General features: G+C 69.5%; 55 protein-coding genes (2 of these 55 cut by a window edge). 39 read left to right on the top strand and 16 right to left on the bottom strand.

What is annotated here, in order from left to right:
* The 3 genes in view from ACWCSU_RS04840 to ACWCSU_RS04850 are tightly spaced (each overlapping or abutting the next) and all read left to right on the top strand, a layout consistent with a single transcriptional unit that may run on beyond the window.
* Positions 1-528: the 3' portion of an ABC transporter permease gene (locus tag ACWCSU_RS04840; RefSeq protein WP_357695360.1), read on the top strand. It extends 231 nt beyond the left edge of the window; the window shows 528 of its 759 coding nt (coding positions 232-759); its start codon lies off the left edge, out of view; the stop codon is at positions 526-528.
* On the top strand, positions 521-1327 hold the full coding sequence (locus tag ACWCSU_RS04845) for an ABC transporter permease (RefSeq protein WP_357695362.1): 807 nt from the start codon (positions 521-523) through the stop codon (positions 1325-1327). Before ACWCSU_RS04840 ends, ACWCSU_RS04845 begins: the two co-directional genes overlap by 8 nt.
* Positions 1314-2363, top strand: a complete 1050-nt coding sequence (locus ACWCSU_RS04850; RefSeq protein ID WP_449933578.1) for an ABC transporter ATP-binding protein — start codon at positions 1314-1316, stop codon at positions 2361-2363. Before ACWCSU_RS04845 ends, ACWCSU_RS04850 begins: the two co-directional genes overlap by 14 nt.
* Here ACWCSU_RS04850 and ACWCSU_RS04855 read toward each other — a convergent pair.
* A complete protein-coding gene (locus ACWCSU_RS04855; protein ID WP_357695366.1) occupies positions 2357-2962 on the bottom strand; it encodes a TetR/AcrR family transcriptional regulator in 606 nt (201 codons plus the stop codon). The two genes, ACWCSU_RS04850 and ACWCSU_RS04855, sit on opposite strands and share 7 nt — an antisense overlap.
* A 128-nt stretch (positions 2963-3090) precedes the next feature.
* Between ACWCSU_RS04855 and ACWCSU_RS04860 the strand changes: the two genes are divergently transcribed.
* The 6 genes from ACWCSU_RS04860 to ACWCSU_RS04885 all read left to right on the top strand — a co-directional run bounded on the left by ACWCSU_RS04860 (position 3091) and on the right by ACWCSU_RS04885 (position 10653).
* Entirely contained in the window at positions 3091-4362 is a 1272-nt protein-coding gene (locus ACWCSU_RS04860) for a glycosyltransferase (RefSeq protein WP_357695368.1), read from the top strand.
* 18 nt (positions 4363-4380) lie between these two features.
* Positions 4381-5778 (top strand): aminobutyraldehyde dehydrogenase, encoded by a 1398-nt coding sequence (locus tag ACWCSU_RS04865; RefSeq protein WP_357695370.1) that lies wholly within the window; start codon positions 4381-4383, stop codon positions 5776-5778.
* A 251-nt stretch (positions 5779-6029) separates the two neighbouring features.
* Positions 6030-9251 carry a sensor histidine kinase gene (locus ACWCSU_RS04870; protein WP_449933581.1) on the top strand — a complete coding sequence of 1074 codons (3222 nt, stop codon included), beginning with the start codon at positions 6030-6032 and terminating at the stop codon, positions 9249-9251.
* The gene (locus ACWCSU_RS04875; protein ID WP_090935862.1) at positions 9248-9670 is read left to right on the top strand and encodes a roadblock/LC7 domain-containing protein; all 423 of its coding nucleotides are present in this window, start codon (positions 9248-9250) and stop codon (positions 9668-9670) included. Before ACWCSU_RS04870 ends, ACWCSU_RS04875 begins: the two co-directional genes overlap by 4 nt.
* A 19-nt stretch (positions 9671-9689) precedes the next feature.
* A complete protein-coding gene (locus ACWCSU_RS04880) occupies positions 9690-10094 on the top strand; it encodes a DUF742 domain-containing protein (protein ID WP_055507219.1) in 405 nt (134 codons plus the stop codon).
* Positions 10075-10653 (top strand): GTP-binding protein, encoded by a 579-nt coding sequence (locus ACWCSU_RS04885; protein WP_357695374.1) that lies wholly within the window; start codon positions 10075-10077, stop codon positions 10651-10653. Before ACWCSU_RS04880 ends, ACWCSU_RS04885 begins: the two co-directional genes overlap by 20 nt.
* Before the next feature lie 61 nt (positions 10654-10714).
* Here the strand turns inward: ACWCSU_RS04885 and ACWCSU_RS04890 are convergent, their stop codons facing one another.
* Together ACWCSU_RS04890 and ACWCSU_RS04895 are read right to left on the bottom strand one after the other, a co-directional pair.
* Positions 10715-11584: an ABC transporter ATP-binding protein gene (locus ACWCSU_RS04890; RefSeq protein WP_449933584.1), complete on the bottom strand. Its 870-nt coding sequence runs from the start codon at positions 11582-11584 to the stop codon at positions 10715-10717.
* 105 nt (positions 11585-11689) lie between these two features.
* Positions 11690-12922 carry a flavin-dependent oxidoreductase gene (locus ACWCSU_RS04895; RefSeq protein WP_449933738.1) on the bottom strand — a complete coding sequence of 411 codons (1233 nt, stop codon included), beginning with the start codon at positions 12920-12922 and terminating at the stop codon, positions 11690-11692.
* A gap of 142 nt (positions 12923-13064) precedes the next feature.
* On the opposite strand from ACWCSU_RS04895, the gene ACWCSU_RS04900 reads away from it, so the two are divergent.
* On the top strand, positions 13065-13499 hold the full coding sequence (locus tag ACWCSU_RS04900; RefSeq protein WP_357695378.1) for a pyridoxamine 5'-phosphate oxidase family protein: 435 nt from the start codon (positions 13065-13067) through the stop codon (positions 13497-13499).
* Here ACWCSU_RS04900 and ACWCSU_RS04905 read toward each other — a convergent pair.
* From ACWCSU_RS04905 to ACWCSU_RS04915, 3 genes are read right to left on the bottom strand one after another with little or no spacing between them, the layout of a single operon-like run.
* Complete coding sequence (locus tag ACWCSU_RS04905) at positions 13486-14370, bottom strand: ABC transporter permease (protein WP_449933586.1); 885 nt, start codon at positions 14368-14370, stop codon at positions 13486-13488. The genes ACWCSU_RS04900 and ACWCSU_RS04905 overlap by 14 nt on opposite strands.
* Positions 14367-15200, bottom strand: coding sequence for an ABC transporter permease (locus tag ACWCSU_RS04910; protein WP_449933588.1), 834 nt, complete (start codon positions 15198-15200; stop codon positions 14367-14369). The genes ACWCSU_RS04905 and ACWCSU_RS04910 overlap by 4 nt, the downstream gene beginning before the upstream one ends.
* Positions 15197-16207, bottom strand: coding sequence for an ABC transporter substrate-binding protein (locus ACWCSU_RS04915; protein ID WP_449933590.1), 1011 nt, complete (start codon positions 16205-16207; stop codon positions 15197-15199). Before ACWCSU_RS04915 ends, ACWCSU_RS04910 begins: the two co-directional genes overlap by 4 nt.
* Positions 16208-16837: 630 nt before the next feature.
* On the opposite strand from ACWCSU_RS04915, the gene ACWCSU_RS04920 reads away from it, so the two are divergent.
* The 4 genes from ACWCSU_RS04920 (at position 16838) to ACWCSU_RS04935 (ending at position 21072) form a co-directional block, all read left to right on the top strand.
* On the top strand, positions 16838-19660 hold the full coding sequence (locus tag ACWCSU_RS04920) for a nitrate- and nitrite sensing domain-containing protein (protein WP_449933592.1): 2823 nt from the start codon (positions 16838-16840) through the stop codon (positions 19658-19660).
* Entirely contained in the window at positions 19657-20079 is a 423-nt protein-coding gene (locus ACWCSU_RS04925; protein ID WP_020546542.1) for a roadblock/LC7 domain-containing protein, read from the top strand. Before ACWCSU_RS04920 ends, ACWCSU_RS04925 begins: the two co-directional genes overlap by 4 nt.
* A 71-nt stretch (positions 20080-20150) precedes the next feature.
* Complete coding sequence (locus ACWCSU_RS04930) at positions 20151-20498, top strand: DUF742 domain-containing protein (protein ID WP_352350491.1); 348 nt, start codon at positions 20151-20153, stop codon at positions 20496-20498.
* Positions 20499-20505: 7 nt separating this feature from the next.
* Positions 20506-21072, top strand: a complete 567-nt coding sequence (locus ACWCSU_RS04935) for a GTP-binding protein (RefSeq protein WP_352329408.1) — start codon at positions 20506-20508, stop codon at positions 21070-21072.
* Between the two features lie 24 nt (positions 21073-21096).
* Here ACWCSU_RS04935 and ACWCSU_RS04940 read toward each other — a convergent pair whose 3' ends face one another.
* Genes ACWCSU_RS04940 through ACWCSU_RS04955 form a run of 4 tightly spaced genes read right to left on the bottom strand, consistent with a single transcriptional unit; the run spans position 21097 to position 24670 of the window.
* A complete protein-coding gene (locus tag ACWCSU_RS04940; RefSeq protein ID WP_357695389.1) occupies positions 21097-22101 on the bottom strand; it encodes a methyltransferase in 1005 nt (334 codons plus the stop codon).
* An 18-nt stretch (positions 22102-22119) separates the two neighbouring features.
* Positions 22120-22911 (bottom strand): ABC transporter permease, encoded by a 792-nt coding sequence (locus ACWCSU_RS04945; protein ID WP_364104661.1) that lies wholly within the window; start codon positions 22909-22911, stop codon positions 22120-22122.
* On the bottom strand, positions 22908-23684 hold the full coding sequence (locus ACWCSU_RS04950; RefSeq protein WP_364104658.1) for an ABC transporter permease: 777 nt from the start codon (positions 23682-23684) through the stop codon (positions 22908-22910). The genes ACWCSU_RS04945 and ACWCSU_RS04950 overlap by 4 nt, the downstream gene beginning before the upstream one ends.
* Complete coding sequence (locus ACWCSU_RS04955) at positions 23684-24670, bottom strand: ABC transporter substrate-binding protein (RefSeq protein ID WP_357695395.1); 987 nt, start codon at positions 24668-24670, stop codon at positions 23684-23686. The genes ACWCSU_RS04950 and ACWCSU_RS04955 overlap by 1 nt, the downstream gene beginning before the upstream one ends.
* A 389-nt stretch (positions 24671-25059) precedes the next feature.
* On the opposite strand from ACWCSU_RS04955, the gene ACWCSU_RS04960 reads away from it, so the two are divergent.
* The 5 genes from ACWCSU_RS04960 to ffh are packed head-to-tail and all read left to right on the top strand — an operon-like array spanning position 25060 to position 30956.
* Positions 25060-27957, top strand: a complete 2898-nt coding sequence (locus ACWCSU_RS04960; protein WP_449933596.1) for a nitrate- and nitrite sensing domain-containing protein — start codon at positions 25060-25062, stop codon at positions 27955-27957.
* The gene (locus tag ACWCSU_RS04965; protein WP_020546542.1) at positions 27954-28376 is read left to right on the top strand and encodes a roadblock/LC7 domain-containing protein; all 423 of its coding nucleotides are present in this window, start codon (positions 27954-27956) and stop codon (positions 28374-28376) included. The genes ACWCSU_RS04960 and ACWCSU_RS04965 overlap by 4 nt, the downstream gene beginning before the upstream one ends.
* Before the next feature lie 5 nt (positions 28377-28381).
* The gene (locus ACWCSU_RS04970) at positions 28382-28774 is read left to right on the top strand and encodes a DUF742 domain-containing protein (RefSeq protein ID WP_357695399.1); all 393 of its coding nucleotides are present in this window, start codon (positions 28382-28384) and stop codon (positions 28772-28774) included.
* Positions 28775-28781: 7 nt separating this feature from the next.
* The gene (locus tag ACWCSU_RS04975) at positions 28782-29342 is read left to right on the top strand and encodes a GTP-binding protein (RefSeq protein ID WP_357695423.1); all 561 of its coding nucleotides are present in this window, start codon (positions 28782-28784) and stop codon (positions 29340-29342) included.
* A gap of 57 nt (positions 29343-29399) precedes the next feature.
* Positions 29400-30956, top strand: a complete 1557-nt coding sequence (gene ffh, locus ACWCSU_RS04980) for a signal recognition particle protein (RefSeq protein ID WP_364104787.1) — start codon at positions 29400-29402, stop codon at positions 30954-30956.
* Positions 30957-31066: 110 nt separating this feature from the next.
* On the opposite strand, the gene ACWCSU_RS04985 is transcribed toward ffh, so the two are convergent.
* Positions 31067-32323 carry a hypothetical protein gene (locus tag ACWCSU_RS04985; protein WP_449933599.1) on the bottom strand — a complete coding sequence of 419 codons (1257 nt, stop codon included), beginning with the start codon at positions 32321-32323 and terminating at the stop codon, positions 31067-31069.
* Positions 32324-32577: 254 nt separating this feature from the next.
* Here ACWCSU_RS04985 and rpsP point away from each other — a divergent pair, with 254 nt between their 5' ends.
* The 13 genes from rpsP (at position 32578) to ACWCSU_RS05050 (ending at position 42821) form a co-directional block, all read left to right on the top strand.
* Positions 32578-33030: a 30S ribosomal protein S16 gene (gene rpsP, locus ACWCSU_RS04990; protein WP_449933601.1), complete on the top strand. Its 453-nt coding sequence runs from the start codon at positions 32578-32580 to the stop codon at positions 33028-33030.
* Between the two features lies 1 nt (position 33031).
* Positions 33032-33277, top strand: a complete 246-nt coding sequence (locus ACWCSU_RS04995; protein WP_020546537.1) for an RNA-binding protein — start codon at positions 33032-33034, stop codon at positions 33275-33277.
* A gap of 74 nt (positions 33278-33351) precedes the next feature.
* Positions 33352-33852, top strand: coding sequence for a ribosome maturation factor RimM (rimM, locus tag ACWCSU_RS05000; RefSeq protein WP_364099849.1), 501 nt, complete (start codon positions 33352-33354; stop codon positions 33850-33852).
* Positions 33852-34631, top strand: coding sequence for a tRNA (guanosine(37)-N1)-methyltransferase TrmD (gene trmD, locus ACWCSU_RS05005; RefSeq protein WP_364099846.1), 780 nt, complete (start codon positions 33852-33854; stop codon positions 34629-34631). The genes rimM and trmD overlap by 1 nt, the downstream gene beginning before the upstream one ends.
* Before the next feature lie 137 nt (positions 34632-34768).
* Entirely contained in the window at positions 34769-35131 is a 363-nt protein-coding gene (gene rplS, locus ACWCSU_RS05010) for a 50S ribosomal protein L19 (RefSeq protein ID WP_357707128.1), read from the top strand.
* A 142-nt stretch (positions 35132-35273) separates the two neighbouring features.
* Complete coding sequence (gene lepB / locus ACWCSU_RS05015; RefSeq protein WP_357707129.1) at positions 35274-36131, top strand: signal peptidase I; 858 nt, start codon at positions 35274-35276, stop codon at positions 36129-36131.
* On the top strand, positions 36131-36727 hold the full coding sequence (gene lepB / locus ACWCSU_RS05020) for a signal peptidase I (protein WP_357707130.1): 597 nt from the start codon (positions 36131-36133) through the stop codon (positions 36725-36727). Before lepB (ACWCSU_RS05015) ends, lepB (ACWCSU_RS05020) begins: the two co-directional genes overlap by 1 nt.
* A gap of 50 nt (positions 36728-36777) precedes the next feature.
* A complete protein-coding gene (locus tag ACWCSU_RS05025) occupies positions 36778-37446 on the top strand; it encodes a ribonuclease HII (protein ID WP_357707131.1) in 669 nt (222 codons plus the stop codon).
* Between the two features lie 39 nt (positions 37447-37485).
* Positions 37486-37809 (top strand): DUF2469 domain-containing protein, encoded by a 324-nt coding sequence (locus ACWCSU_RS05030; protein WP_026215037.1) that lies wholly within the window; start codon positions 37486-37488, stop codon positions 37807-37809.
* Between the two features lie 647 nt (positions 37810-38456).
* A complete protein-coding gene (locus tag ACWCSU_RS05035; protein WP_357707132.1) occupies positions 38457-38810 on the top strand; it encodes a YraN family protein in 354 nt (117 codons plus the stop codon).
* Complete coding sequence (locus tag ACWCSU_RS05040; RefSeq protein ID WP_449933606.1) at positions 38811-40352, top strand: YifB family Mg chelatase-like AAA ATPase; 1542 nt, start codon at positions 38811-38813, stop codon at positions 40350-40352.
* 42 nt (positions 40353-40394) lie between these two features.
* The gene (gene dprA, locus ACWCSU_RS05045; protein ID WP_357707135.1) at positions 40395-41684 is read left to right on the top strand and encodes a DNA-processing protein DprA; all 1290 of its coding nucleotides are present in this window, start codon (positions 40395-40397) and stop codon (positions 41682-41684) included.
* Between the two features lie 216 nt (positions 41685-41900).
* On the top strand, positions 41901-42821 hold the full coding sequence (locus ACWCSU_RS05050) for a tyrosine recombinase XerC (protein WP_449933609.1): 921 nt from the start codon (positions 41901-41903) through the stop codon (positions 42819-42821).
* A gap of 1373 nt (positions 42822-44194) precedes the next feature.
* Here the strand turns inward: ACWCSU_RS05050 and ACWCSU_RS05055 are convergent.
* A complete protein-coding gene (locus ACWCSU_RS05055; RefSeq protein WP_449933611.1) occupies positions 44195-45520 on the bottom strand; it encodes a peptidoglycan DD-metalloendopeptidase family protein in 1326 nt (441 codons plus the stop codon).
* Positions 45521-45936: 416 nt separating this feature from the next.
* A complete protein-coding gene (locus ACWCSU_RS05060; protein WP_449933613.1) occupies positions 45937-47265 on the bottom strand; it encodes an MFS transporter in 1329 nt (442 codons plus the stop codon).
* A 121-nt stretch (positions 47266-47386) separates the two neighbouring features.
* On the opposite strand from ACWCSU_RS05060, the gene ACWCSU_RS05065 reads away from it, so the two are divergent.
* The 6 genes from ACWCSU_RS05065 to ACWCSU_RS05090 all read left to right on the top strand — a co-directional run bounded on the left by ACWCSU_RS05065 (position 47387) and on the right by ACWCSU_RS05090 (position 53290).
* Positions 47387-48001: an ArsR/SmtB family transcription factor gene (locus ACWCSU_RS05065; RefSeq protein WP_357707142.1), complete on the top strand. Its 615-nt coding sequence runs from the start codon at positions 47387-47389 to the stop codon at positions 47999-48001.
* A gap of 243 nt (positions 48002-48244) precedes the next feature.
* Entirely contained in the window at positions 48245-49198 is a 954-nt protein-coding gene (rpsB, locus tag ACWCSU_RS05070; protein ID WP_449933615.1) for a 30S ribosomal protein S2, read from the top strand.
* 914 nt (positions 49199-50112) lie between these two features.
* A complete protein-coding gene (gene tsf, locus ACWCSU_RS05075; protein ID WP_357707144.1) occupies positions 50113-50946 on the top strand; it encodes a translation elongation factor Ts in 834 nt (277 codons plus the stop codon).
* A gap of 145 nt (positions 50947-51091) precedes the next feature.
* Positions 51092-51790, top strand: coding sequence for a UMP kinase (pyrH, locus tag ACWCSU_RS05080; RefSeq protein ID WP_357707145.1), 699 nt, complete (start codon positions 51092-51094; stop codon positions 51788-51790).
* A 45-nt stretch (positions 51791-51835) separates the two neighbouring features.
* On the top strand, positions 51836-52393 hold the full coding sequence (gene frr / locus ACWCSU_RS05085; RefSeq protein ID WP_352350337.1) for a ribosome recycling factor: 558 nt from the start codon (positions 51836-51838) through the stop codon (positions 52391-52393).
* Positions 52394-52450: 57 nt separating this feature from the next.
* Positions 52451-53290 carry a phosphatidate cytidylyltransferase gene (locus ACWCSU_RS05090; protein ID WP_357707146.1) on the top strand — a complete coding sequence of 280 codons (840 nt, stop codon included), beginning with the start codon at positions 52451-52453 and terminating at the stop codon, positions 53288-53290.
* Here the strand turns inward: ACWCSU_RS05090 and ACWCSU_RS05095 are convergent.
* Positions 53270-54292, bottom strand: coding sequence for a suppressor of fused domain protein (locus ACWCSU_RS05095; RefSeq protein WP_364099813.1), 1023 nt, complete (start codon positions 54290-54292; stop codon positions 53270-53272). The two genes, ACWCSU_RS05090 and ACWCSU_RS05095, sit on opposite strands and share 21 nt — an antisense overlap.
* 132 nt (positions 54293-54424) lie before the next feature.
* Here ACWCSU_RS05095 and rlmN point away from each other — a divergent pair, with 132 nt between their 5' ends.
* A complete protein-coding gene (gene rlmN, locus ACWCSU_RS05100) occupies positions 54425-55525 on the top strand; it encodes a 23S rRNA (adenine(2503)-C(2))-methyltransferase RlmN (protein ID WP_449933619.1) in 1101 nt (366 codons plus the stop codon).
* 37 nt (positions 55526-55562) lie between these two features.
* On the opposite strand, the gene ACWCSU_RS05105 is transcribed toward rlmN, so the two are convergent.
* Both ACWCSU_RS05105 and ACWCSU_RS05110 read right to left on the bottom strand, forming a co-directional pair.
* Positions 55563-56270 (bottom strand): SGNH/GDSL hydrolase family protein, encoded by a 708-nt coding sequence (locus ACWCSU_RS05105; protein ID WP_449933621.1) that lies wholly within the window; start codon positions 56268-56270, stop codon positions 55563-55565.
* A 31-nt stretch (positions 56271-56301) separates the two neighbouring features.
* Positions 56302-56491: the 3' end of a hypothetical protein gene (locus tag ACWCSU_RS05110; RefSeq protein ID WP_449933623.1), read on the bottom strand. 482 nt of this gene lie beyond the right edge of the window; 190 of the gene's 672 nt are visible here — the last part of the coding sequence; its start codon lies off the right edge, out of view; its stop codon occupies positions 56302-56304.

Below are 56491 nucleotides of genomic sequence, written 5' to 3' on the forward strand. Positions count from 1 at the left end.
AAGACGATCGCCCTGGTGGCGATCGTGCTGCCCTTCTGGACGAACTTCATCATCCGCGTCTACGCGTGGATCATCATGCTCAGCGGCCCGGGACTGATCAACTCCCTGCTGGGCACGAAGCTGGAGCTGCTCTACACCCAGGGCACGATCGTCGTCGGCCTGCTCTACTCGTACCTGCCGCTCATGGTGCTGCCGCTGTACTCCTCGATCGAGAAGCTCGACCCGCAACTGCGCGAGGCGTCGGCGAACCTCGGGGCCTCGGCGTTCACCACGTTCAGGAAGGTGACGCTGCCGCTCACGCTGCCCGGCGCGCTGACCGGGGCGATGTTCGTGTTCGTGCCGAGCTTCGGCAACTTCGTCATCCCCGAGATGCTCGGCGGCAGCAAGTCGATCATGGTGGGCAACCTGATCCGCAACCAGTTCCTGACCGCGCGCGACTGGCCGTTCGGCTCGGCGCTGGTGCTGGCGCTGATCGCGCTGCTGATCCTGCTGCTGCTCGTCCAGGCGTGGGCGGCCCGCCGTGCGTAGGCCCAAGCTGCTGTACGTGCCCTTCTGGGCGACCTACGTCTTCATGTACGTGCCGATCATCGTCCTGGTCGTCATGTCCTTCAACTCCGGCAAGTCGGCCTACACCTTCGAGGGCTTCAGCCTGAAGTGGTACGGCGAGCTGGCCGCCGACGAGAAGGTCCGGGACAGCCTGGTCAACACGCTGATCGTGGCCCTGGGCTCGACGGCGATCGCCACCGTGCTCGGCACGCTGCTGGCCGTCGGCCTGGCCCGGTACACCAGGTCCAAGATCCTCGACGCGGTCGCGCTCATGCCGGCCGTGCTGCCCGACCTGGTGCTCGGGATCGGCCTGCTGGTCCTGTACGCCCTGATCAACAACTTCCTGGCCCAGTGGGACGCCCAGTTCGCGCTCGGGCTGCCCACGGTGACCCTCGCGCACGCCCTGTTCTCCATGGCGTTCGTCGCGGCCGTGGTGCGCACCCGGCTCACCGGCGCCGACCCCTCGCTGGAGGAGGCCTCGCGCGACCTGGGGGCCGGGCCGGTGGTCACGTTCATGAAGATCACGCTGCCGCAGCTCCTGCCCGGGATCGTCGCCGGGGCGCTGCTGGCGTTCACGCTGTCGCTGGACGAGTTCGTGATCGCCTTCTTCACGATCGGCAACGCCGAGCCGACGCTGCCGATCGTCATCTACTCAATGGTTCGTTTCGGGGTGACCCCGAAGATCAACGCGCTGGCCGCGATCCTGCTCCTCGTGAGCTTCACGGCAGTGATCGCCGGGCAGCGGATGACCAAGATCGGGAGATCGCGTGCTCAGGATTGACGGGATCACCCGCAGGTTCGGCGACGTCACCGCGCTCGACGACGTCTCGCTGGAGATCGAGCAGGGCGAGTTCTTCGCCCTGCTCGGGCCGTCCGGCTGCGGGAAGACCACTTTGCTGCGCATCATCGCCGGGTTCGAGTCGCCCGACGCCGGCACGGTCACGCTCGACGACGAGGACCTGCTGGCCAAGCAGCCCAACCGGCGGCCGATCAGCCTCATGTTCCAGTCGTACGCGCTGTTCCCGCACATGACCGTGGCCAAGAACGTGGCCTACGGCCTGGAGCGCGAGAAGCTGCCCCGGGCGGAGGTCAAGCAGCGCGTCGGCGAGGTGCTGGAGACCGTGGGCCTGTCGGCGCACGCCTCGCGCAAGCCCGCCCAGCTGTCCGGCGGACAGCGGCAGCGGGTCGCGCTGGCGCGTTCCATCGTCAAGCGGCCGCGTCTGCTGCTGCTCGACGAGCCGCTGTCGGCCCTGGACAAGAAGGTCCGCGCGGACATGCAGCTGGAGCTCAAGCGGCTCCAGCACGAGGTCGGCATCACCTTCGTGGTCGTCACGCACGACCAGGAGGAGGCCATGTCGCTGGCCGACCGCATCGCGGTCTTCGACAGCGGCACCGTGCGCCAGGTGGACGCCCCCGTCGCCCTCTACGAGCGCCCGCGCTCGCCGTTCGTGGCCGACTTCGTCGGGGCGAACAACCTCTTCGAGGGCGTCTACACCGGCCTGGACGGGATCAAGAGCGACGAGTTCGGAATGCTGGCCGGAACGCCGCTCGACGAGCTCGCCGCCGACACCAAGGCGCTGCTCGCGGTCCGTCCCGAGAAGATCGAGCTGGCTGACGAGAACGCGGCCAGGGGCCTGAAGGGCAGCGTCCTGGACGTCAGCTTCTACGGCGGCGTCTCACACATCTCCGTGGACGTGCCGGGACGGGCCAAACCCGTGCTCGCCGCCGTCCAGGGAGCGAGCACGGTGCAGCCCGGCGCCAAGGTGAAGGTGCGCTGGGAGACCCAGGACGCCGTCATCATGACGGTCGATCAATGAGCCAGGTCGTTGCCCGTCGCCGCCCGCGCGTACGACAGGATCAGCTCGGCCGCCTCGTCGGGCCCGATCAGCGGGTGGCGGGCGGTGATGCGGTAGCCGTAGGCGTCCTCCAGGGCCACCAGGTTGCGCGCGACGGTCACGGAGTCGGCCGTCAGCCGGAAGACCCCGAGCGCGGCCCCCGTGTCCAGGATCGCCTGGTACATCGACACCTGGCGGTCGTACAGCGAGGTGAGCAGCACGCCGTAGACCCGGTGCCGGCCCGCGGCGCCGCCCAGCTCGTTGAGCAGACGCACGTCGGGGTCGAGCGGCCCGGTCGGCAACCCCGACCGGATCGTGACGACCAGCTTCTCGACCGGGTCGGTGAAGTCGGCCAGGCGGCGCATGCGCAGCTCGTAGAAACGTTCCATGCCCGCGTGCTGCGCCTCGACCAGGAGTTCGCCCAGGTCGGGGTAGTGGTAGAGCACGGCTCCGGAGGTCAGGCCGGCCTCCTCGGCGACGTGCGAGAGCTGTACTCCGTCGATTCCATGACGGATGATGGCTCGGCGCGCGGCCTCGATCAAGTCGATGCGCCGGTCACTACGGCTTTTGCGCTGGGCCACGACCACCACCCCCCGTGCGTTTGGTCACCATTCAGATCGGCCGTGACCATAGTGCACTTAACTTGCGCTTCACGCTAGATGAGTATTTGAATTCCTCTTCAATTTGACGAGTTCCCCCGGAGTTCACGATGTCCCTCACCATCCTGTTCATGCCAGAGAGCGCGTACGGCCCCACGAACAACAGCATCGGCATCGGCGACATTCTCCGTCGTCGCGGGCACCGCGTCGTCTTCGCCGCCGAATCCTCCTGGAAGGGCAAGCTCGAAGCGCTCGGCTTCGAGGAGGACCTCGTCGACCTCGCCCCGCCGGCCGAGAACGCCGAGGAGCAGGACGCCGGCCAGTTCTGGAAGGACTTCATCCGCGAGACCGCGCCGGAGTACCGCAAGAGCACGCTGGAGCAGCTCGACACCGTCACCAAGCCGATCTGGGACTCCCTCATCGACGGCGCCAAGTACTGCGAGCCGCAGCTCAAGGCCATCATCGAGCGCGTGAACCCGGACGTGATCGTCGAGGACAACGTGATCACGTTCCCGGCGCTGCTCACGGCCGGCAAGAAGTTCGTCCGCATCGTCTCCTGCAACCCGCTGGAGGTGCGCGGCGAGAACGTCGCGCCGGTATTCTCCGGCCTGCCCGCCGACGACCGCTCCGAGTGGGACGCCTTCCGCGCCGAGTACGACCGCACCCACCGCGAGATCTGGACGGCCTTCAACGCGTGGTGCGTCGAGCAGGGCACGGCCCCGCTGCCCGACCTGGACTTCATCCACGAGGGCGACCTGAACCTCTACGTCTTCCCCGAGATCCTCGACTACACCGACGCCCGCCCGCTCGGCCCGAGCTGGCAGCGGCTCGACTCCTCGGTGCGCGAGACCGACGAGGACTTCACGCTGCCCTTCGAGCGTAACGACGGCTCGCTGATCTACTTCTCGCTCGGCTCGCTCGGCTCCTCCGACGTGGAGCTGATGCAGCGCGTGATCGACATCCTGGCCGGCACGCGCCACCAGTACATCGTCTCCAAGGGCCCGCTGCACGAGGAGATCAAGCTCGCCGACAACATGTACGGCGCCGAGTTCCTGCCGCAGACGAAGATCATCCCGCTGTGCGACCTGGTCATCACGCACGGCGGCAACAACACCACCACCGAGGCGGCGCACTTCGGCAAGCCGATGATCGTGCTCCCGCTGTTCTGGGACCAGTACGACAACGCCCAGCGCGTGGACGAACTGGGCTACGGTGTCAGGCTCTCCACCTACACCTTCACCGACGAGGAGCTGACCGGCGCCGTGGAGCGCCTGCTCGGCGACACCGAGATGCGCGCGAGGCTCGCCGCCGCGGGCGAGGAGATCCGCGGCCGTGACGGCCTGCGCAAGGCCGCCGACCTGATCGAACAGCTCGGCCAGTAGGGATTTCGAGGACATTCCATGCGTGAACTGATCAACCCCGCCACCGGCCTCCCGTGCGCCGAGATTCCGGACACGCCGGTGGCGGACGTGGCGGCGGCCGTCCGGACCGCCCGGGGCGCGTACGAGGAGTGGGCGCAGACCACTCCCGCCGAGCGCCAGCGGCTGCTGCTGCGCCTGGCCGACCTGGTGGAGGCCGACGCCGAGGAGCTGACCAGGCTGGAGGTGGAGGAGACCGGCAAGCCGGCGGCCGTGTTCAGGGACGGCGAGCTGCCCTTCGCCGTCGACAACCTGCGCTTCTTCGCCGGCGCCGCCCGCTCTCTCGAAGGGTCGGGCGCCGGGGTGTTCAGCGCCGGTTACACCTCGGTGCTGCTGCGCCGGCCCGTCGGGGTGGTGGGGTCGATCGCGCCATGGAACTTCCCGTTCGTCATGGCGGTGTGGAAGGTCGGCCCGGCCGTGGCCGCCGGCAACGCCGTGGTCATCAAGCCGGCGCCGCAGACGCCGCGCACGACGCTGCGCCTGGCCGAGCTGTTCGCCAAGGCGGGCGCGCCCGAGGGGCTCGTCCAGGCGGTCACCGGCGACGCCGAGGTCGGCCAGGCGCTGGTGACCGACCCGGGCGTGGACATGGTGAGCGTCACCGGCTCGACCGGCACCGGCCGGGCGGTCATGACCGGCGCGGCGGCCACGCTCAAGCGGGTGCACCTCGAACTCGGCGGCAAGGCGCCCGCCCTGGTCTTCCAGGACGCCGACCTGGCCGAGATGGCCCGCGGCGTGGCCATGGGCGCCACGTACAACACCGGCCAGGACTGCACCGCGGCCACCCGCGTGTACGTGGCCCGCGAGATCTACGACGACGCCGTCGAGGCCATCCGGGCGACGCTCGCCGAGATCACCGTGGGCGACCCCTGGGACCCGGCGACGGACATCGGCCCGCTGATCTCGGCCGCCCACCGCGAGCGCGTGCACGGCTTCGTCTCACGCTCGGGCGGGCGGATCGTGCATGGCGGCGCGCCCGTCGAGGGGCCCGGGTTCTTCTACCCGCCCACGCTTGTGACCGATGTCGCACAGGAGAGCGAGATCGTCCAGGGAGAACTTTTCGGACCGGTCCTTGTGGCGCTGCCGTTCGACGGCGAGGACGAGGCCGTCCGGCTGGCCAACGACACCCCGTACGGGCTCGCCTCGTCGGTGTGGTCGCGCGACGTCGCGCGGGCGATGCGCGTGTCCCACCGGCTGGACGTGGGCGTGACCTGGGTGAACGATCATCTCCCGATCGCCAGCGAGGCGCCGCACGGCGGCGTGAAGGGCAGCGGGTTCGGTAAGGACATGAGCCAGGAGGCGGTGCAGGAGTATTCGGTGACCCGTCACCTGATGGTCAAGCACGCGGCACCCGTGGAGCGGGATTCGTTCCGGCCCGCCTGAAAACGTGTACGGCGATATGTCGTCCAAAGTGTCGCTTTGGGCGCATTTAGTGGGAAATGTGCGGTTGGCCGTCTGGTACGGACTGTGTTCCAATTACCCAGCCGGACAGAATCCCATGCGCCACACGCGTGTCTGATTTCTTTCGAGCACGTACCGGCGAGAGGTAGCGAGAGTCAGTGAGGACGGAAAACCCCAGGCACACGAGGTCAGGGGAGTACACAGGCGGAAGGTTCCGGCTGGGGAACTGGCGTGTGCGCTCAAGGTTGATCGCGCTGATCCTCATCCCCACCATCGTGGGCGTGCTCCTCGCGGGTGTGCAGCTCGCCAACGCGATCGGGACGAGCTCCGAGTACCGCCGGCTGACCCAGGTCGCCGAGCTGGTGCAGCGCATCGGCGGACTCAACCACGAGCTGGCCAAGGAACGCACGCTCACCGCGTGGTACGTCACCGACCAGTCGAAGTCCGGACGGTTCGTCCAGCTCAAGACCCAGCGCGCGGCCGTCGACGCGGCCAAGAAGCGGGTGCTGGCCTCGGCGAACGCCATCGACGCCGCGCACTCGGCCCGTATCCGCGAGGGCGTGGAGAACATGCGCCGGTGGCTGGCCGGCCTCGACAGCCTCCGGGCGTCGATGGTGGCCGACGGCGCGCCCTCGCGAGCCGCGATCACCACGTACACGACGATGATCGGCGTCTTCTCCGGCATCCTGGGCGACCTGGGCGACGGCGTGAACGACGACGACCTCCAGGGTGACGTGGCCGCCCTCGGCTCGCTGGAGCGGGTCAAGGAAGAAGTCTCCAGGCAGCAGACCATTCTCATGATCGCGCTCCTTGAGCGTAAGCTCGACTACGACGATCCGTCGGAGTTGCTCGGCTCGTGGAGCCGCCAGCAGGCCGAGCTCGCCGCCTTCGAGCGGGAGGCCGACCCGGCCGACCTGAAGGCGTACCAGAAGGGCATGCGCGGCTCGGACATCGACCGCGCCGACGCGATGCGGCAACGCGCCCTGGCACAGATCCGTGAGTACAACCAGATCAAGGACCTCGACGTCACCTCCGCCCGCGACCTGAGCCGCTGGTACGACAGCACCACGCTGGCCGGCAACGCCATGCGCAAGGTCGAGGACTCCCTGGCCACCAAGATCGTGACCAGGGCCCGTGAGCTGAGCGACACCGAGCAGCGCAACGCCATCATCAGCGGCGCGACCATCCTCGTCCTGCTGCTGCTCGTCCTGATCATCACCACCCGGGTGGCCGGTTCGCTGGTCCGCCCGCTGCGCCGGCTGCGCGCCGAGGCGCTCCAGGTGGCCACCACCCGGCTGCCCGAGACCGTCCGCATCCTGCGCGAGTCCGGTGAGGGCGCGCAGGTGCCCGAGGTGCCCTCGGTCGGCGTCAACACCCGTGACGAGATCGGTGAAGTGGCCCGGGCCTTCGACGAGGTCCACCGCGAGGCGCTCCGGCTGGCCGGTGACGAGGCCAAGCTGCGCGCCAACGTCAACGCCATGTTCGTCAACCTCTCCCGCCGCAGCCAGACGCTGGTCGAACGGCAGCTCCAGCTCATCGAGGGCCTGGAGCAGGGCGAGGAGGACGAGCAGCGGCTCGCGAACCTGTTCCGCCTCGACCACCTGGCCACCCGCATGCGCCGCAACAGCGAGAACCTCCTGGTCCTCGCCGGCCAGGAGGCCGCGCGCAAGTGGAGCGAGCCGGTGCCGCTGGTCGACATCGCCCGCGCCTCGCTGTCGGAGGTCGAGAACTACGAGCGGGTCCAGATCAAGATCCCGTCCGGCACGCTGATCGTCGGCCCGGCCGTCACCGACGCCGTCCACCTGCTCGCCGAGCTGATCGAGAACGCGATCTCCTTCTCGCCCCGCGAGAGCAAGGTCGAGGTCAGCAGCGTGGCCGCCGACGGCGGCGTCATGATCTCCATCAACGACCTGGGCATCGGCATGAGCCCCGAAGAGCTCGCCGAGGCCAACTGGCGCCTGGCCAACCCGCCCGTCGTGGACGTCGGCGTCTCCCGCCGCATGGGCCTGTTCGTGGTCGGCCGCCTGGCGCTGCGCCACGGCATCCGCGTCCAGCTCAGCATGCGGGAGACCGGCGGCCTGAGCGCGCTGGTGATGATGCCCGACATGCTCATCAGCGGCGGCGCCGGCATGCCGCAGCAGGCCGGCAGCCAGTACGAGGCGTTCACCACGTTCGACCCGAGCCAGTTCGGCGTGCCCGCCCAGCCCGACGAGGCGAGCCAGAACGGCGGCCACGCCTCCGCGCCGGCCTCGGCCGACCGGGTGCTGGACACGCAGTGGCCGGGCTCGCTGCCCGCGCCGGGCACCGGCAACTGGCCGTCCTTCGCCGACGAGTCCGCGCAGGAGGAGACCCGCTGGGGATCCTTCGGCGAGGAGCCCGGCCGGGACGAGCCGCGCTGGCCCTCGTTCGCCGAGGACCCCAAGCCGTCCTTCGGCGACGAGCCCAAGCCCTTCTTCGCCGACGAGCCCAAGCCGTTCTTCGCGGAGGAGCCGCCGGCGGCCCAGCCCGAGCCGCAGCCGCAGGCCCAGTCCCCGTGGGGCGAGCAGCGCTGGCCCTCCTTCGCCGAGCAGCCGCCGCCGATGCAGGACGACGAGCCCCGCTGGCCGTCCTTCGCCACCGAGCCGCCGCAGGCCGGGAAGGAGGAGCCCCGCTGGTCCTCCTTCGGTTCGCCGTCCTTCGGCGACACCTCGCTCGGCCAGTCGGCCTTCGGCGAGGAGCCGCGGCGGTCCCTGTTCGAGTCGGTCGACCGGCCGAGCCCCCCGCCGTACGGCGAGGAGCCCTACCGCTCGGCGTTCGGCGACCTCCAGGGGTTCGGCGCGGAGGAGCCCAAGCCCGCCGACCAGTACGAGCAGAGCAGTCCGGGCGCCTTCGGCCCGTTCGGCCAGGGCGACTACTCCTCGCAGGACATGACCGGCCCGCTCCCCGTGGTGCGCACCTCGCCCCTGGAGGAGCAGGGCGAGGAGTTCCTGCCGATCTTCTCGTCCGTCGGCTCGGACTGGTTCCGCAGGCCCGACCCCGAGCAGCTGCGCCAGGACCAGGAGTCCGAGCACGAGATCACCGCCGTGCACCCGGCCGTGCCCGCCGAGCCCCCGGCGTCCGCGCCGCCCGCGGCGCCGCCCGCCGCCCCGGCGACCGGCCGGTCCGGGCTGCCGCAGCGCAAGCCCGGCCAGTCCGGCGCCGGCGCGTCGTGGTCCTCGCCCGCCGACTCGGGTTTCCAGGCGGCCCAGGCCGCGGCGCAGCCCGCCCAGTCCGGCATCACGGCCTCGGGCCTGCCGCGCCGCGTGCCCAAGGCCAACCTCGTGCCCGGTACGGCCAGTCTCGCCGAGCCGCAGCCCACGTCACCGCCGCCGCAGATCTCGCCCGAGCGGTTGCGCAGCAGGCTCTCCAGCTTCCAGCAGGGAGTGCGGCAAGGCCGCGCGTTCACCCGCGGAGAAGAGAATGAGGAGGACAAATGAGAGAGATGAGCCAGGGAGCGCGTGGCATCAGCTGGCTGATCACCGACTTCGTGAACAACGTGCCAGGCGTCGCGCACACCGTCGTGGTGTCGTCCGACGGCCTGCCGCTGGCCTTCTCGGAGGGTTTCCCCAAGGACCGGGCCGACCAGCTCGCCGCGGTCGCCTCGGGTGTGATCAGTTTGACGCAGGGCGCCGCGCGGGTCTTCGAGGGCGGCATGGTGACCCAGACCGTCATCGAGATGCAGCGCGGGCTCTTGATGATCATGTCCATCAGCGACGGGTCCTGTCTGGCCGTCCTCGCGGCTCCCGACTGTGACATGGGCCTCGTGGCGTACCAGATGACGCTGCTGGTCGAGCGGGCAGGTCAGGTGCTCACCCCGGCCGTACGCGCTGAGCTGCAAGCGGCCCGCCCCCGCTAGCGGGCGGTGACAGGAGATCATGGTGTCAGGTCAGGGTTGGGCTGGTGATAGCACTCCGCCGCATCCGGCGGCCCCTCGTCCGCAGAAGCCGAGCTCCCTGGTACGGCCCTATGCCGTAACCGGGGGGCGCACCGCGCCGCGGATGAAGTTCGCCATGGAGGCTTTGGTGTCCTCCGTGACGTCGGAATACCAAGACATTTCCCTACTGAGTCCGGAGTATCAGGCGATCATTCAGCTGACCCGGAACGTCCGGTCGGTTGCCGAGATCTCCGCCCTTTTACGCCAGCCCCTTGGTGTGGTCCGGGTGCTGATCGCCGACATGGCGTCGGAGGGCCTGATCCGCGTGCACCAGCCTGCGCTGGACGCGGGAAAGCCGGACCTCAACTTGCTCGAAAGGGTGCTCAGTGGACTTCGCAGGCTCTAGCCCCGGTCTGACCTCGACGAAGATCGTCGTGGCCGGGGGCTTCGGCGTGGGGAAGACGACGTTCGTGGGAGCGGTCTCGGAGATCCTGCCGCTCACCACGGAAGCGGTCATGACGGACGCATCGGCACACGTCGACGACGTCTCGCTCACGCCGAACAAGACGACCACCACCGTGGCGATGGACTTCGGACGTGTGTCGCTGGATCGCGATCTGATCCTTTATCTGTTCGGCACCCCCGGACAGCACCGCTTCTGGTTCATGTGGGACGACCTCGTGCGCGGTGCGATCGGCGCCGTCGTCCTGGTGGACACGCGCCGTCTCGCGGACAGTTTCCCCGCGATCGACTACTTCGAAGAGGCCAAGCTGCCCTTCGTGATCGGCATCAACGGCTGGGACGGTCAGTTCGCCCACGCGGAGGACGAGATCAGGGAGGCCCTGTCCGTCGGCGGGCACATCCCGATCATCCGCCTCGACGCCCGTCAGCGCGACACGGTGAAATCCACCCTGATCACGCTGGTGGAGCACGCGCTCACCCGCCACTCGCACACGCCGGTATAGACGCGAGCCCCGGGCGCGCGCCCATCGATCCGCGCGCGCCCCGGACGGCCGGGCGGCGGGCTCAGGCGACGGAGTCGGAAGTGGACTCGGCGGCGGGCTCGGAAGTGGGCTCGGCGTCCGGGTCGGAAGGCGCATCGGCGTCGGGCTCGGCGACAGGGTCGGCGGCGGTGGCGTGGCCGCGCACCAGGCGGCCGACCTCGGCGCGCAGGTGGACGAAGTCGGGGTGCTCGCGGGTGGTGATCTGGTCGCGCGGGCCGGGCAGGTCGACCTTGAGGTCGCCGACCACGTGCGCGGGCGCCTTCGACAACACCACGACGCGGTCGCCGACGTAGACGCTCTCGTCGATGTCGTGCGTGATGAGCACGATCGTCATCTGGTGGTGGCCGCGCACCTTCAGCACCAGGTCTTCGAGGTCTTCGCGGGTCTGGGCGTCGACCGAGCCGAACGGCTCGTCCATGAGCATGAGCGAGGGCCGGTAGGCCAGCGCCCGCGCGATCGCCACCCGCTGCTGCATGCCGCCCGAGAGCTGGAACGGGTACTTCTTCTCGGCGCCCTGGAGCCCGACCGACTCCAGCGCCTCTTGGGCGGCCTCGCGGCGCTGCCGCTTGTCCATGCCCCGGCGGCGCAGCGGCAGGGCCACGTTGTCGGCCACCGACATCCACGGGAACAGCGAGCGGCTGTAGTCCTGGAAGACCACCGCCAGGTTGTCCGGCGTCTGCCGCACGAGCTCGCCCTCGACCCTGACCTCCCCGCCCGTCGGCCTGATCAGCCCGGCGATGGAGCGCAGCAGGGTGGACTTCCCGGCGCCCGACGGCCCGACGATGCACAGCAGCTCGCCCGCGGCGACGCTCAGGTTCAGCCCTTCGATGGCGTGGTGAGCGTTGGGGCCACCGCCGCCGTAGACGTGGGAGAGGTTCTCTATCTCGAGCATGGATGTCCTAGGGGGCGAGGCCCCGAGCGGAGGACCGACTCGGGAAGCCGGAAATGTCGGTATGGCTCTTCGGTGTCGGATCTTACCCTTGAGTCTTCACAGCTGTCATGGGATGCCCACGCTCCACGACCCCCGCTCGTTCAGCGCCCGGACGTCGGCGTCGGAGATGCGCCGCTGCGCCCCGGCCATGGCGGCCAGCTCGGCCTCCGTCAGCACGTCGGCGATGTCGGCGAACCCGTCGGGCGCGCGTTCGGTCACCAGCGCGATCGTATCCTCGATCGGCAGCGCCCGATGGGCCAGCACCAGCGCCGACGTGGGCGGACGCCGTTCCTCCTCGTACGCCTTGAGCGCCGTGACCGGGTCGCCGGACGTCGCCAGGCACCGGGCCAGCACCCGCGCGTCGAGCACGGCCTGCGAGCCGCCGTTCGAGCCGATCGGGTACATGGGGTGGGCGGCGTCGCCCAGCAGCGTCACCCGGCCCTCTCCCCAGACGGGCAGCGGCTCCCGGTCCACCATCGGGTACTCCAGGATGCGGGCCGAGCCCGACAACAACCCCTGGACGTCCACCGGACGGTACCGCCAGTCCGCGAAGTGGGCGGACACCTCCTCCAGCCGGCCCTCGCGCGACCAGTCGGCCTCCGCGACGACGCCTGGCTCGGCCACCTTGACCTCGGCCACCCAGTTGACCAGTCGGGGATTTCCGGCCGAGATGTGATACGTCACGAGCTTTCCGGCCCGGTTGGAGCCGCCCACGAGCACCGTGGCGCCGTCCAGGACGGGATCGGTCTCGGCCACCCCGCGCCACATCCGGATGCCCGCCCACAGCAGGGGATCGCCCGACGGGTGCAGCAGCGCCCGTACCGTGGACTGCACGCCGTCCGCGCCGACGAGCACGTCCACCCGCTCCTCCAGGAGCTCGCCGCCCTGCCGGAGCCGGACGAGGACCTCCTTGCCGTCCTGTTCGAAGCCCTCCAGGCGGACGCCCGTCCGCACCGGGCCGACCCGCTTCTCGACCGCGGCCAGCAGCGCCATCTGCAACTCGCCCCGGTGGATGCTGTACTGCGGCCAGCGGTAGCCGGCCGACCGGCCGCGCGGCAGCGCCAGGATCACGTTGCCGTGCCGGTCGGCGAAGGTCATGAAGCTCGTCTCCACGCCCAGCGCGGCCAGCTCGCCGGCCAGCCCGAGCTCGGTCAGCTCCCGTACGGCGTGCGGTTGCAGGTTGATCCCGACGCCGAGCGGCCTCAGCGCGGCGGCCGCCTCCACGACCACGCACTCCAGCCCGGCCGCCGCCAGGCTGAGTGCCGTGGTGAGCCCGCCGATGCCGCCGCCCACGACCATCGTCCGCACGTCGCCCCCAGTGGTCTCGATCCGATCACCCGTGTCCCCTGACGGGGAACATGACGCTAAGTTTCTCTCTCTTTGCAGGCTGAAGAACAGGTTTGTCCCACTAATCTCGTTCCTATCTGGTGTGAGGTGTGTGATGCGCGGATTCAGTGACGGGGAGTTCGCCTACCTGCTCGCGCACGACCTGGCGCGGCTGGCCACGGCGGGAGCCGGGGGAACGCCGCACGTCGTTCCCGTGCGGATCCATCTCCAGCCGGACCGCGGCATGATCGCGGTCGGCTCCCGCATGCTGCCCGAGGGCGTGCGTCCCCGGCGGTACCGCGCCGACGTCAGGAGCAACCCCGAGGTGTCGCTCGTCGTGGACGACTTCACCGAGGAGGGGCCGCGCGGCGTCCTGGTCCAGGGGGTCGGGCGGGTGCACTCCACAGGCGGCGAACGGCTGAAACCCGGGTACGAGCCCGTATGGGTGGAGATCATGCCGCTCTCCGTCGCGTCGTGGGGCATCGACTCGGGCGCCTACGAACCGCCGCGCAGCCGCCCGGTCGCCGCCGGCACGTTCACTGCCCCGTGAGCCGCTGCGCGCCGAGGTGCCAGGCCAGCACCCGCCGCTCGGCCACCAGGAACAGCTCGTTGAGCAGGTAACCCAGCACGCCGAGCAGCACGATCCCGGCCCACATCGCGGGCAGGTCGAACGTCGAGTACGCGGTGGTGAGCTGGAACCCGATGCCGTTGGACGCTCCCGGCAGCAGCTCGGCGAAGACCATCACGATCAGCGACAGGGACAGCGCCAGCCGCAGCCCGGCGAACATCTTCGGCAGCGCCGACGGCAGCACGACCCGCAGCAGGCGCTCCGTCCGCGACAGCCGGAACACCCGCCCGGTGTCCAGGTGCAGCGGATCGACCGCCCGCGCGCCGTCGGCCGTGTTGAGCAGCACCGGCCACACGACGCTGAACACGATGAACGCGAGCTGCATGCGCAGCCCGAACCCGAACACCACCAGGAACACGGTGACCAGCGCGGGCGGCGGGATCGCGCGCAGGAACTGCAGCACGCCGTCGAGGTAGTCGTAGACCCGCGCCGACAACCCGAACGCCAGCCCGAGCAGCACCCCGGCCACGCCCCCGCCCGCGAACCCGGCGGCCATCCTGCCCAGGCTCGGCAGGACGTTGTCCACGGCCTCGCCGGTCAGGAACAGGCTGCCGGGCGGCCCGGAGAACCACATCTGGTGCATCCGGCCCACGATCGTCGTCGGCGGCGGGAAGAACGCGCTGCCCGCCAGCCGCGTGCCCGCCTCCCACCCCAGGACGAGCACGACCAGCACGACCACCCGGAACGCCGTGCCGCGCGTGCCGTTGCGCGCCCCCGGCCCGCGTGTACCGTTGCGCGCCCCCGGCCCGCGTGTACCATTGCGCGCCCCCGGCCCGCGGTGGGCCCTGGTCACGCGCCCTCCGTCAGCCGCGCGTGGTGCCAGCGGAAGGCGCGCCGCTCGGCGGCCACCAGCAGGGCGTTGACCAGCACGCCGAACAGCCCCACCCAGAAGACCCCGGCCAGGATGTCGGTCATCCTGGCCGGCACCGCGATCCCGGCGAAGAAGATGAACACGCCGATGCCCTCCCCGCGCCCGGCCACGATCTCGGTGCTGACGGTCAGGATGAGCGCCACCGACGCCGCCAGCCGCACGCCCGTCGTGATGAACGGCGCCGCCGACGGCAGGCTGACCCGCAGCAGCACCGACAGCGGGCCGAAGCCGTAGGAGCGCAGGGTCTCCTTGGCGACGGGGTCGACGCCGCGCAGGCCGTACATGGTGTTGTAGAGGATGGGCCACATGGCGGCGTAGAGCACGAGTGTGACGCGGAGCTGCAGGCCGGTGCCGATGACGAGCGCGACCAGCGGGATCAGCGCCACCGACGGGATCGGCCGCAGGAACTCCACCACCGAGCGCGTGGCGGCGTCGATCACCGGCACGCTGCCGAGCAGCAGGCCGAGCGGCACCGCGACCAGCACCGCGAGGCCCAGCCCGATGGCCCAGGCGAGCAGGCTGGTCAGGGCGTGGTCGCGGAAGGCGGGATCGGCGAGCAGCGCGGCGCCGCGCCCGACGATCCGCGTGGCCGGCGGCAGCACCTCGGCGTCCACCAGCCCCGACCGGCTCAGCAGCTCGACGAGGACGGCGAAGCCCGCCGCCCCCGCCGCCCGGCGCGACCACCGCGTGGCGGCGCCGGCCGGACGGCGGATGACGGTGCGGACTCCGGTGCCGGTCGTGGTGGTGCTCACCCCGACGTCGTCGGCGACATCAACGCCTTGACGTCGATCTCCTTGCCCAGCCACTTGGCCTCCCACATCCAGTCGGCCACGCGTTGCAGCCGTACCGGGTTGTCGGAGCTGGAGAAGTAGGGGAAGGTGACCGTCGCCGCCGTGGACGCGTCGATCTGCGTGAAGTTCGGCAGCACCTTGGCCACCACCTCACGGTTGTTCTCCATCAGCTTGGCCGCGTTGTGGATGGCCCGCTGGAAGGCCGCCGCCGTCTTCGGGTTCTTGTCGTACCAGTCCTGGGTGCCGATGTATCCCGAGATCGGGAACTCCGCCGCCGGCCCGGAGGCGGGGTCGAGGATCTTGCGGGCGCCCATCTGCGACGTCGCCGCGGTGACCAGCGGCTCGCCCAGGTAGGCGGCGTCGATCTGGCCGTTCTTCCACGAGGCCATGATGTTCTGGAAGGTCACGGGGACGTACTTGATCGTGGCCGGGTCGATGTTGTTGGCCTTGAGCACCTGGGTGAGCGCGAGCTCCTGGAAGTTGTGCAGGACGTTGACGTTGATCGTCTTGCCCGCGAGGTCCTTCGGCGTCTTGATGGGGGAGTTGGGCAGCGCCATGATGCTGAGCGAGTCGGGGGCGGCCCGCGAGCCCTCGGCGAGCACATGGATCTTGATCGCCCCCTTGTCGTGCGCTTGGAACATCGACACGTAGTTGCCGAACATGGCGTCGATCTCGCCGTTGACCAGCATGGGGATCGCCTCAGGGGCGGCTTGGACGACCTGCGGGGTGACGTCGAGCCCCTCTTGCTCGAAGAGCTTCTGGTCGATGGCGACGTAGATGGCGGCACTGTCGATGGCGGGCAGAGTGGCGATCTTGAGCTTCGTCTTCTCCAAGGCGCCGCCGCCGCCGTTCGCGGAGGCGGAGGGCGGGGCGCTGGCGGTGGTTGAGCCGCCGGTGCTGCACGCTACGGCGCCTAAAGTCACGGCGAACCCGATGATGGCGGCCTTGGCGGAGCGGCCAAGCCTCATGTCAGGGACTCCCTTCAAGACATCGAGCCGGGGGGACCGGGTGGCTGAACTGCCCCCGGGGCTGAGTGCCTGACGAACAAGCAGGAATCGACCGTAGCACCACATTGGCAGTCATTATCAAGAAAATGACTCCTGTGGTTGCAATGTCCGTTTGCCGCTCTATCGTTAAAAGAGGCGTGAGATGACTTTGTCCGTTTTGTGAAAGAGGGTGGCGCTCGGGGCGTCTGTTACTACTGGGACTGACTGATATGGATCGTTCCGCGGGCGGAAGGGGGCTTGCGGAACACGTTTCGGCTGCCCGTTTTTGCAGGTAAACGGCGGTCTACCAATTTTGTCACAATATTTGGACAATCCGGGATATATGCCTCAGATGGGCACTATAGGTGGTTGGTCCTGACCGGCACCTGTGCTCAAATGGCCCTCATCTCGATTGTACATATTGCCCCACGTGCATTTACCTGCATGGTCTTCGAGAATTCCCCTCCGGGGCGAGAGGTTGCGAGGCAAGTGAGAACGCAGAGCGCTGAAGCTTCCGCTGACCGCGAGCCGCACGGGCGCCAGAAGCGACGGCTGCCCAAACCAGCTTCTAACAGGTTCGGATTGGGTAATTGGCACGTCAGATCGCGCCTTGTGGCGTTGATCGTCGTGCCCACGGCCGTCGCGGTGGGCCTGGGCGGGCTGAACGTGATCACCTCCCTCAGGGATGCCGACACGTACCAGACACTCAGAGAGGTCGCCGAGCTCAGCGAGCAGCTCGGCGCCGTCACGCACGAACTGGCCTTCGAGCGGGACGAGACCGCCCTCTACATCGCGCAAGGCCGTCCGGAGAGTCGCGCGGCCCAGCTCCGCACCACCTACAGCGGGGTCGACAACCTCATCGACGAGGCCAAGGTGCGGGCCGGCGCCCTCGCCGACACCCACGCCGATTCCGTACGCCCGGTGCTGCGCCGCCTGGAGGAGATCCAGACCCTGCGCGACACCGCCGTCAAGGGCAAGATCCAGCCCTTGCCGATGATCCAGAAGTACTCCCAGATCATCTCCACCCTCCTGCAGTTCCACGACCAGGTGGGCCAGGTCGCCGTGGACGACGACATCTCCCACAGCGCCAGCTCCATGGCCGCCATCGCGCGCGCGAAGGAACAGGCGTCCAAACAGCGGGGCATCCTGGCCAGCGCCCTGGACAAGAAGAGCTTCGACAGCGGCGAGCTCGACGCCCTCTCCGACGCCAAGGCGCGCGAGGAGAGCGAGGAGACCCTGTTCGCCACCCTCGCCAGCCTCGACCAGCTTGAGCTCTACCGCGACACCGTCGTGGGCAGGGACGTCGACCAGACCGACCTGTTCCGGCTGCGGGCCATGGCCCAGTCCGTCGAGGCCAAGCCCCTGAGCATCGGCGTACGTCCGGACAAGGACGTCGGCACCTGGTTCGACGTCAGCACCGGCAAGATCGACGCCCTGCGCAGCGTGGAGAAGTCGCTGGCCTCCTCGGTCATCCTGCGGGCCCGCGCCCTGGAGGAGGGGGCCAACCGCTCGGCGCTGATCTCCGGCGTGCTCATCATGATCCTGCTGATCGTGGTGCTGATCATCATCACCTTCATCGCCCGCTCGCTCATCAGGCCGCTGCGCAGGCTGCGCGGCGAGGCCCTGGACATCGCCGGGAAACGCCTGCCGGAGACCGTGCGGCAGCTCCGCGAGGCGGGTGACGGCAAGGTCGGGCCCGTCCCGCCGATCGGGGTGGACACCCACGACGAGATCGGCGAGGTGGCCCGCGCCTTCGACGAGGTCCACCGCGAGGCGGTGCGGCTGGCCGGCGAGGAGGCGCGACTGCGCTCGAACGTCAACGCGATGTTCGTGAACCTGTCGCGCCGCAGCCAGACGCTGGTCGAGCGGCAGATCACCTTGATCGACGGCCTGGAGCAGGGCGAGCAGGACGAGCAGCGGCTCGGCAACCTGTTCAAACTGGACCACCTGGCCACCCGCATGCGGCGCAACAGTGAGAACCTGCTGGTCCTGGCCGGTCAGGACCCGCCGCGTCGCTGGAGCCAGCCGGTCAAGCTGGTCGACGTCGCCCGCGCCTCCCTGTCGGAGGTCGAGAGCTACGAACGCGTCGTGCTCCAGGTGCCCGACGGCGTGTCGGTGGCCGGACAGGCCGTCAACGACGTCATCCACCTGCTGGCCGAGCTGGTGGAGAACGCGCTGTCGTTCTCTCCGCGCGAGACGCGGGTGGCGGTGTCGGGCAGCAGGATCGACGGCGGCGGCGTGATGTTGTCGATCACCGACTCCGGCATCGGCATGACCCCCGAAGAACTGGCCCAGGCCAACGACCGGCTCACCGACTCGCCCAGCGTCGACGTGTCGGTCTCGCGGCGGATGGGCCTGTTCGTGGTCGCCAGGCTGGCCCACCGGCACGGCATCAGGGTGCAGCTCCGCCCGCACAACTCCGGCGGGCTGACCGCCATGGTGCTCGTCCCGGAGAACATGCTGGGCACGCAGGCGCCGGGCTTCGCCGGCATGCAGCCGCCGGCGCTCGCCGAGAGCACGTCCGGGAGCGAGCCGTACGTGGGGCCGCACGCGGCGCCGCCGGCCACCGACTGGCCGCCGGTCTCGGCCCCGCCCGAGCCCGACTGGCCCGCGATCGCCTCCTCCGCCGGGGCCGACTGGCCGCCCGCGCCGCCCGCGCCGGGGGCCGACTGGCCGCAGACGCCGCTCACGCCGGTGTCCGACTGGCCGCAGGCGCCGCCGCCCGCCGGACAGGACTGGCCGCGGCCCACCTATCAGATGGGGCCGGCGCACCCGTCGTACCCGTCGAACCCGGAGGCGGGGGGCAACTGGCCGCAGTGGCCGTCCGACGGCTGGCCCTCCGACGCGCACGGCGGCGGTTTCGACAGCCACGACATCTGGTCGCCGCCGCGCCACAACGGCGACCGCGGGTTGTCCAAACGTCCCGCGGCCGAGCCGCCGCCACCCTGGAAGCCGGACGGCCTCCAGCGGCCCCGGCCCGACTTCCCCGAGACCGAGTCGGCGGCCACCGGCCCGATCCCGCCCGTGCCGCCCGCCTCCGCGGGGGACGACTACCTGCCGATCTTCGCCGCCGTCGAGTCGGCCTGGTTCGGGCGCGACGAGGGCGGCTGGGGCTCGACGAAGGCCGACGCCGGCTGGACCGCGGCCGAGGCCGTGGCCGAACCGGCCCGCGACGGCACGACCGCGGCGGGCCTGCCCAAACGGGTGCCCAAGGCCAACCTGGTGCCGGGCTCGGCCGACACCTCCGCCTCGCCCAAGGGCGTGCTGCCGATGCCCTCGGTCTCGCCGGACCGGGTGCGGAACAGGTTGTCCAGCTTCCAGCAGGGCTTCCGGGCGGCCCGCGACGACATCACCGGGGGCAAGGCGTTCCAGCCCGGCCCCCGCGGCTCCTACAACGGTGAACCCCACAACGGTGAAAGAGAGGAGGGCGCATGAACGACCTGAGCCACGCGGCGCGCGGAGTCGACTGGTTGATCACCGACTTCGTCAGCACGGTCCCCGGTGTGGCACATGCGGTGGTCGTCTCGTCCGACGGGTTGCCGCTTGCGGCCTCGTCGGGTTTTCCGGCTGACCGGGCGGATCAGCTGGCTGCGATCGCGTCGGGGCTGGTGAGCTTGACGCAGGGTGCGGCCAGGGTGTTCGAGGGTGGTGCGGTCAATCAGACGATCGTGGAGATGCAGCGCGGGCTGATGCTGATCATGTCGATCAGTGATGGTTCGTGTCTCGCGGTGCTGGCGGCCCCTGACTGTGACATGGGGCTGGTGGCGTACCAGATGACGTTGATGGTGGATCGCGCCGGTCAGGTGTTGACTCCGGCGGTGCGTGCGGAGCTGCGCGCCAGCCAGACCAGGTGATGTAGGTGACGGACCAGAGATGGAACAGCGGCGGCTGGGCGCCTCCGCCCAAGCCACAGCCCCAGTCGCAGCTGCACCCCGACCCCGCCTCACCCGTCCGCCCGTACGCGGTGACGGGTGGGCGGACGGCGCCCAGGGTCAAACTGGCGATGGAGGCCCTGGTGTCCTCGGCGACCGCCGAGCACCGGGAGTTCTCGCACATCACGCCGGAGTATCAGGCGATCAGCCAGCTGTGCAGGCAGGTCCGGTCGGTGGCCGAGGTGTCGGCGCTGCTGCGGATCCCGCTGGGCGTGGTGCGTGTTCTGATCGCCGACATGGCGGCCGAAGGTCTGGTCCGCGTGCATCAGCCACAGCTGGACGCCGGTAGGCCGGACGTTAATCTGCTCGAAAGGGTGCTCAGTGGACTTCGCAGGCTCTAGCCCCGGCTTGACTTCAACGAAGATCGTGGTGGCCGGCGGTTTCGGGGTGGGCAAGACGACGTTCGTCGGCGCGGTCTCGGAGATCATGCCGTTGACCACGGAGGCGGTGATGACCGACGCCTCCGCGGGGATCGACGACCTGGGCATGACGCCGCTGAAGTCGACCACCACCGTGGCGATGGACTTCGGCCGCGTCTCGCTCGACCGCGACCTGATCCTCTATCTGTTCGGCACGCCGGGCCAGCACCGGTTCTGGTTCATGTGGGACGACCTGGTGCGCGGCGCGATCGGCGCGGTCGTGCTGGTGGACACCCGCCGCCTGGCCGACAGTTTTCCCGCGATCGACTACTTCGAGGAGGCGCAACTGCCGTTCGTGGTGGGCGTCAACGGCTGGGACGGCCAGTACCCGCACAGCGACGCCGAGGTGCGCGACGCCCTCACGCTGGCCCCCCACATCCCCCTCGTACGGCTGGACGCGCGCTCCAAGGACTCGGTCAAGAGCGCTCTGATCCATCTGGTCGAGCACGCCCTGTCGATCAGGATGGCGGTGCCGGGCTGGAGCGGCGGCGGCTGATCAGGCCCGCCGCCGCCCTTCCGCTCAGCGGGGCCGGGCCTCGATGAGGCTGGCTCCCGAGCCCAGCTCGACGACCTCGGCCAGGTGCAGGTCCGCCCGGTCGAGCAGCGCCCGGTACTCCTCACGGCTGCGCTCGGTGCCGCCGTCGAAGATCGCCAGCATCCGCATGTCGATGTCCTTGCCCAGGTGCGGCGCCTCGTCGTCGGGCAACGCCACCTCCAGCACCAGGACGCGGCCGTCGGGGTTCATCGCCCGGCGGACGTTGCGCAGGATCGTGACCGCGTCCTCGTCGTCCCAGTTGTGCAGGACGCTGGCCAGCAGGTAGACGTCGCCGCCGGCCGGGACCTCGGCGAAGAAGTCGCCGGTGACGACCTCGCTCCGCTCACCCAGCCCCTCGGCGGCCAGCAGCTCCCTGGCCCGGCCGGCCACGTGCTCCAGGTCGAACAGGATGCCGCGCATGTCCGGGTTGGCGTGCAGGACGGTGGCCAGGATGTGGCCCTTGCCGCCGGCCACGTCCACCATGGTCGCGGTGGCCGGGAAGTCGTACCGCTTGGCCAGGCCCTCGGTGAAGGGGATGGCGCGGGCGGTCATGTAGTCGTCGAACAGCTTGCCCGCTTCCGGGTTCGCCGCCAGGTACTCGTACAGGTGGCCGTAGCGGGCGACGAAGGCCGAGCCGCCGTCGCGCACGGTGGCGGGCAGGTTGCCCATGGCGTGCCAGAAGCCCTCCTCGCCGAGCATGCGGACCGACGAGCGCACCGAGTCCGGGACGTCCGAGCGCAGCGCAGTGCCGCGCTCGGTCAGGTCGTAGACGTCCGGCCCGGCACCGCGGACGACGCCCATCCCGGCCAGCTCCCGCAGGACGCGGCGCAGCCGCGGGGCGTCGGCGTCGCAGCGGGCGGCCAGGTCGGTGGTGCTGAGGGGACCGTGGGCGAGATGGTCGGCCAGGCCGAGCTCCGCCATGGTGAGCAGAGCGGCGAAGCGCGAGATGTCGGCCACGGCCCCCCAAAGGAGGTCATCCGAGTGGGACATGGGGTCCTTCCCGATAAGTCAGACGTTGCGGTTGGCCTGCCGGTGCCAGACCAGCAGGCGGTGCTCGGCCAGCACGAACAGCCCGTTCACCAGGTAGCCCAGGATGCCGAGCAGGGCGATCGTCGCCCACACGCCGGGGCCGTCGAAGCTGCGCTGGGCCTGCAGGAGCTGGTAGCCGATGCCGTCCGTGCTGCCGAACAGCTCGGAGATCACCATGAGGATCAGCGCCAGCGACAGGCTCAGCCGCAGCCCGGCGAAGATCTTCGGCGACGCGGCGGGCAGCACGACCACGCGCAGGCGCTGCCCCTTGGACAGCCCGAACACGGTGGCGGTCTCGGTGTAGGTGCGGTCCACGGCCCGGACGCCCTCGATCGTGTTGAGCAGCACCGGCCAGATCACGCCGAACACGATCGTGGCGAGCTGCATGCTCAGCTGCGCGTGCGCGGTTCCGGCGAACAGCGCGACGAACAGCGGCAGCAGCAGCGGCGGCGGGATCGCCCGGCCGAACTCGAACAGCGCGTCCACGTAGTCGGTGGCCGCCTTGGAACGGCCGAGCGCCACGCCGAGCAGCACCCCGAGCAGCGAGGCCAGGATCCAGCCGCTGAACATGCGACCGAGGCTGGGCAGGATGTTGCCGACCGCGTCCTCGGTGAGGAACAGGTGGGAGACGGGCCCGGAGAACCACATCTCGTACATGCTGGTGACGATGGTGAGCGGCGGCGGGAAGTCGCTGTCGCCGATGAGCCGCGCCAGCAGCTCCCAGACGACGAGCACGACCGGCACCACCCAGAGCCTGGACAGCCGCCTCACGATTCCGACGCTCCCATCCGGACGCGGTGCCAGCGGAACAGCCGCCGTTCGCCGGCCAGCAGGGCGAGGTTCGCGAACACCCCGAACGCCCCGGCCCAGAACGTCGCCGCCATGATCAGGTCCATCCGGTTGCCGCTGCCCGCCTGGATCGTGTAGACCCCGATCCCGGCCGTGCCGCCGGCCAGCAGCTCGGCGCTGACCGCGAGGACGAGCGCGATGCCGGCCGCGATCCTGATGCCGGTCGCGACGAAGGGGGCGGCGCTCGGCAGGCTGACCCGGCCGAGCACGGCGAGCCGGCCGAAGCCGAAGCTGCGCAGCGACTCCTTGGCCAGCGGGTCCACGTCCTGCATGCCGTACAGGGTGTTGATCAGGATCGGCCACATCGACGCGTAGACGATGACCGAGACCTTCATCAGGCCGTCCACCGGGATCAGCAGGATCGCCAGCGGGATGATCGCCACCGAGGGGATCGGGCGCATGAACTCCAACAGCGGCCGGATCGCCCGCTCCACCGGCGGCACCGCGCCCAGCAGCACGCCCAGCGGCACGGCCACGACGATGGCGATGAGCAGGCCGAGCGCCCAGTTCGCGAGGGTGGTGGCCAGACCCTCCAGGAACACCGGGTCGGCGAGGAGACGCGCGGCTTCGTACAGGATGACGGAGGGCGCCGGGAAGATCACGCCGTCGCTCAGCGCGAAGCGGATGACCAGCTCACCGGCGATGAGGAACCCCGCGGCGCCGGCGGCGCCGCGGAGCAGACGCGCGGAGTTCATCAGCTTGCAGGGGCGGCGATGACCGACTTCACGTCGATCGGGCTGGTGAGGTACTTGTACTCCAGCATCAGGTCGGCGACCTTCTGCAGACGGTTCTCGTTCAGCTCGCTCGGGTACGTGCCGAGCGTGATCACCGAGGCCGTCTTGGCGTCGATCTTGGTGTACTTCGGCAGCGTCTCCTCGATCGCCTTGCGGTCACTGGAGGCGAGCTGCTGCGCCTTGGCGATGGCCCGCTGGAAGGCGGCCAGCGTCTTGGGGTACTTCTGCACCCAGTCCTCGGTGGCCATCCAGCCGGCGATGGGGAGGTCCTCCGTCTGGCCGGTCATGGTGTCGGCGAGCTTGCGGAAGCCGAAGGCGCTCTGGTTGGCGGTGACGAAGGGCTCGGTCATCCAGCCCGCGTCCGCCTGCCCGGTGTTGAGCGCGTTGCCCTGGTCGGGGAACGGCTTCTCGGCGAAGTTGACGTCCTCCTTGGTGAGGCCGGCGACCTTGAGCTGCGTCTCCACGGCCAGGGTGGCGACGTTGTTGAGGTTGTTGACGTAGACCGTCTTGCCCTTCAGGTCCGCCACCGTCTTGATGGGGGAGTCCTTCGGCACCATGATGTTGAACGTGTTCGGCGCGGCCTGGTACATGTCCGCGACCAGCTTGATCTTCTTGCCCTTGCTCACCGCGAGGAAGGTCGAGACGTAGTTGGTCTGCGAAATGTCGAGGGCGCCGCTCTCGATCTGCGGCAGCGCCGCTGCGCCACCGGTGATGGTCTGCGGCTCGACGGTCAGTCCCTCTTCCTTGAAGAAGCCCTTGGCGTTGGCGAGATAGACCGAGACAGCGTCGGGCACGGGGAGGGCGCCGACCTTGATGGTGGTCTTCTCCAGCCCCTTGCTGTTGGCCGAGGTGTTCGCGGTTTCGCCGCCGCCTCCGCCGCAGCCGGCAAGGGTGAGCGCCAGAGCCACGCCGACGACAATGGCGTGGCCGCGCATGGTGCGTGTCATGGGGGGTTCTCCTACCAGGGGGAAGTTCCGGAGATCGGCACGGGATGCCGGGCGTGAAGCGTACCGGAGCAGAGTTCGGATCTACAGCGCTATGCCGCGTATATGTAGGTTTATCGCGAAAATATGACAAATCAACGTTATAGATGTAAATCTAGAGATTAAGTATGGTTAGTGGTGATTTGTCCGGATTGGGACGGTGGTTGCGCTCCGTGTGCGATGGCATGCGACGTGAAGGGAGTGCGATGTGGAACGGTTGAAAACGGCTGAAACGTTGGCCTAAGTATGAGGTTTGTGCTCAAATTGGGCCTCGAACTTGCCTGCGATCACTCGTCCGCGTGACGAAGCCGCTGATTCCCCCTGAAGCAGGCCACGGCGAGAGGTTGCCACCAGTGAGGACAAAAACGACCGGACCCGGTCGTGGCAGGGCTCCGGACGCCCCGGAAAAGGCCGCGGACGGCGAGGTGCAGCAGGCCCACCCGCCCAAGGCGGGCAGCCCGTTCGCGCTGCGCAACTGGCGCGTGCGTACCCGCCTCATCGCCCTCATCGCCATCCCCACGGTCATCGCCGTCATCCTGGGCGCCCTGCGGGTCACGACGTCGATCGCCAGCGCCCAGCAGTACCAGGACATCAGCAGCGTGGGGACCCTGGTCGCACAGCTCGGCGAGCTCTCCCGCGACCTCGGGCTCGAACGCGACCTGGCCACCCGCCACGTCGCCGCCAACCGCGGGTCCTCCGACGAGCAGCGGCTGAAGAGCCAGCACGAGATCGTCGACAAGCGCATCGCCAGCACCCTGGACGCGGCGAAGAAGTCGGAAGCGTCCCTGTCCGACCTCGGCAAGAAGGCCCTCGACCACATCCGGGTCCGGCTCAGCCAGATCCCCTCGATGCGCAAGACGGTCGCCGAGACCAAGCTCCCGCCGTTGCCCACCAGCGAGAAGTACTCCGAGGCCATCGCCGAGCTGCTGCAGCTCTACGACGAGCTGGGCCAGGGCTCCACGGACGAGGAGATCATCGCCACCAGCGCGGCCCTGCGCGCCGTCGCCCGCGCCGAGGAGGAGGCGTCCAAGCAGCGTGGCCTCCTGACCAGCGCGCTGATCAGGGGCGCGTTCGAGGAGCCGGAGTACAACGCCTTCCTCGACGCCCGATCCCGCCGCAACAGCGAGCGCGACGCCTTCCGCGCCGTCGCCACGCCCGCGCAGCGCCAGTTCTACGACAACACCGTCGCCAGCCTGAAGATCGGCCGCGCCGAGTTCTACGCCAGCCGCGCCGTACTGCTGCACAACGCCAACCAGTCGCTGCGCCGGCTCGACACCTCGACCAGGGACGACACCGACCAGTGGTTCCAGTCCATCACCGAGACCGTCGAGCGCCTGCACACCGTGCAGAAGTCGCTGTCTGAGCAGATCGCCACCCGAAGCGCCGACATCGCCAGCAGTGACCGGCAGCTCGCCGCGATCAACATCGGCATCGTGGTCGGCCTGCTCGTCCTGGTCCTCGCGATCACCGCCCTGATGGCCGGCTCGCTGGTGCGCCCGCTGCGCCGTCTGCGCGGCGACGCCCTGAAGATCGCCGGCCAGACGCTGCCCGACCTGGTCAGGCAGCTCCGCAACACCGACGTCAGCCCCGAACAGCTGCACGTCCCGCCGATCGAGGTCAACTCCAAGGACGAGATCGGTGAAGTCGCCCGCGCCTTCGACGAGGTCCACCGCGAGGCCGTCCGACTGGCCGGCGAGGAGTCCAGGCTCCGCTCGAACGTCAACGCGATGTTCGTGAACCTGTCGCGCCGCAGCCAGACGCTGGTCGAGCGGCAGATCACCCTCATCGACGGCCTGGAGCAGGGCGAGCAGGACGAGCAGCGGCTCGGCAACCTGTTCAAGCTGGACCACCTGGCCACCCGCATGCGGCGCAACAGTGAGAACCTGCTGGTTCTCGCCGGTCAGGACCCGCCGCGCCGCTGGAGCCAGCCGGTCAAGCTGGTCGACGTCGCCCGTGCCTCCCTCTCCGAGGTCGAGAACTACGAGCGCGTCGTCCTGGAGGTCCCCGAGGGCGTCTCCATCGCCGGCCAGGCCGTCAACGACGTCATCCACCTGCTGGCCGAGCTGGTGGAGAACGCGCTGTCGTTCTCCCCGCGCGAGACCCGCGTCCCCGTCTCCGGCAGCAGGATCGACGGCGGCGGGATCATGCTCTCCATCAGCGACTCCGGCATCGGCATGACCGGCGACGAGCTGGTCCAGGCCAACGAGCGCCTGACCGACGCCCCCACCGTGGACGTGTCGGTCTCCCGCCGCATGGGCCTGTTCGTGGTCGCCAGGCTGGCCCACCGGCACGGCATCAGGGTGCAGCTCCGCCCGCACGGCTCCGGCGGTCTGACCGCCATGGTCCTCATCCCCGAGTCGCTGCTCGGCGCGCAGCCGGCCGCCGTCGCCGGCGCGGGCGGCAACACCGCCGCCTCCGCCGGCCGCGAGGACGCCTTCGCCGCGTCCCAGCCCGCCGCCGGCGCCCAGCAGTGGCCCGGCGCCACGGGCTTCGGGCTCGCCCCCGGGCACCCGTCCTACCCGTCGTACCCGTCCGAGCCGGCCGGAGGGTCGTGGCCGTCGATGCCGGCCTCGCTGCCCTCGTCGATGCCGTCCTCCACGCCGTCCTCGATGCCGTCCGCCATGCCGCAGTGGCCCTCGACCGAGTCGACGAACACCGGCTCCGACTGGTTGCCGGACTCGTCGTCCGACGTCTGGGTGTCCTCGCGCGGCCCGGTCACCGGAGAGCACGCGCCGCCGCAGCGCGGCCTGCCGCCCGAGGAGTCGCGCCCCTGGTCGGCTCCGCAGGAGACGCCGCTGGCCGCGCCCAAGTACGACTACCCCGAGACGGAGTCGGCCGCCACCGGCCCGATCCCCGTCGTCAAGCCCGCCTCCGGCGGGGACGAGTACCTGCCGATCTTCGCCGCGGTGGAGTCGGCCTGGTTCGACCAGGGCGAGCCCAGCGCCACCTGGGGTTCGGCCAAGGCCGACGCCGGCTGGAGCGCGGCGGCGTCCGTGGTGGAGCCCGCACGCGACGGCTCGACGGCGGCCGGGCTGCCCAAGCGGGTGCCCAAGGCCAACCTGGTGCCCGGATCGGCGGACACGGCGTCCGCGCCCAAGGGCGTGGCTCCCATGCCGTCGGTCTCTCCGGACCGGGTGCGCAGCAGGTTGTCGAGCTTCCAGCAGGGCTTCCGAGCAGCGCGTGACGACATCAGCGAGGGCAGGACATACCAATCCGGCTCTAGGAACGACAGTAGGGAGGAGGGCGCGTGAATGACCTGAGCCACGCGGCACGCGGGGTTGACTGGTTAATCACCGACTTCGTCAGTACCGTCCCGGGGGTCGCGCACGCGGTGGTCGTGTCATCCGACGGGTTGCCGCTTGCGGCCTCGTCGGGTTTTCCGGCTGACCGGGCGGATCAGCTGGCTGCGATCGCGTCGGGGCTGGTGAGCTTGACGCAGGGTGCGGCCAGGGTGTTCGAGGGTGGTGCGGTCAACCAGACGATCGTGGAGATGCAGCGCGGGCTGATGCTGATCATGTCGATCAGTGATGGTTCGTGTCTCGCGGTGCTGGCGGCCCCTGACTGTGACATGGGGCTGGTGGCGTACCAGATGACGTTGATGGTGGATCGCGCCGGTCAGGTGCTGACTCCGGCGGTGCGTGCGGAACTGCGCGCCAGCCAGACCAGGTGATGTAGGTGACGGATTCCTGGAACAGCGGCGGTTGGGAGCCCCAGCCGCCGGTCAGCTCGGACCCGGCCTCGCCGGTACGCCCGTACGCGGTGACGGGCGGGCGTACCGCGCCCAAGGTCAAGCTGGCCATGGAGGCCCTGGTCTCGTCGGCGACCGCCGAGCACCGGGAGTTCTCCCACATCACCCCCGAGTACAAGGCGATCAGCCAGCTCTGTCGCCAGGTCCGGTCGGTGGCCGAGGTGTCGGCGCTGCTGCGGATCCCGCTCGGGGTGGTGCGTGTTCTGATCGCTGACATGGCGGCCGAGGGCCTGGTGCGGGTGCACCAGCCCGCGCTGGATGCGGGTAGGCCGGACGTCAACCTGCTGGAAAGGGTGCTCAGTGGACTTCGCAGGCTCTAGCCCCGGTCTGACCTCGACGAAGATCGTGGTGGCCGGCGGCTTCGGCGTGGGCAAGACGACGTTCGTCGGCGCGGTCTCGGAGATCATGCCGCTCACCACGGAGGCCGTCATGACCGACGCCTCCGCGGGGATCGACGACCTGGGCATGACGCCGCTGAAGTCGACCACGACCGTCGCGATGGACTTCGGCCGCGTCTCGCTCGACCGCGACCTGATCCTGTACCTGTTCGGCACGCCCGGACAGCACCGGTTCTGGTTCATGTGGGACGACCTGGTCCGCGGCGCCATCGGGGCCGTCGTCCTGGTCGACACCCGCCGCCTGGCCGACAGCTTCCCCGCGATCGACTATTTCGAGGAGGCGCAGCTCCCCTTCATCGTGGGGATCAACGGCTGGGACGGCACGTACGCCCACAGCGACTCCGAGGTCCGCGACGCCCTCACGCTGGCCCCCCACATCCCGCTGGTGCGCCTCGACGCCCGCCAGAAGGACTCGGTCAAAAGTGCTCTGATCAACCTCGTCGAGCACGCGTTGACCGTCCGGATGGCCGTGCCAGGCTGGAGCGGCTAGGAGAGCGGATAGGCTGAAGTCTTAGACGTACATTCGCTTCGAGGACTGGCCAACCACGTGTTCGAGACGCTTTCCGACCGGCTGACATCGGTCTTCTCCTCCCTCCGATCCAAGGGTCGGCTGTCCGACGCCGACATCGACGCCACCACCCGCGAGATCCGCATCGCCCTGCTTGAGGCAGATGTCGCGCTCCCGGTGGTCAAGACGTTCGTCGCCCAGGTCAAGGAGCGCGCCCGCGGCGCCGAGGTCTCCCAGGCGCTCAACCCGGCGCAGCAGGTCGTCAAGATCGTCAATGACGAGCTGATCGAGATCCTCGGCGGCGAGACCCGCAGGCTCCGCTTCGCCAAGACCTCGCCGACGGTCGTCATGCTCGCGGGTCTCCAGGGCGCCGGTAAGACGACCCTGGCCGGCAAGCTGGCCCGGTGGCTGCGCGAGCAGGGGCACGCGCCCATGCTGGTCGCCGCCGACCTCCAGCGGCCCAACGCGGTGCAGCAGCTCCAGGTCGTGGGCGAGCGCGCCCAGGTCGCCGTCTTCGCGCCCGAGCCCGGCAGCGGCGTCGGCGACCCGGTCGCCGTCGCCCGCCGCTCGATCGACGAGGCCCGGCGCCTCAACCACGACGTCGTCATCATCGACACCGCCGGCCGCCTGGGCATCGACCAGGAGATGATGAAGCAGGCCGCCGACATCCGCGACGCGGTACGCCCCGACGAGGTCCTGTTCGTGGTCGACGCCATGATCGGCCAGGACGCCGTCACCACGGCCCAGGCGTTCATGGACGGCGTCGGCTTCGACGGCGTCGTGCTGACCAAGCTCGACGGCGACGCCCGCGGCGGCGCGGCCCTGTCGGTGCGGCACATCACCGGCCGCCCGATCATGTTCGCCTCCACGGGCGAGAAGCTGGAAGACTTCGACGCCTTCCACCCCGACCGGATGGCCTCCCGCATCCTCGACATGGGTGACATCCTCACCCTGATCGAGCAGGCGCAGAAGACGTTCGACGAGGAGCAGGCCGCCAAGATGGCGGGCAAGCTCACCTCGGGCGAGAACTTCACGCTCGACGACTTCCTCGAGCAGATGATGATGGTCCAGAAGATGGGCCCGATCAAGAACCTGCTCGGCATGATGCCCGGCATGGGGCAGATGCGTGACCAGCTCAACTCCATCGACGACCGCGACCTCGACCGCATCGCCGCCATCATCCGCTCGATGACGCCCGGTGAGCGGCAGGACCCGAAGATCATCAATGGCTCCCGCCGCGCCCGCATCGCCGCCGGCTCCGGCGTCACGGTCAGCGCCGTGAGCAACCTCGTCACGCGCTTCTTCGAGGCGCAGAAGATGATGAAGCGGGTGGCCGGGGGCATGGGCCTTCCGGGCATGCCCGGCGGGCGCGGGAAGGCGTCCAAGGCCCAGAAGAAGGCCAAGAAGGGGCGGCGCGTCAGCGGCGACCCGCGCAAGGCGGGCCTGGAGAAGTCGGCGTCCTCGTCCCCCGACGGCGAGGGCGGCGCGCCCAAGGCCGGGGGAGTGCTGGGGAACCTGGGCGGCAAGCTCCCGCCCGGCATCGAGCTGCCGCCTGGCTTCGACCCGTCGAAGCTGAAGCTGCCCGGCCAGAAGTAGGCGATCGGGGCGGGCGACGCCCGCCCCTGCCTGCCGCGCTCCTGAAACCCGACGCACCCCGGACCGACATCGGTCGCGGGGTGCGCGTATGTGGGGCGGTCGGCCCGCTCTTAACGGCAGAGGAGCATCCACTGCAGAGCGGGGTCCATCAGGAGCCAGCTTGAGGCGGCCGTTGCGGGCATCCACATCGGCAGGCCGGTGAGCGGCGACTTGTGGGTCATCCAGGCGTCTTCGGGCGCAAGGCCGAACTCGTCGTCGTGGTCGGCGGGCCATTGATGGCCGCTCGGGCCGCCATGGTGGTGCGGATCATGCGGCCACCCGCAAGGGGGCCAGTAGCTCGGCTTGTGTGGCTTGTGCGGCCGGTGAGTGCAGTCATGGGTGGGCGTCGGGCTGGGCGTCGGAGTCACCGTAGGTGTGGGCGTCACGGTGGGTGTCGGAGTCACGGTGGGCGTCACGGTGGGTGTGGGCGTCACGGTGGGCGTCACGGTGGGTGTGGGCGTCACGGTGGGCGTCACGGTGGGTGTGGGCGTCACGGTCGGTGTCACCGTGGGCGTGGGCGTCACGGTGGGTGTCACGGTAGGCGTGGGCGTCGGAGTCACCGTGGGCGTGATCGTGGGCGTCGGGGTGGGCTGGTTGGGGACGCAGTTGACCTCGACCCGCCCGATCACGACCTCGGTCAGCGGCCCCTCGTAGATAGTGGCGCCGTCGTCGCTCCGCAGGTCAGCCGAGATCGAGATCGTCATGTCCGCCTCGGCGGAGGTCGCGTCGTTCGTCGTGGCGTTGTCGTTCCTGACCACCGTCAGGAACGACAACGACACGCCGGGGTAGCCGAGTTGTTCGCCCGTCGCGCGAACCTCGGTGGTCCCCACCTCCACAGGCACGCCGAGCACTGTGACGGACCCGGGCGTCACCAGGGTGGACGACATCGCCGGAGCCGGCGGCGTGCACCGCGCGTGCGTGGACACGTTCCCCGTGACGAGCAGCGGCTCAGAGGCGTTCTGGTTGAGATAGAGGTTGTCGACGACCAATGAGGCGCTGGCCTCCCAGACATCGGGCGCGTCGAGGCCGCTCGCCTGGAGCTGTTCGTTGGCGAGGTCGGTGAATTGGGTGACGTTGTCGGGGTCGCTCCAGTCACCGTTGTCGACGCCCGGGTCGGGCCCCACGGAGGCGGTGCCCCAGGTGCCCGAGAAGCCGGGCTGGCCCACCTCGGGGATCTCGGTGATGGTCAGGGTCATACCATTGGCGTTGGCGAACTCGCCCGCCGCGGCGGTGGCCGTAAGCCCGAACAAGGCGCCGGTGAGCAGGACGGACACGCCGGCGGTGAGCACTCGCGGGCGGGTGAGCAGCGGATGGGTCGTGGTGGTCACCCACTCATTCCGCAGGGAAGTTGATCAAGTCGGACGAGGTGACACGCGGCCCTTGCCGAGCCTTTGCCGCGGCCTGCCGGTACTGGTCGAAGGCAGTGTCCGCGGTCTGGCAGAATGACATGTTGGAACATCGTGACCAGGTGGGTGCCCTCTCATCTCCCGCCGGCCGCGCCTGTCCCTGGAGCGTCGTCTCATCGTGCCCCACTCGATGAGGTGCCGTTCACCCACGCTCGAATGCAGGAGAGACCACACCAGTGGCAGTCAAGATCAAGCTCAAGCGGCTCGGCATGATCCGCAACGCTCAGTACCGAATCGTCATCGCCGACAGCCGCACCAAGCGTGACGGCCGGGCGATCGAGGAGATCGGCCTGTACCACCCGAAGGAAAACCCTTCGCGCATCGAGGTCAACGCCGAGCGTGCGGCCTACTGGCTGGGTGTCGGCGCGCAGCCGACCGAGCCGGTGCTCAAGCTGCTCAAGCTCACCGGTGACTGGCAGAAGTTCAAGGGCGAGGCCGCCCCGGCGCCGATGAAGGTCGCCGAGCCCGCGCCCGACCGTCACGCCCTCTACGAGGCCGCGGCCAAGGAGGCGCTGTCCGGTGGCGACACCGGTGCGGCCGCCACCACGGCGCCCAAGCGTGCCAAGAAGAAGGAAGAGGCCGAGGTCGCCCCCGCCGCCGCCGAGACCCCGACCGAGGGCGAGGGCTGACGTGCTCGAGGAGGCTCTCGAGCACCTCGTTAAGGGCATCGTCGAACATCCTGACGATGTCCGGGTCCGCGCTCGCCGCATTCGCAGCGGGCGCGTCCTGGAGGTCCGGGTGCACCCCGAGGACCTGGGCAAGGTCATCGGACGCGGCGGACGCACCGCCAAGGCGCTGCGCACCGTTGTGAACGCCCTGGCCGACGGGAAGTACGTACGGGTCGATCTGCTCGACCTGGACGAAGCAGTCCGTTAGCGTCAGGAATTCGCGCCCTCATCGGTCCTGAAAGGCCGATGGGGGCGCTTGCGTTAGGAGAAGGTGGGTTTCACGTGCAGCTGGTCGTCGGCCGGATAGGCCGTCCGCACGGTGTACGCGGCGAGGTGACCGTGGAGGTGCGCACCGACGATCCCGAGCTGCGCTTCGCCGAGGGCGCGTCCGTCGTGACCGACCCGGCGAGCAGGGGGCCGCTCGTCATCGAGAGCCGCCGCTGGCACAAGGGTGTGCTGCTGATCGCGTTCGAGGGGGTTCACGGGCGCGACGGGGCCGAGGAGCTCCGGGGCACCATGCTGGTCATCGACTCCGCCGAGGTGGAGCCGTCGGACGACCCGGACGAGTTCCACGACCACCAGCTCGTCGGGCTGGCGGTGGAGACCGTGTCGGGCGAGCCCGTCGGTGAGATCACCGACGTGCTGCACCACGGCCAGGACCTGCTGGTCGTACGCCGGCGCGGGCAGGACGACGCGCTCATCCCGTTCGTGAAGGCCCTGGTGCCCGAGGTCGATCTGACGGGCGGGCGCCTGGTCGTCGACCCGCCAGAGGGCCTGCTGTGATGCGCCTCGACATCATCTCCATCTTCCCCGAGTACTTCGCCCCGCTCGACGTCTCCCTGATCGGCAAGGCACGCGAGCGCGGCACCCTCGACGTACGCGTCCACCAGCTCCGCGACTGGGCGCACGACGTGCACAGGACGGTCGACGACACGCCGTACGGCGGCGGTCCCGGCATGGTGATGAAGCCCGAGGTCTGGGGCGAGGCCATCGACTCGGTGATCGGCGACGGCACGCCGCGGGTGATCGTGCCGACGCCGAGCGGTCGGCCTTTCACCCAGGAGTTGGCCCAGGAGCTGGCCGCCGAGCCGTGGCTGCTGTTCGCCTGCGGGCGCTACGAGGGCATCGACTCGCGCGTCATGGCCGAGTACGGCGCCCGGCTGCGGGTCGACGAGGTCAGCATCGGCGACTATGTGCTGGCCGGCGGCGAGGTCGCGGTGCTGGTGATGGTCGAGGCCGTCGGCAGGCTGCTGCCCGGCGTGCTGGGCAACGCCCAGTCGGCCGTCGACGACTCCTTCGCTCCTGGTTCGATGCAGAACCTGGTGGAAGGCCCGGTCTACACCAAGCCGCCGGTCTGGCGCGGGCACGAGGTTCCCGCCGTGCTGCTGTCCGGACATCACGGAAAAGTCGCCCGGTGGCGGCGGGACGAGGCGCTCCGGCGTACCGTGGCGAACCGGCCGGAACTGGCGGCGGCGCTCGATCCGGAGACGCTCGACAAGCACGACAGGAAGTTGCTCGAAGAGCTGTCGTTTCGCGTCCGGCCGGAAGATGTGGCAAACTGAATCGCTGCCGACCGTCATACGGTTGGTCCGTCATGCCCGGGTAACGGTCCCGGGTTCATCAAATCAGCAGGCGTGTCCGCCGCGAGCTCCGGCCGGGTGGACCTCCGCGTGCTCGCGAGGACTTGAGGACTGCACTCATGCACACGAAGATCCAGGAGCTCGAGAAGGCGACCCTTCGGAGCGACGTCCCGGCGTTCCGTCCCGGTGACACGCTCGAGGTCCACGTACGAGTCGTCGAAGGCAACCGCTCCCGCATCCAGGTCTTCAAGGGCTTCGTGCTGCGGCGGCAGGGCAGCGGCGCCCGCGAGACCTTCACGGTCCGCAAGGTCAGCTACGGCGTCGGCGTCGAGCGCACCTTCCCGGTGCACAGCCCGGTCATCGAGAAGATCGTGCTCGTGACCCGCGGTGACGTGCGTCGCGCCAAGCTCTACTACATGCGCGACCTGCGCGGCAAGGCCGCCCGTATCCGCGAGAAGCGCGAGGCGACCCCCGCGAAGTAACCCGAATCTTTCCCGAAAGGCCCGTGCACCGCACGGGCCTTTCGGCTTTGCGGGGCCATTTCCTTTATGTGGAGCGACTCGCCCTTGGGTGTAACGTCGGTCGAGGCTTGTCGAGCCGTTCCATCATCTAGGCTCGTCAGCGATGACAAGCGAAGACCAGGAGTACGGCGCCTCGCGCCGCCCTGTCGAGGACGAGGTGGACGTGGTCGCCGAAGAGACTCAGAAGCCAGCAAAAGGCGACAAGGAGAAGAAGGGGTCGTTCTGGAAAGAACTGCCCGTTCTAGTCGTTGTGGCCCTCGTGCTGGCCCTGATCATCAAGACGTTCGTGATCCAGGCCTTCTACATTCCGTCGGAGTCCATGGAGAACACCCTGCTCAAGAACGACAGGGTCCTGGTCAACAAGCTCGTCTACCACACCCGTGACATCGAGCGCGGCGACGTGGTGGTCTTCTCCGGCGTCGACTCCTGGGACGGCGAGTTCGAGATGGAGGAGCCGTCCAACCCCATCGGGGCCTTCTTCCGCTGGGTCGGCACGGCCTTCGGCGTCGTACCCGGCGAGAAGGACTACATCAAGCGGGTCATCGGCGTCGGCGGCGACCATGTCAAGTGCTGCGACTCCAAGGGGCGCATCACGGTCAACGGCACGGCCATCGACGAGGAGAGCTACCTCTATCCGGGCAATGTGCCGTCCGACAGGTTCTTCGACATCACCGTGCCGCCCGGGCGGCTGTGGGTGATGGGCGACCACCGTTCCGTCTCGCTCGACTCGCGCTCCCACACCGGTGACCAGGGCGGCGGCTCGATTCCCGAAGGTCAGGTCATCGGCCGGGCCTTCGTGATCGTCTGGCCGTTCAACCGGGCGGGCGTGCTGTCCATACCCGACACCTTCGCGCAGCCCGCGCTGCAGGCACTCGGTGGCGCCGTACCGCTGGTGGCCGGGTTCGGGCTGGCCGTACCCTTGGTCCTGGTTCGTCGGCGACGGTTGGGGAGGAAGCGCTGATGGCCGTCACCAAGAAGGCGGAGGGCGTGGCCAAAGAGAAGAAAAAGGGCGGCTTCCGGGAGACCGTCCTGTTGCTGGTGCTCGGGGTCGGCATCGCGCTGCTGCTGCAGGCGTTCGTCATCGGGTCGTTCTACATCCCGTCGGAGTCGATGGAGAACACCCTGCTGATCAACGACCGGGTCTTCGTCAACAAGCTGGCGGGCAGTCCCGAGCGCGGCGACATCGTGGTCTTCAAGGGCTGGCGCACCGGCGAGGACACCATCAAGCGGGTCATCGGCGTCGGCGGCGACAAGGTGGAGTGCTGCGACTCCAAGCACCGCATCCTCGTCAACGGCACGCCGCTCGACGAGGAGTCCTACCTCTTCCCCGGCGACTTCGGCGGCGGCGACAAGTTCAACGTCACCGTCCCGGCCGGCAAGTTGTGGCTGATGGGCGACCACCGCACCGCCTCGGCGGACTCGCGCGCCCACATGGACGAGCCCGGCGGCGGCTTCATCTCCGTCGACGACGTGATCGGCAAGGCGGTCGTCCGCTACTGGCCGCTGTCGCGCGGCTACCTGTTCTCCACACCCGAGACTTTCGACAAGGTCAAGTAAGGGGCTTTCGGTCGCGGTTTGCGGCGAATGGGGCGTACGCTGCGAGTGTCATGACAGTTGCGTTCCGCCCTCGACCGAGCGTCGTCCGGCGCGATTCCGGACTCTACGCCTATGAGCGGGCGCTGGCCCGCCGTGGGCTGACCCCGGTCGCGGGGGTCGACGAGGCGGGCCGCGGCGCCTGCGCCGGGCCGCTGGTCGTCGCCGCCGTCGTCCTGCGCAGGGAGATCGCCGGTCTCGGCGACTCCAAGCTGCTGTCCGCGCCGGTGCGCGAGCGTCTGTACGACCGCGTCGTCGCCACCGCCCACGTGGGCATCGTGGTGATCCCGGCCGCGGAGATCGACGCCCGGGGGCTGCACAAGAGCAACGTCTCGGGAATGCGGCGGGCCGTGGCGCAGTTGCCGTGTGACCCGGAGTACATCCTCACGGACGGCTTCCCGGTGCCCGGTATGCCCGCACCGTCCCTGGCGGTGTGGAAGGGGGACCAGGTGGCCGCCTGCGTGGCGGCCGCGTCGATCGTGGCCAAGGTGACGAGGGACCGCCTGATGGTCGATCTGGATCGAAGATTTCCTCAGTACGGTTTCGCCGAGCACAAGGGGTATGTCACGCCAGGACACCGTTTGGCACTGGAGAGGCATGGCCCGTGCCCCGAACACCGTTACTCCTTCGTCACGGTGGCCAGGGGCATGGGTGAAAATGAGATGGGGGCCGGGGTTGCCTGAGCAGGCGAACCGGGGGACCGGTACGACAGGAGGACCGCGATGAGCGCAGAGGATCTCGAAAAATACGAAACCGAGATGGAGCTGCAGCTTTACCGCGAATACCGTGATGTCGTCGGTTTGTTCACATACGTCGTGGAGACTGAGCGTCGGTTCTACCTGACCAACTCGGTCGACCTCGACGTCCGTACCGCGGAGAACGGCGACGTCTTCTTCGATGTGAAGATGCAGGACGCCTGGGTGTGGGACATGTACCGGCCGGCGCGGTTCGTGAAGAACGTGCGGGTGGTCACGTTCAAGGATGTGAACGTGGAAGAGCTGGCCAAGGCGGACCTGGAGATGCCCAAGGAAGGGTTCTCGGGGTAGAACCGGGGGCCGTCGGCGCTGGGCGCCGACGGCGTCTGGCCGCGGGGGACGGGGCTTGCCGTCACCTCCTTTCACGGCAACATCACCGTTCACGTAGGTGCCGTCTTCCGCGCGCCATCCCTCACCTGCCACACGTCAGTCGATGGCAGCGCCGCTACGGCCCGTAGGGACATCCGTCCATCGCCGCCTGCTTGAGCTGTGCGGCGGCTGGCGCGCTCCCGAGAGCCCCCCTCCCGGGGCGCCACACCGGGCTGAGCGCGCAGCGTCTGGCCCGCGGTCGGCCACGTCGCAGCGCTCGCGTGCCTCAACCCGCCCTGCGGCGCGCGTGCTTCAACCCGCCCTGCGGCGCGCTGGCGTCGTTTGTCCCGGCGTAGGGCGCTCCGGCGTTCTCCGCCGTCCCGGAGTTAGGGTTCTGGCGTCCTACGGCCCGCCCTGGGGCGCTCGCCGGCGTCCCTCATCCCCGAGGCCAGCGCACCGGTGTCGCGCGCCGAGGCAGGAGAGCACCCCGTAGCGCGAAGTTATCCACAGGCCATCACCGTCATCCCCCGGCTGTCCCCAGAATCCCGTTCGCCTCCTTCCGAACCCCTCGCCATCCGCCAAGGTCGGTCCCCGAACAACCCCGACAGACGGATGAACGGAGACGGCGCATGGCCCCCAAAGACGAGCTCGGCAAAGAAGGCGAGCACCTGGCCGCGATCTACCTCGAAGCCAAGGGGATGACGATCCTCGAACGCAACTGGCGCTGCCGCCGCGGCGAGATCGACATCATCGCCGTCGACGGTCAGGTCCTGGTGGTCGTCGAGGTGAAGACCCGATCGAGCAGGTCCCACGGCACAGCCCTGGAGTCCGTGAGCCACACCAAACTGGCCCGGCTCCGCATGCTGGCGGCCAAATGGCTGTCGGCGCAGTCCCGCTCCTTCGATGCCGTGCGCATCGACGTGATCGCCCTTGAGCGCTTCGCGGGCAACTTCGCCCTGCGCCACATCCGGGGGGCGATCTAGATGACCGTGGCCCGGACCCGCAGCGTCGCGCTGGTCGGGGTGAGCGGCCGCAGCGTCGAGGTGGAGGCCGACGTGGGCAACGGCCTGGCCGGAATCCACCTCATCGGCCTGCCCGACACGGCGCTCAGCGAGGCCCGCGACCGGGTGCGTTCCGCCGTGGTCAACAGCAGCTACCCGTGGCCGGACGCCCGCATCACCGTCAGTCTCTTCCCCGCCAGCCTCCCCAAACGCGGCTCCCAGTTCGACCTCGCCATCGCCATGGCCATCCTGGGAGCCTCCGGAGTCGTCCCGGCGGAGCGCATCGCCGAGCCCTTCTTCCTGGGCGAACTCGGCCTCGACGGCCGCATCAGGGCCGTACGCGGCGTGCTCCCGTCCATCCTCGGCGCCGCGGCCGCGCACGAGGAGGCCACGGTGATCGTCCCGTCGGAGAACTCGGGTGAAGCCGGTCTGGTCCCCGACGTGAAGGTGATCCCGGTGGCTCATCTGCGTCAGCTGGTCGAGTGGCTCCGCAAAGGCGACAAGCCGCCCGAACCCGAGGCCCATGGGCGTGCCGAGACGCCCAAGCCCGTGACACAGCCCGCCGTCGACCTGGCGGACGTCGTCGGCCAGCCCGTGGCGCGCCGAGCGCTGGAAGTGTGTGCGGCCGGCGGCCACAACCTGTGGATGGTCGGCCCGCCCGGCACCGGCAAGACCCTCCTGGCCGAACGCCTTCCCACTCTCCTGCCGGACCTGGAGCTCGACCACGCCCTGGAGGTCACGGCCATCCATTCCGTCGCGGGTCTGCTGCCGCCCGACAGTCCCATGATCAGCCGTCCGCCGTTCGTCAGCCCTCACCACACGGCGACGGCGGCCGCGATCATCGGCGGTGGCAGCACGGTCGTCCGTCCGGGCGCGGTGTCCCTCGCCCACAGGGGCCTGCTGTTCATGGACGAGGCTCCCGAGTTCCCTCGTCACGTCCTCGACTCGTTGCGGCAACCGCTGGAATCCGGACGCGTCACCGTGTCCAGATCCGCGGCCTCGGTCACGTTCCCCGCCCGGTTCATGCTCGTGCTGGCCGCGAACCCGTGCCCCTGCGCCCAGGCCGACGACCAGGCCGGCGCCACCTGCCGCTGCTCGCCCACCACCAGACGCCGATACCTGGGCCGACTGTCCGGCCCCCTGCTCGACCGCATCGACATGAAGGTCACGGTCGCCCGCTCGTCCAGACGCGAGCTTCTGGCCGACCGTCAGTTCGTCGAGTCCAGCGAAACGGTGGCGGAACGCGTCCTGCTGGCCCGCCGACGCGCCGTCAGGCGCCTGACCCACACCCCTTGGCGGACGAACGCCGAGATCCCCTCCTCCGTCCTCCATGCCGACTTCCGTCCCTCCGAGGCGGCGATGAAGCCCATGACCTCCTGTCTCGACTCGGGCTCCCTCACCGCCCGCGGCCTCGACCGCACCTTGCGCGTCGCCTGGACCCTCGCCGACCTCGCAGGCAAAGACCGCCCCGAAGAAGACGAGACCACCGCAGCCCTCGGCTTCTGGCTCGGAGTACGACCGTGACCCCGGCCACCCACCCGCCCATGAAGATCATCAGGAGGCAATGTGACCAGTCCGGAGCATGTGGCACGTGCGGCCCTCATGCGAGCCGCCGACGTGGGCGACACGGCCATGGGCCGTCTGGTGGCGCACCTCGGTGCCTCCGGCGCGGTGGAGGCGATCCGCGAGCGCGCACTTCCCCCGGCCTTCACCGCTCAGGAGTCGCGGCAGGAACGTCCGTGTGACCTGCCGGGGCGGCTGAACGCCTGGTTCGTCCGGCTGGCGGCCTCGAAGCCCGCCGCCGACCTGGAAGCCGGCGAGCGGTTCGGAGCCAGGCTGATCATCCCCGGCGATCCCGAATGGCCCACGCAGCTGGACCACCTCGGCCCGAGCCGTCCCCTCGGCCTCTGGCTGCACGGCTCGGCCGACCTCCGCTTCGCCTGTCTCAAATCCGTGGCCGTCGTAGGAGCGCGAGCGGCCACCCAGTACGGCCTGCACATCGCGGCCAACTTCGGCATCGGCCTCAGCGAGGCAGGCTGGTCCGTCGTCTCCGGCGGCGCGTACGGGGTGGACGGCGCGGCGCACAAAGGTGCCCTGCTGGCCGAGTCGCCCACGGTGGTCGTCCTGGCCTGCGGAGTGGACATCTGTTATCCGAGCGGCCATCAGGACCTGTTCGCCAAGGTTCGCGACCAGGGTGTCGTGATGAGCGAATGTCCGCCCGGCGTCCACCCCACCCGCGCTCGCTTCCTGATCAGGAACCGTCTCATCGCCGCCCTGACCAGAGGAACGGCCGTGGTGGAGGCAGCCCTGCGCAGCGGTGCCCTGAACACCGCAGGCCACGCGCTCACCCTCAATCGGCACCTGGGCGCCGTGCCAGGCCCCACCACGTCCGCGCTGTCGGCCGGGTGCCACAAACTCCTGCGCGAACGCAAGGCGGTCTGCGTCACGACGCCGGAGGAAATGATCGAGCTGGTCGGCGTCATAGGCGACGACCTGGCCCAACAGACGAGAACTCCCGTCGTCCCCCGTGACCGTCTCAGCGAATCCACCAAGAGAGTCCTGGACGCCATCCCCACCCGCGGCGGCGCCGGTCCCGCATCGATAGCTGTCTCAGCCGGCGTCAGCATGGACATCACGCTGAGCGCCCTGGGCGGCCTGGCCGCGGCCGGCTACATAGAACGAGCAGCCGGCGGTTGGCGCCTCCGCAAAACCACAACCAGCTACCTGAAAGCCCCTGAAACCATGGCTCTGGCCCCGCCTCCCGCCAACGAAGCCCCAGCCACAGACCCACCTCCCCCCACGGAAGACGACACTCCGCCCCCACCCCACCCCCAAGAACTCGCAACCCCCTTCTGACCGGTCCCGCACGAGTTCATGGGATGAGTCGCACGTAGGTGACCGACATGTGGACGGCGCGACGCGCAGCCGAGCCGCCGTCAGCGCCTGTAGCGGGACGTGCGCGATCACTGGGACGGTGGGGTTGCAGACCCGGCCCGGTGGGCACCGTACTGAGCCGGGCATGAGCGAGCAGTGATATGAGTGGTGGATGTCCGCGCGGACAGTGGGGAAGCCTTGGACAACGACTTGAACGACAGCCTGAACCCCGACCTGAATGCCGACGAAGTCCTTGCGGAGTTCGAGAGGTACCTGCGGTTCGAACGCGACCTCTCTCCGCACACAGTGCGGGCCTATCTCTCCGACATCACCGCCCTCCTCGACCACCTTCGCGGTCGGCTCGACGGCCTGGACATCGGCGAGCTGCGAGCCTGGCTGGCCGACCAGCACGGCGCCGGCAAGGCGCGGGCCACGCTGGCCCGCAGAACAGCCTGCGTCCGCACCTTCACCGCGTACTGCCATCGCCGGGGCTGGCTGGCCGCCGATCCCGGGCTGTTGCTGGGCAGCGCCAAGGCGCCACGCCCGTTGCCCGCCGTGCTCGACCAGGAGCAGGCCCAGACCGTCCTGAACGCGCCCGCCTCCACGGGCGACCCCAAGGACCTCCGAGACCAGGCTCTCCTGGAGCTCCTGTACGCCACAGGCGTGCGGGTGGGTGAACTCTGCGCGCTCGACGTCGACGACGTGGACCGGGACCGGCATGTCATCAGGGTCCTGGGCAAGGGACGAAAGGAGCGTTCCGTGCCGTTCGGACTACCGGCCCTTCGAGCCCTGGACCGATGGTGCATCAACGGACGCCCCATCTGGGTTCGAGAACGCTCCGGGCCGGCCCTCTTCCTCGGCGTCCGTGGCGGCCGGATCGACGCGGGCACCGTACGGCGGGTGGTCCACGCGCGACTGTCCCAGACGGAGGGCGCCCCGGACATGGGCCCACACGGCCTGCGGCACACCGCGGCAACCCATCTGCTCGAAGGGGGAGCGGACCTGCGGAGCGTCCAGGAACTGCTCGGTCACGCCTCCCTCAACACGACCCAGATCTACACCCACGTCTCGATCGACCGCCTCCGCACCGCCTACCGCCAAGCCCACCCCCGCGCCTGATCGATGAAGCCAGGGCTGCAACCGTCCGCTCACAAATCCCGCACGCCCCTCCTCACTGACGTCCTCACACCGTTCCCACTGACTGCCTACGGCCCTCCGCCCCCCTCACAACCCTCCACCTTGGCGACCTGCGGCCTTTCGCCCCAGAAACCCTTCGCTCTGTGGCCTTCGCTGACCCGCTGGGAGACGAGGGAGCGAGTGGGCCGTTGGGGTCGAAGCTTGAGCTCACGAACGCAGGCGCGTTCGACACGCACCCCACGACGCCGACCCCCAAGGCATGACGACACATCGGCCTGAGGACCTGACGGTGTGAAGACACAGCGGTGACACCAATGCGAAGGCCATGGAGGGATGCGTAGCGACGGAGTGAAGGCACGTGCCTCCGCTGGCGCAGGCCGTGAATGTACGACGGCCCGGAGAGACAAGGAGGCGATGATCCACCTGGCCGCCAAGCACCGGGTCCGAGTACGGCTGGACAGGAGGCGTGCGAGTACAGCTCGACAGGAGGCGTGCGGAGACGAGGGGTGCCTGCGCTGAACGTTTGAAGAGCCTGGCTTGTGCCGGTATAGGGGACACCCCATTTCGCCGGCGCTTCCCAGATGACCCAGCGTCTTCCAGATCACAGGGCACGCGCATCGCCGGACTTTCCCGCAACGGAGCAGGTGGAGCCGACGTTCCCGCAACGGAGCAGGGGAAGAGGGATCACCCGCTGGGAGTGCGTACGAAAAGAAGACATGGGTCGCCCCTGTGTGCCCAGAGGGGGACCAAGGCGTGGTTGTCGCTTCATCAGCTTCCCTTCGCGACGCAGGGAGGCGTCTCGCATGTAGGGAAGCGATGGCCGGGCAGCCAGTGCCATCGGCCTCCCACGCGGCCACGAACTTCATCGGCGCTGCTCGTTCAGGGGCGGGGCGCCCTGGTCGCCACGAACAGCCACAACTCACTGTGCAACGGACGGCGTGTTGCAACACGCGACTCACAACTTCCACGGGGTTGTGCGACTCGTGCGCTACTTCAAGCCACAACTCGGCAGGGCAGCCTGTCGCCTCGCGAGTTGGTGGTCCGAGGGTCCGGCGGCGCTGGCGGCGGCGATGGCGCCCGCGGCGGTGAGGGTGACGGCGGCGGTGAGGGGGGACGAGGGGCGAAGGAGTCACTCTGGGGAGGGGCTTGGTCCGGTTCGGAGACTCAAGCGTGCCCCAATGAGGGTTGGCGGGTCGCGTGCATCATTCCGGGGCGAAGGAGCATCGTGGCCGCTCTGGAGGGATCTATGCGGTTCTCGGAGTGACAGCTGTGGGTCTCGGCGTGAGCTTGGGGCTGCATGCGCGAGTGTTGGAGCGCTGAGGGCGAAGGTCTCTTTTTTGGTGGGTTTTCGGGCTTCAGGAGGAGCGCTGTGAGGGGGGATTTGGGCGTCTGTGTGCTCCTTCCGATCGTGGGGGCTTGCGATGTTGACCGGGTTGGCCGGTTCTTGGGCTGTGCGGCTTCTTGTGGAGGCGTCGTCGGCGGCGTAGGGCCGTGATCAGGAGGACGGCGCCAAGGAGAGTGCCCAGTCCGGCTGCTGTGGCTGTGGGCAGGGAGGCCGCATGTGCGAGGAGCTGGATGTCGGGTTTGCGGGGTGTGGTGGGGCGCTCGGTTGGATCAAACGGTTGCTTGGGAGCTGGGGCCCATCGGGTGCGGAGGGGCAGGTTGCTGGAGCGCGTCTCGGGACGAGAGGGGGTGGCTTCAGGGGTGATGATCAGAGGTTCGGTGCCCGGAAGTGCGACAGGCGCGAGCGCTCGCAGGGCGGTGGCGTTGGGGGATGGGGGTGGGTTCTGCGGGGCGGAAGGGGAGTCGTGGTGCCCCAGGAGCGTGAGCAGGGACGGGTGGAGGGGGACGAGGAGCGGGGGCGGAGGCAGGGGCTGAGGCAGGGGCTGGGGCGCGCTGGTGGGCGGGTGCAGGGCCGAGGGAGCAGGCAGATTGGGGATTGAGAGGGCGAGTAGGGGCGGGTGGTGAAAGGCGGCCGACAGGTTGGGTGGCAGCGCAGCGGTGGGCGGGGTTGTGGTGTTGGGCGCAGAGCTTTCAGTGGGGGCGAAGGGGAAGGTGAGGGGCGCTTCGGACCATGCCTTGGGGGTTGGAGGCAGCAGGGGTGGGGTGACTAGGGGCGTGGTGGATGTGGGCCAGATGGGGAGGAGGCGGATGGAGGCGTGGCCCAACAGGAGCAGCGGGTCCAGGTAGCGGGAGCTTTGGATGAGGCCCCAGTGCAGGCATGACTCCTGGCAGTGGCCCTGTACGGCTTGTACGACTCCCAGACGGGCGCCCATCGTGATCGGCTCGCCTTGCTTCACCGACGCGGTGATCGGCAGGTACGTCGTTCGGAGGCCGCTTGGGTGGTCGATGGTGACGACCCCTCTTCCGCCTACTGAGCCTGCGTAGTGGACGGTGCCTGTGCCGGCGGCCAGGACGGGCGTGTCGGCAGGGGCGGCCAGGTCCATGCCTCGGTGTCCGGCCAGCCATGGGGCGGAGGGCGGGGCGAAGCGGCGCAGGATGCGGGGGGTGCCGTCGAGTGGCCAGCGCCAGGTGGGTGGGGTGGCCCTTGCCGGAGGAACCGGGGCGGTGATGGCCGTGATGCTGATCACCGTTGTGAGCATGGCCAATGCGGTCAGGGCTTGGCGTGCCTTGTTCCGGGGGCAGGGCTCCGGCGGTGGGGGTGCTGGGTGAGGGGACATGGCGGGGAGTCTTGTCGGGGGCGCCCTCCGGAGGTCGAGGCGAGCGGGATTCTGTGGACGAAGGGAGCAGTGGTGAGCCTCTTGTGGACGGCGGTAGCAGCCAGTTAGGGGGCGGGTGGGGAAGCTGTGGGAGGCAAGAGGTGGTGGCGATGGGCGGGGGCGGAGAACGGCGCCGTCGGCGTCACCAGAACGGGCGCTGTTGAGCGCCGCGCGACCGTGACGCAGAGGAGGGTCCGTGGCGGCGGATCGAGAAGCCTTGGAGGGAGGGGCCGTGGTGGCAGGGTCGAGGAGCCTCAATGGGAGGGGCCGTGGCGGCGGGGCCGAGGAGCCTCAGGGGGAGGGTCCGTGGCGGCGGGAGGCCAGGGGGTGCGGGGCGTTGTGCGGTGCTGTGGAGTTCGTCGGGCGCGGTCGAGGGGCTAGATGAGGGAGCGGCGCTTGGATTCGATGAGGTGGGTCAGCGCGTGGGGGAGGGAGGGCTGAGAGGGAGGGGGCGGGGTGTGGAGGTGCTGCTTCTGAGGACTGTTGGGGCGTAGGGGGGAGAGCCAGATCCACAGGGTGCTCAGGGCGATGCCCGCCGCGCTCAGCAGAATGACCGGTCGCAGCCCGATGAACTCGCCCAGTACGCCGCCGGTCAGCCCGCCGAGGGCCAGGACGCCCTGCACGGCGAAGGTCATGGTGGCGTTCACGCGACCCCGGAGGGCGGTGGGGGTGTCGCGGAGTGTGATCACGCCCATGCAGGTGGAGAAGGCGACCACGATGACGCCGGTCATCACGCCGGTGAGGCCGAGGACGGTGAGCTTCACCCAGAGGGGACCGTCCACGACGCCGACGGCGAGGATGTCCAGCGGGAAGAACAGGACGGCGACGAGCAGGACGCGGTTCTCGCCGTAGCGCTTGGCCAGGCGGGAGGTGAGCCAGGCGCCCAGGAGACCGCCCAGGCCGCTCAGGGCCGTGAGGAAGCCGATCATCCCCTTGGGGATGCCGAGCGTGTTGACCATGTAGAGCATGTAGACGGCGATGTACGCCATGGCGAAGAAGTTGATCGTCACACCCGCGCCGAGGACGGCTCGGAGCGTGCGGTTGGTGAGGCTGGTTCGCAGGCCCTCGACGATGTCGCGCCACATGCTGGACGAGCGGTTGGGCTCGTTGTGCTCGGGCGTGCGGATCGAGCGCAGCAGGAAGGCGGAGGCGAGGAAGGACAGCGCCTCCGCCAGTACGGCGAACGGCGCGGTGAGCGTCTGGACCAGGATGCCGGCCAGGCCGGGTCCGCTCACGGAGGCCACCGAGTACGAGGCTTGGAAGCCGGCCATGGCCTCGGTGCGCTGCGACGGGTCCACGACCGCGGCTATGTAGGGGAAGTTGGCGGACTTGAACATGACGCCGGCCGTACCGATGACCAGGGCCACGATGACCAGCCAGGGCACGGTGAGGACGCCGAACAGCCAGGCCAGCGGGACGGTGAGGGCCGCCGCGCAGGACACGAGCTCGCAGGCGATCATCAGCGGGCGGTGCCGGGCGAGGCGGTCGGAGATGGCGCCCGCCTGGAGGCCGAACAGCAGGGCGGGCAGGGGCGCGGCGGCGGTGAGCAGCCCCATCTCGGTGGGGGAGGCGGTCAGCAGCGTGATGGCGGTCAGGGGGACGGCCAGCTTGGAGACCTCCGAGCCGGTGATCGAGATCGTGCGGGCGCTCCACAGGAGGCGGTAGTCGCGCTGCTTGCGAAGGGGGACTGGGGGCGTCGTATCCATGCTCAGGGTCTCCGGGGTAGTGCTAGGGGCAGGTGTGAAAGGAAGACTTCATAAGTATGAAGGGATTCCTTCAGAGTTGTAAAGGGAATGCTTCACATCTGCCGGCGGGTACCTTTGGCACATGACGCAGGACATGGAGAGGCTCAGCGATCCCAAGATGATGCGAGCGCTGGCCCACCCGGCGAGGCTCCTGATCCTCAACCGGCTCGGCGTGGAGGGCAGTGCCACGGCGACCGAGGTGGCGGAGATCGCCGGGATCACGCCCAGCGCCGCGAGCTACCACCTGCGCATGCTGGCCAAGTACGGCTTCGTCGAGGACGCCCCGCCCAGGGGCGACGGACGCGAACGGCTGTGGAGATCGACGCACAAGCCGTTCAGCGTGGGCGTGCTGCCGGACGACCAGCCGGAGGTCCGTGACGCCAAGACCCTGCTGATCAAGGCGTTCCGCAAGGAGGCCGGCGACGAGGCGGACCGGGCCCTGGCCAGGAGCGAGCACGAGCCGGACGAATGGCGCGACGTGATCCGCTTCAGCCGCACCCGGATCAGGGTCGACGCGAGCGAGCTCGGACGGCTGAATGCGGAGATCGAGAAGCTGCTGGAGCCGTACATCGCTCATCAGCGCAGCCCGGAGGAGGCGCCGAGCGGGGCCAGGGTCGCCGAGGCGCAGATCAGCCTCTTCCCGGTCGCCCCCAGGACGTGGCCGGGGTTGCCCACGGAGGACCACGGTGCGGGCTGAGCCGTACCCGGGAATGTCGGTTTGACCTCAGACGGTCAGCCTGGGGCGGTGTGGGAGGTAGACTTTTCGATGGCCTGTGGCAACAGGCCGACTTCGCATGCCCCGTTGCGGACCGCACCCTCGGTCCGGGCCTCGGCCCGGCTGGAGCGGTTTTGGGGCATCAGGGCGGTAGACAACGCGCTGCCGCGGCACAACCGAGAACTGCGCCCATCCGCAGGGCGCCCAGACCTGGAGGACCATCACATGGCCCCCGTCGTCACCATGCGACAGCTGCTCGAGAGCGGCGTTCACTTCGGCCACCAGACCCGTCGGTGGAACCCGAAGATGAAGCGCTTCATCTTCACCGAGCGCAACGGCATCTACATCATCGACCTGCAGAAGTCGCTGTCGTACATCGACCGTGCCTACGACTTCGTCAAGGAGACCGTCGCCCACGGCGGCACGATCCTGTTCATCGGCACCAAGAAGCAGGCTCAGGAGGCCATCTCCGAGCAGGCCGCGCGGGTCGGCATGCCCTACGTGAACCAGCGCTGGCTGGGCGGCATGCTCACCAACTTCTCCACCGTGCACAAGAGGCTTCAGCGTCTGAAGGAGCTCGAGGAGCTCGACTTCGACAACGTCGCCGGCTCGGGGCTCACCAAGAAGGAGCTCCTCATGCGCCGTCGCGAGAAGGACAAGCTCGAGCGCACGCTCGGCGGCATCCGTGACATGGGCCGCGTGCCCAGCGCGGTGTGGATCGTGGACACGAAGAAGGAGCACATCGCGATCAGCGAGGCCAAGAAGCTTGGCATCCCGGTCGTCGCGATCCTCGACACCAACTGCGACCCCGACGAGGTCGACTACCCGATCCCGGGCAACGACGACGCCATCCGCGCCGTCGGCCTGCTCACCAGGGTCGTCGCCGACGGTGTCGCCGCCGGTCTGATGGCTCGCTCCGGCGCCGCCCGCGGCGACGAGAAGCCGGCCGCCGCCGAGCCGCTGGCCGAGTGGGAGCGCGAGCTCATCGAGCAGGGCCAGGGTCAGGCCGCCGCTGAGGAGGCCGCTCCTGAGGCCGCCGCCGAAGAGGCTCCCGCCGCCGAGGCTCCGGCCGAGGAGGCTCCGGCTGAGGCCGCCGCTGAGGAGGCCCCCGCTGCCGAGGCTCCGGCCGAGGACGCTCCGGCCGCCGAGGCGAAGCCCGAGTCCGAGCCGCAGGCCTGAGACCCGGCCGCCGGGCTCGGGCGTGAGGCCGGGCACGGCACAGGCGCCGGTTCCGCGCCGCAGGTCGTCACAGACCGCGGCGCGGGGCGGGCACCCCGGCTGAGCGAGGGCGAGCGGAACCGAGGTCCTGCGAGGGCTGAGGCTCCGAAAGGGGCCCAGGTCCGGTTGCAGGTGAGGCTTCCGGAAGGGCCGAGGCCCTGCGAGTGGCGAGGGTTCCGGAAGGGCCCGGGTCCCGTCAGGGCTGAGGCTTGGAAGGGCAAGGTACGCGTCTCGACTGGGCAAACGGCCGAGCCGGGACGGCAAGCCGGGCAGGACGGCACCACGCCGAGGCGGTAAGCCGAAGCAGGGTGGCGTCGGGCCGAGGCGGTGAGCGAGGCCGGGTGGCCATCGGGAACCGAGGCGGTGAGCCGAGGGGGATGACCATCGGGCCGGAGCGATAAGCCGAGCCTCGCTGGGCAGTATGCCGAGCGAGGCGGAGCGGCGCTCCACCGGCGGAGCCCGTCCTGCTGACGTGGAGTCCCGGGCGACAGCCGGGCAGGCCAGGTGAAAGCCAGGCAGGCCAGGCGGAACCCGGGGCGATCGGGCGGATGGCCGGAAGGCCGGGTGAATGCCCAGCCGGTCGGACGGGAGTCCGGGGGCGGGTGGAAGGCCGGCCTGTCGGCGGAAGTTCGGCGTCCGGGCATCGTCCAAGGGCGACCCGGCACGACAGTCCGCAACCGAGCATCACAGCCTGAGACCGCGCAAGACCGAGGCAGAACGCACGACCCGCGCACGACCCGCGCACGACCCGCGCACGACCCGCGCACGACAAGGCCCTGGTACGGCACGCTCCTGCCGCACCGACCAGGGGAGGGCGCCCAGGGCGTCCACCCCGATCCCACGACGACGACGAAATCCCACAAGGAATAAGAGCAATGGCTTCCGTGAACATGGCCGACGTCAAGCGGCTTCGCGAGATCACCGCTGCCGGCATGATGGACTGCAAGAAGGCGCTTGAGGAGTCCGAAGGCGACTTCGACCGCGCCATCGAGCTGCTGCGCCTCAAGGGCGCCAAGGACGTGGGCAAGCGCGAGGCCCGCACGGCCTCCAACGGCCTCGTCGCCCTCCAGCAGGACGGCGACTCCTCCGCCGCCCTGCTCGAGCTCAACTGCGAGACCGACTTCGTGGCCAAGGGCGAGCGCTTCCAGGAGCTGGCCGCCGGTGTGGTCGCGCACATCCTGGAGAGCAAGCCCGCCGACGTGGCGACGCTGCTCGACTCCTCCTTCGACGGCAAGTCCGTCAAGGAGCACCTGGACGTGGCCAACGCCGCGCTCGGCGAGAAGATCGAGATCCGCCGCTTCGCCGTGCTCGAGGGCGGCTACATCGGCGCGTACATGCACAAGACCGACCCGGCGCTGCCGCCGGCGGTCGGCGTGCTCGTGCAGCTCGACAAGCCGAACGCCGAGGTCGCCAAGGACATCGCCCAGCACGCCGCGGCGATGGCCCCGCAGTACCTCAAGGCCGACTCCGTCCCCGCCGAGGTCGTCGAGAAGGAGCGCAAGCTCTTCGAGGAGATGACCCGCGAGGAGGGCAAGCCCGAGGCCGCCATCGGCAAGATCGTCGAGGGGCGCGTCAACGGCTGGTACAAGGACTTCACCCTGGTCCAGCAGGCCTTCGTGAAGGACAACAAGAAGAGCGTGGGCAAGTACGCCGAGGAGAACGGCGTCGAGGTGCTCGCCTTCGTCCGATTCAAGGTCGGCCAGGCTTAGGCTTGAGCAAACTGCCTGCCCAGAGTTCCACCCTATGAAGGAGGCCGCCGCCGTGCAGGACCACCGGGAGTCAGCCCACGAATCCACACGGACGGCGGCTTCCTCATCACCCAGCCCGCAGAGTCCACTGAGGTGGAAGCGGGTGATGTTGAAGCTGTCAGGCGAGGCGTTCGCCGGAGACGACCCGCTGGGCATCGCCCCGGCCGTCGTCGACCACCTGGCCGACTCGATCACCGAGGCCGTGCGCGAGGGCGTGCAGGTCGCGGTCGTCGTCGGCGGGGGGAACATGTTCCGCGGCGCCACCCTGTCCCAGGGCGGCATCGACCGCGCCAGGGCCGACTACATGGGCATGCTCGGCACGGTGATCAACTGCCTGGCGCTGCAGGACTTCCTGGAGAGGCGGGGCGTCGAGACCCGCGTCCAGACCGCCATCACCATGCAGCAGGTCGCCGAGCCCTTCCTGCCGCGCCGCGCGATCAGGCACCTGGAGAAGGGCCGCGTGGTCATCTTCGGGGCGGGTCTCGGCTCGCCGTACTTCTCCACCGACACCGCGGCGTCCCAGCGGGCCCTGGAGATCGGCGCCGAGGCGCTGCTCAAGGGCACGCAGGTCGACGGGATCTACGACTCCGACCCGCGCAAGAACCCCGACGCGGTCCGGTTCGACCACCTTGACTACGGCGAGGTGCTGCTCCGCGACCTCGCGGTCATGGACGCGACCGCGATCAGCCTGTGCAAGGACAACGATCTGCCGATCGTGGTCTTCGACCTGATGGGCGAGGGCAACATCCTGCGAGCGGTACGCGGTGAGAAAATCGGCACGCTGGTGAGTCCCGCAGGCAAATGAGGGAGCTCTAGCCCGACACCGCCAGCTAGTAGACAGGGAGCCGCTGTGATCGACGAAACCCTCCTCGAAGCCGAGGAGAAGATGGACAAGGCCGTCTCGGTCGCGAAGGAGGACTTCGCGACCATCCGGACCGGCCGGGTCACCCCCGCGATGTTCAACAAGATCAATGCGGAGTACTACGGCACTCCGACACCGGTGCAGCAGTTGGCCTCGTTCCACCTGCCCGAGGCGCGCATGGTCATCATCCAGCCCTTCGACAAGAGCGCGATGGGTGCGATCGAGAAGGCCATCCGCGACTCCGACCTCGGCGTCAACCCGACCAACACCGGCGACGTGATCCGCGTGACGTTCCCGGAGCTGTCCGAGGAGCGCCGCAAGGAGTACATCAAGGTCGCCAAGAACAAGGGCGAGCACGCCAAGGTGTCGATCCGCAACATCCGTCGTACGGCCAAGGAGGCCCTCGACAAGATGATCAAGGACGGCGAGGCGGGCGAGGACGAGGTCCGCCGGGCGGAGAAGGAACTCGACGACCTCACCCAGAAGCACGTCGCCAAGATCGACGAGCTGCTCAAGCACAAGGAAGCCGAGCTGCTCGAAGTCTGAGCGGCACGCCTCGCGGCCCTCGCCGGAAGGCGGGGGCCGTGGCTATGGAGAGTGTCTGTGGAAGAACGTACGGCCGGCACCGGTCCCGACGGCGGCAGCCGTACCGGAAGGAACCTGCCGGCCGCGATCGCGGTGGGTGTGGGGCTGGGTGCACTGGTCCTCGGTACCCTCTACACGATCAAGGAGCTCTTCCTCCTGGTGGTCGTGGTGTGCGTCGGCGTGGGCGTGCTGGAGCTGACCAAGGCGTTCGCCACGCGCGGGATCAAGGTCCCGGCCGTCCCGGTGCTCGCGGGGCTGGTGGCCATGCAGGCCGGGGCGTACTGGGGCGGTCCCTTCTGGCTGCTGGGGTCGTTCGCGGTGTTCGCGTTCGTGCTGCTGGTGTGGCGGATGTTCAGCGACGGCACCGACGGCTACGTGCGCGACGGCACGGCCTCGGTGTTCACGCTGTTCTACCCGGCGATGCTGGCGGCGTTCGTGGCGTTGCTGCTCGCGCCGCCCGACGGCCGCGACCGGGTGCTGATCTTCATCGCGGTGACCGTGGCCAGCGACATCGGCGGCTACGTCGCGGGTGTGCTCTTCGGCAGGCACAAGATGACGGTCATCAGCCCGAAGAAGACCTGGGAGGGCTTCGCCGGGTCGGTGATCGCCTGCACGCTGGTCGGCGGCTGGCTGGTGACCTGGCTGCTGGACGGCCCGCTCTGGCTGGGCGCGCTGATCGGGGCGCTGGCGGCGTTGCTGGCGACCGTGGGCGACCTCATCGAGTCGATGATCAAGCGGGACCTCGGCATCAAGGACCTCGGCACGATCCTGCCGGGGCACGGCGGCCTGATGGACCGCCTCGACTCGCTGGTGACCACGCTGGTGCCGGTCTGGCTGCTACTGACGCTGTTCCTCTAACGCCTCCGTCGTCACGGGGGTGAGCCACAACCACCGGACGGCCTCCCCACCGAACGCAAACCCCGACATGTCTGGCATGTCGGGTGGGTCGGCCCGCATGAGGACCCCCGAGTACTGTGGCCCCAGCGGGAACGTCGACGGCTCGTGGTACCACTTGGCCGTGTGCCCGTGGCCGAGCCAGGTCACCGAGTGCCACGGATACTGGGCCAGCCACACCAGCAGCAGCGCCGCGTCCCTGGGGTCGTCCCGGGTGGCCACGGCCAGCTCGATGCGGGCGTAGGCGTCGGGGCGGTCGATCCACTGCTCGACCGTCGGCATGCGCTGGCAGCTCATCCCCACCGTGGACAGCACGGTCGGCTCGCGGCCCTCGTACGGGGGCCGTTCGGTGATGCCGACGGTCGGCAGGCGCTCGCCGCTGGCGTCCCAGTAGCGGCCCGCCGGGCCCAGCACCCGGTCGAGATGGCCCATGACGAACTGCTGGAACGACGGCCACGACCCCTCGCCGTGCCGCCAGCGCCAGTAGGAGGTGGCGTTGGAGATGCGCGGTCGCAGCCCCTCCAGCGCCTCCGACAGCGCCCACGCGAACGGCGACTCGCCCACGGCGTCGCGGGCGTACCCGGGCATGCCCCTGCTCATGTCGGCCCAGCCGGGGATGACGGCGAGCAGGTCGTCGTCCTCGTAGAGGGCCACGCCGTCGCCCTCCTCGAACCACAGGGCGGACAGCTGCCCGAGCGGCCTGCGTCCCTCGGGATGCGTCGTGTTGCTCCTGGGCATCAGCGGGGGCAGGCCGGAGTTGATCCGGGCCAGGTCGACCACGGCCGGGGCCGGCCGATGGTTGGCCAGCCAGACCGCTCCGTGGACGGCGCCCTCCGGCGAGCACAGGTAAGCTACCGAGGAGTCCTCGTCCCGCTCGACCACGAGCGTGCGGCTGCCGTAGGGGTTACCGGCGGCGAGGACGACCTCGGTCCCACCCTCGCCAGATGCCGACCGGAAAATCGCCATACGAGATGACTGTAGATCGGGCGGCGACCCTGACGCGAGCCGTACCGTGATCAGGAATGCCGCCTCCGCGGCCGGCGTTCACTAACCTGGCCGGTGAGAAATCCCGGTAGTCCCCCGAGCAAAGGCAGAAACGTGTCCCAGCAGCCAGGCCAGCTCACCTTCGTCGCGCCGCGGCGGGCCAAGCCCGCGCGGCACCTGGCGGACCTGTCCATGGCCGAGCGCCGGGCCGCGGTCGCCGAGCTGGGTGAGAAGGCATTCCGCGCCGACCAGCTCTCGCGCCACTACTTCGAGCGCCACACCACCGACGTCGCCGAGATGACCGACCTGTCCCCGGCGGCCCGCGACAAGCTGTCGGCGCTGCTGCCGACGCTGCTCACGCCGGTCAAGGAGCTGACCACCGACGGCGGCACGACCCGCAAGACGTTGTGGCGGCTGTTCGACGGCGCGCTGGTCGAGTCGGTGCTCATGCGCTATCCCGAGCGGGTCACGATGTGCGTGTCGTCGCAGGCCGGCTGTGGCATGAACTGCCCGTTCTGCGCCACCGGCCAGGCGGGCCTGACCCGCAACATGTCCACCGCCGAGATCGTCGAGCAGGTGGTCTCCGGGGCCCGCGCGCTGGCGGCGGGCGAGGTGCCGGGCGGGCCCGGCCGGGTGAGCAACATCGTCTTCATGGGCATGGGCGAGCCGCTGGCCAACTACAAGCAGGTGATCGGCGCCGTGCGCCGCATCGTCGAGCCCGCGCCGCACGGCCTCGGCATCTCCGCCCGCGGCGTCACGGTCTCGACCGTCGGGCTGGTGCCCGCCATCGGCAAGCTCGCCGACGAGGGGCTGCCGGTCACGCTGGCGCTGTCCCTGCACGCGCCCGACGACGAGCTGCGCGACACGCTCGTGCCGATCAACACGCGCTGGAAGGTGGCCGAGGTCCTCGACGCGGCCTGGTCGTACGCGGCCAGGACCAAGCGCCGCATCTCCATCGAGTACGCCCTGATCAAGGACGTCAACGACCAGGAGTGGCGGGCCGACCTGCTCGGCAAGCTGGTCAGGAACAAGCTCGTGCACGTCAACCTGATCCCGCTCAACCCCACGCCGGGCTCCAAGTGGACGGCCTCCCGGCCGGAGGACGAGCGGGCGTTCGTGCGCCGGCTGGAGTTCCACGGGGTGCCGGTGACCGTGCGCGACACCCGCGGCCGCGAGATCGACGGCGCCTGCGGCCAGCTCGCCGCGGCCGAGTAGCCCTCGACCGCCGGGCAGGGCGGCGGTCGCAGCCGGCCTACCTCGTGGCGGTCGAGCGGGCGGCGAAGGTCTCGACCAAGTCGGCGATCATGGCGGCGCCCCGGCTGTTGAGGTGCACGGTGTCGGTGGTGAGCCGCAGGCCGCGGCCGCTGGAGATGGCGTCCAGGCTGCGGCCGAGCAGGAAGTGCTGCATCGCGGCGGTCTGCGCCTGATTGCCCTCGGGGCGGTAGTGGGTGCGGGGCGAGGTGCCTTCCAGGTCGGCGGTCATGCGCTCGTTGAGCGGTAGGTAGGTCACGCCCTGCTCGGCGGCGACCGTCCTGACGATCTCGGCGAACTCCTGGGTGCGGCGCACCGGGACCGAGTCCAGGTCCTCGCCGATGACCGGCGGGGAGATCAGCGCCACGCGGGCCATGGTCTCGTTCTGCAGGCGGGCGGCGATGGCCGTCAGGTTGGCGGCGTACGCGGCGGGCGTGGGGTTCTCCGCCAGCTTCCAGCGCTTGCGCAGGGCCCTCGCCCGCTTCTCGCTCAGAGTGGCGTTGGCGTCGTTGGTGCCGATGAGCACGGTGACCACGTCCGGATCCTGCCGCACGACGTCGTCGAGGCGTTTGAGCAGCTCGGACGACGGCTCGTAGTTGACGCCCGCGTTAATCACCGTCTCGCCGGGCAGCCGGTCGCGCAGCATGGCCACGTAGTCGACGCTCACTTGCCCGCGGGTGATGCTGTCACCCAGGCAGATCACCTTCACCGTTGCCTCCTCAGGGGTGAGTGAATGCTCACTAACCTACCCTACGGCGCCTCCAGGCATACAGGGCGAGTCCCGCCAGGCACCACACCAGCGAGATCGCGGCCAGTTGGGGAAGCTGGTCGGTCAGCTCACCGGACCCGGCCGTCCGCATCCAGACCACCAGCGGAACCGTCAGCCAGTACGCCGGGGACGCGCTGAGCAGCAGCATCACCAGGAAGCCG

Source organism: Nonomuraea sp. NPDC001699, from assembly GCF_053596455.1.

Coding starts and splice junctions, on each gene's coding strand:
- ACWCSU_RS04860 (WP_357695368.1), top strand. CDS start 3,091: ATGTCCCTCACCATCCTGTTCATGCCAGAGAGCGCGTACGGCCCCACG.
- ACWCSU_RS04865 (WP_357695370.1), top strand. CDS start 4,381: ATGCGTGAACTGATCAACCCCGCCACCGGCCTCCCGTGCGCCGAGATT.
- ACWCSU_RS04875 (WP_090935862.1), top strand. CDS start 9,248: ATGAGAGAGATGAGCCAGGGAGCGCGTGGCATCAGCTGGCTGATCACC.
- ACWCSU_RS04880 (WP_055507219.1), top strand. CDS start 9,690: ATGGTGTCAGGTCAGGGTTGGGCTGGTGATAGCACTCCGCCGCATCCG.
- ACWCSU_RS04890 (WP_449933584.1), bottom strand. CDS start 11,584: ATGCTCGAGATAGAGAACCTCTCCCACGTCTACGGCGGCGGTGGCCCC.
- ACWCSU_RS04895 (WP_449933738.1), bottom strand. CDS start 12,922: ATGGTCGTGGGCGGCGGCATCGGCGGGCTCACCACGGCACTCAGCCTG.
- ACWCSU_RS04900 (WP_357695378.1), top strand. CDS start 13,065: ATGCGCGGATTCAGTGACGGGGAGTTCGCCTACCTGCTCGCGCACGAC.
- ACWCSU_RS04915 (WP_449933590.1), bottom strand. CDS start 16,207: ATGAGGCTTGGCCGCTCCGCCAAGGCCGCCATCATCGGGTTCGCCGTG.
- ACWCSU_RS04925 (WP_020546542.1), top strand. CDS start 19,657: ATGAACGACCTGAGCCACGCGGCGCGCGGAGTCGACTGGTTGATCACC.
- ACWCSU_RS04940 (WP_357695389.1), bottom strand. CDS start 22,101: ATGTCCCACTCGGATGACCTCCTTTGGGGGGCCGTGGCCGACATCTCG.
- ACWCSU_RS04950 (WP_364104658.1), bottom strand. CDS start 23,684: ATGAACTCCGCGCGTCTGCTCCGCGGCGCCGCCGGCGCCGCGGGGTTC.
- ACWCSU_RS04955 (WP_357695395.1), bottom strand. CDS start 24,670: ATGACACGCACCATGCGCGGCCACGCCATTGTCGTCGGCGTGGCTCTG.
- trmD (WP_364099846.1), top strand. CDS start 33,852: ATGCGCCTCGACATCATCTCCATCTTCCCCGAGTACTTCGCCCCGCTC.
- rplS (WP_357707128.1), top strand. CDS start 34,769: ATGCACACGAAGATCCAGGAGCTCGAGAAGGCGACCCTTCGGAGCGAC.
- lepB (WP_357707129.1), top strand. CDS start 35,274: ATGACAAGCGAAGACCAGGAGTACGGCGCCTCGCGCCGCCCTGTCGAG.
- lepB (WP_357707130.1), top strand. CDS start 36,131: ATGGCCGTCACCAAGAAGGCGGAGGGCGTGGCCAAAGAGAAGAAAAAG.
- ACWCSU_RS05025 (WP_357707131.1), top strand. CDS start 36,778: ATGACAGTTGCGTTCCGCCCTCGACCGAGCGTCGTCCGGCGCGATTCC.
- ACWCSU_RS05030 (WP_026215037.1), top strand. CDS start 37,486: ATGAGCGCAGAGGATCTCGAAAAATACGAAACCGAGATGGAGCTGCAG.
- ACWCSU_RS05035 (WP_357707132.1), top strand. CDS start 38,457: ATGGCCCCCAAAGACGAGCTCGGCAAAGAAGGCGAGCACCTGGCCGCG.
- ACWCSU_RS05040 (WP_449933606.1), top strand. CDS start 38,811: ATGACCGTGGCCCGGACCCGCAGCGTCGCGCTGGTCGGGGTGAGCGGC.
- ACWCSU_RS05055 (WP_449933611.1), bottom strand. CDS start 45,520: ATGTCCCCTCACCCAGCACCCCCACCGCCGGAGCCCTGCCCCCGGAAC.
- ACWCSU_RS05060 (WP_449933613.1), bottom strand. CDS start 47,265: ATGGATACGACGCCCCCAGTCCCCCTTCGCAAGCAGCGCGACTACCGC.
- ACWCSU_RS05065 (WP_357707142.1), top strand. CDS start 47,387: ATGACGCAGGACATGGAGAGGCTCAGCGATCCCAAGATGATGCGAGCG.
- rpsB (WP_449933615.1), top strand. CDS start 48,245: ATGGCCCCCGTCGTCACCATGCGACAGCTGCTCGAGAGCGGCGTTCAC.
- tsf (WP_357707144.1), top strand. CDS start 50,113: ATGGCTTCCGTGAACATGGCCGACGTCAAGCGGCTTCGCGAGATCACC.
- pyrH (WP_357707145.1), top strand. CDS start 51,092: ATGTTGAAGCTGTCAGGCGAGGCGTTCGCCGGAGACGACCCGCTGGGC.
- ACWCSU_RS05095 (WP_364099813.1), bottom strand. CDS start 54,292: ATGGCGATTTTCCGGTCGGCATCTGGCGAGGGTGGGACCGAGGTCGTC.